Below are 57,671 nucleotides of genomic sequence, written 5' to 3' on the forward strand. Positions count from 1 at the left end.
GGGGTCTGGGTTTCGGGTTGTGGGGGGGGGGGGGGGGGGGGGGGGTGGCGCCCCAAACGCCTTTTTGGTCTTTTTTTTCTTAACCTCGGGGCCCCCCCCCGACACTGATGGGGGCGGTGTCGCGTCGGTCGGGGTGGGTTCTGTGCGGATACGTGTCGGCGTGTTGCGAAAGCCACTTTCGCAACGTTGAAGGTTGCGAAAGTGGCTTTCGCAACCCCTTCTCGGTACAGGTGACAAGGCAGGCTGCGTCCGGGGGTGCGTTTGCTCGTCCGGGCGGAAACGCTAGACCCGACAGCGCGTTTCGTTCACGGCTTCGCGATGGCGCAGAGGTGGTGCCGGTGGGCATATTCTGATGTTTGCGAATGGATTTTGACAATTCGCCGACTTCTTGAGGTGTGTCCCCAATGCCACATTGGGGGCTTTCCGGGGTCGGTGTGGGCTCGGTGACGTAGCGAGACCTGGGACACCGGAACCAGTGGGGTGACGTGAAGCCCGGCACATTTGCCATGCTCCTCAAATAGCCTGCCTTGCCACTCGCGACCCCTCCGTGAAGCTGAGCAAAGCACCTAAACCGGGCACTGCGGCCGGAAGTAGTGTCCTTTGTGGACATCAGGGATCGCGACCGGCTCAACGTTTTCGTCCGCGGATGCCTGCTGTCAGGGACCGTTGTGAATGAGCGAAGCCCACAGATCCGGGCGGTCCGGGTGTTCGGCACGCAGGTCGAGGGTGGCCTGCCGGACGGCGTGGGCGGCGGAGTCGGCGGACGGCGTTCCGTCCAGGTGCCGATAGATCTCGCGGGCGGTGGTGGCGGCGATGTCGTCGGCGATCGGCCACAGGGTGGCGATGACGTGGCGGAAGCCGGCCAGTTGGAACGCGGACGCCAGGTGCAGCGACTCGTCGGCCTGGGTGATGCCCGGGTTCGCGGTCGAGCAGGCGGACAGGTAGGCCAGTTCGGCGTCGGCCAGCCGCAGGCGGCTGATGTCGGACAGCGTCAGGATCTCGTCGTGGAGCCGGATTCCGCTGCGGGAAGGGACGAGCAGATCGGCGTCGGCGTGACAGGCGAAATGGGCCCACGTCGCTTCGCGCAGTGAGGTGAGTACGGCGTCGGCCGTGGCGTGTTCGTCGATCAGCAACGGCAGATCCGGGTGGGTGCCGTGGAGGTGTTCCGCCTCGCTGACGGTGGCGGGCAGGGGAGTCGCGCCGGGGGCGTCGCGGACGGCGACGGTCAGTTGCCGGCGTTCGGCTGATGGCGGGCGGGATCGGGCGTGGGCCAGCGTGCGCAGGGTCGCGGTGTAGGAGGAGACCACGGCGTCCAGCGCGCCCGGTTCGCCCGGATGCCCGGCGGCGTGCCACGGGAACAGGCCGAGCAGGTCGGTCGGCATCCACCACAACCGGTGCGTGCCGGGCAGCGCGGCCAGGATCGGGGCGACGGCGACGTCCCACAGCCAGCTCACGATGTCCGGGACGACCCGCCGCCGGCGCAGTACGGCGGCGAAACCGCTTTGCTGGTTGACGTCGATGAGTTGCTGGACCCGCTCGTGCAGTCCGTCGCCGCCGAGGCCGGGCAGGCGGACGAGGATCGGGTCGCCGGTGGCCGTGACGATGATCGCTTCGCCCTGGCGGAGATTCGTGTTGACCAGGACCACCGCGCCGTCGGCCGCCGCCGTCCGCAGTTCGGGGAAAGTCGGTGTGGCGAAGACGCCGACGTCGAGTTCGGCGGCCAGCAGGATGCCGCGGCCGCGCTCGGCCGCCTCGACGGCGCCCACCGGATCGTCGACGGCGCAGTGCGCGGCGATGCTTTCCCGCACCAGCCCGGTGTACTGGCCGATCCGGTATTCGCGGTCGCGCCAGTCCGCACCCGACTGCGGGAGCGACGCCAACAGTGCGGTGGCCGAGTCCAGCAGCGCCGTGGCGCGGAGGTGGTCACCGAGCACCGTCGCCACCCGGCCCGCCACGTGATATGACCGCACCTGCTGCGTCGTCGAAGCCGTGGCGGCCGATTCGACGATCACATCGATGAGGGGGTCGAGGCGATTTTCGTCCACGGGGCGGCCCGTGGTGTCGGCGAACTGGTGGTGCGCCTGGCCGAGGTTCGCGGAAACCAAGGCCAGTTCGGGATGGCCTGCCGGCAGGCACGCCAGCGCCTGCTCCTGGAACTCGATACCGCGCCGCATGTCCGCCACGTCGGCGGAATGCCGGTGCCGGAGCTGGTAGACGATGTTGAGCTCGGACAAGCAGCGGTGACGGGTGGGGTGATCGGCGGGCAGCGTGTCCAGCGCCAGATGGGCGAGTTCGATCGCCCGGTTCAGGGTCGCGATGTCGCCGTGGTGCTTGAACTGTTCCCGGTACGCCGCGGACACCATCCGGACGGTGACGATCCGGGTCGGATCGTCGGCGGGGATGGCGGCCAGCGCCCGCTCACCCAGCTCGATGGCGTGCGCCCGGTCGGCGGACGCTTCCGTGTGCTCCGCTCGGCTCCGATAGGCGACGCAGAGATTGGACAGCGACGTGATGCGGCTCGGATGACCGTCGGGCAGCAGCGCGAGTGCTTCCTCGTCCACGTCGATGGCTTGCTGGAGATCCGACAGCAGACCGGTGTCCCCGTAGAGCCGCTGCAGCGCCGGGCTGAGATTGCCCAGCGCGCTGGCCCGGTCCGGTGAACCGGCAGGGCTCGCCGCCACCGCCTGCCTGCCGTAGTCGATCGCGCGCCGCAGCTGGGCGGGCTCCCGCGTCGCCTCGTAGAGGTGGCGACAGGCCAGGTTGAGCATGGACGCCGGGGTGGCCCGGCGCGCGTCGTCGTCGGGCAGCGACGCCAAGGCCCGCTCGCCCGACTCGACGGCACGTCGTAGGTCGGCGACCTCTCCGAGCCGTTGGTACCGCTCGCGATACATCACACACAGGTCGGTCAACGGCTTGGGCAGATCCGGTGCCGCCGTGTGTGCCCTCTCCTCGAAGTCGATAGCGCGCCGCAGATCTTCGACGTCGCCCAGGCGCTCGTACCGGCGGAAGTGGATCGCGCCGACACTGGCCAGGCTGCTCGCGTGCTCCGGGTCTCCGGCGGGGATGCGGGCCAACGCCTGCTCGGCACAGTCGATCGCGGTGCTCAGGTCGCCGAGGTCACCGGTCCTGATCGATCGCTCGCAATAGGTGTCGGCGAGATTGGACAGGCTCGCCACGCGCCGCGGGTCGTCTTCGGCACACGAGTTCACCGCCGTCGTGGTCAGTTCTATCGAGCGCGTCAGATCCGGGATCGCGTCGGTTCGCCCGTACCTGGCGCGGAACACCACTCCGAGATTCGACAGGATTCCCGCGATTTCCGGATGATCCGGGGCGAGGATCCGGATCGCGCGTTCCCCGGTTTCGACGGCCCGTTCCAGATCGTCCATTCGGTGGGTACGCCGGTAGCGCCACTGGAGACCCACGATGAGCAGCGCCATCCGGCTGCCGGCGCGAGGATCGTCGGCCGCGGTCGCCGCCGACAGCAGCATGATCCCGGCGTCGAGCAACCGCGGATCGGGGGAGCGTGAGCCGGCGAGCAGCAGATCACGCCCGATCTCGGCCTGAGTGTCCGCGTCGGCCGCCGGGCCGATGAGCGCTCGCACCGGCTCGGGCAGCGCGGCCGGTTCGGCCGCGACCCGGGAGAGAAAGACCAGCGCCCTGGCCAACTCCGCGTACTTGGCGTCCGTGGTCAGAACGGAGCAACGAAAGAAATGCCACCAGCCGAGCACCTGGCACGCCCTGGCCCAGTGGTCGTCGGTGCCGGACAGCGCGAGCGGCGTCAAAGCATCCGCGTCGGCCGCGGCAGCCGTCGTGAACAACATTTCCGGCTCGCCCGATCTTTGGAAGTCGGTCAGCGACCCGGACAATCGGTTCAGCGTCTCGTAATGTGCCACCAGCCGATACCGTACCCCCGGACGCGCCGGAAAAGGGACGAAGAGGGGAAGAATCGGATGGATGACGCCGAACGGCGAGTGGTGGCCCGGTTCTGCCTCGATCTACCGGATCTGCGTGCCGAGGTCGCGCGGCTCGACGAGACGAAGCACGGGCAATTGACCCGGATAGAGCGGGCCGCGGCCGAAGGCAGGCCGATCTCCGGTCTGCTCACCCGGTATTTCGGCATCGACCCGGCCACCGGAAACCGTTCGCTGCACGGCGGATTGCCCGGCGCCGGCACCGGCCGGGCGCACGAGGAACTGTTCGGCTGCCCGCACGGCCATTGTTCGCGCGAGGAACGGCCCGTTCCCGCCGGGCCGGTGCCCCGTTGCCAGCTGACCGACTCGGCGATGAAACGTCTTCGATGAGCGACTTCTTCAAGGAACTGGCGAAGACCCTCGCACAGCGGTGGATCGGGCTGTTGTTCGTGCCCGGCGCGCTGTTCGTCGCCGTCGCGCTCGTCGGCGTCCGGCTGGGGCACGCGCACGCGCTGGACCTCTCGATGGCGTCGCAGGTGTTCACGACGGCGGCGACGTCCATCGCCGGCCGGGCGGGCACCGTGCAGGCGGTCGTGCTCGTCGCGGCCCTGCTCGCGGCGGCCGGTGTCGGTCTGCTGGTCCAGGCCATGGCGCCGGTCACCCGCACCCTGTGGCTGGGCCAGTGGCCGGGAGCGATCCTGACGGCCCGGCGGGTCCGAAGGTGGGAACGGCGCCTGCGGCAGCGGCAGGAACTGGAGGCCGCGCAGCCGTCGGAAGCCCGAAGCGCCTCGACGCAGGACAAGATCGACCGTGCCACCGCGCGGATGAACGCGGTCGCGATGGCGCGACCGGGCAGGCCGACCTGGATGGGGGACCGGATCCACGCCGTCGAGGCGATCGCGGCCGGGCGGTACGGCCTGGATCTTCCGTTCGCGTGGCCCCGGTTGTGGCTCACCATGCCGGAGACCGCGCGGGCCGAGATCTCCGCCGCCAACGGGGCGTTCGCGGCGGCGATCACGATCGCCGGCTGGGCCTGGCCGACGCTGCTGCTCGGCGCGCTGTGGTGGCCCGCCCTCGTGATGGCGGTGGTGATCGGCACGACGGGCTGGGTCCGCGGCCGGGCCGCGATCACCGATCTGACCTCGCTGGCCGAATCCGCGCTCGACCTGTACGGCTGCGCGCTGGCGACCGCCGTCGGCGTCGAGACCCGGCGCTCGACAGGGCCGATGGAGGTCGACGAGGGCGCTCAGGTGACCGCGATCTTCCGCAAGGGCCGCTGAAATGGCGGCGACAACGAGGTCCGGGCGGCTGCTCGGCGTGGGGCTCTTGGTCACTTTGACCGGCGCAGGAGGCGTGGGCAAGACACGCCTGGCCGCTCACCGAAAGCAACGCCGCGGATGTCGTCCGCCTCTGCCGACGGCTGGACGGGCTGTCGCCGGCGATCGAACTCGCGGCGGCCCGCGTCCTGTCGCCGTCGCAGATCGCGGACCGGGTCGAGTGGAATTCGGGTGTGCCGGCCACCGGTCTCCGGCTGCCTGTCGAGGGGCACCGGACGTCGCGCGCCACCATCGAATGGAGTCATTCCCTGTGTGACGAGGCCGAGTGGACCGTCTGGGCACGCTGCTCGGTGTTCGCCGGGCAGTTCGATCTGTCCGCCGCCGAGGACGTCTGCGTCCCGCTCGGAGCCGCCTCGGCCGTGCCGGACGCGGTGGACGGGCTGGTCGACAAATCGTCGTGGAAACCACCGATAACCGACCGGATCTTCTCGGCCTTCTCAAAACTATTATGCGAAGGCGAATGCGTCGGCTTGTTACTGTCATCCCGGTGACGGAATGCCACCTCGGCCGTGCGGGCTTCTCGCTTGGACGCGGCTTCGTCCGGGGGCATGCTCCGTGGGTGGGCCGCCGGGGTCCGGGGCGGCCCATGCACGGAGCATGCCCGCCGGCGCGATCGCGGCGCTAGCCACTACGCGCACTCGACTGGCCGAAAAACGAACGGTCGGCCGCCGGTGTGGCGCCTGGGGTGAGGGCCGCTGACCCGAATGCCTCGGCGATCGGGTAAAGAATGGGCGGGCGCGAATTTTCCCGCCGCCGGAAAATGCCGGGTATCGGCATCGAGATGAGCGCCTTGGTCGAAATGGAGCAATGCTCACGAGTTATAGGTCGGGGCACTGCGCAGCTGGTAATTACGGCGCACGCTGGTCCCCTTGCTGAGGTCGGCGCCGTACACGTGCAAGGTGATGGCGACGGTGTCGCCGGCGTTGCGCACCTGGTGGATGTCGTCGGGCGGCGCGACACCGCTGACCGAGCCCGCCGGGCGTTGCCGCTGGGCTGTCCGGACCAGTCTGTCGCCGTCGATGTCGAAGATGTTCTCTGTCTCGGTTCCTTGGAGGACAAGGAAAGTACACCACACCAGATGGTCGTGGATCTCGGTGAGCTGGCCGGGCCGCCAGACCAGCGCGGTGATCGAGAAGGCGGACTCGGCGTGCAGCGTGGTGCGGGTGTACCCGGCGGCGGACCCCTCTCGTTCCGCCTCGGTGAGGAGCAGCGGAGTGGGCCGGAGCTCGGTGAGAACCGACGCCACGGCCTGTGCGGTGGCGTGGGGTTCTGCGCTTCGCCCGGTGCACTGGCGAAGCCTTTTAATCAGCTCCGCGAGGCCGGGTCTGACTTCGGCGGGCGCGACGGTCATTTGTGTTCTCCTTCCGGTCGCTTCCCATCGTGGTCCGCTGTTCGCCGGGCGTCCAATGACGACGTTCTTTCGCTTTCATAGGTACTCTTTATGTATGCTGAATCTGGTCCAGCTCACGGTGTTGGCGGCTGTCGCCAGACACGGTTCGATGACCGCGGCGGCGAAGGAACTGCACTACACCCAACCGGCGGTGAGCCACCAGCTCGCGAGGTTGGAAGCCGCCACCGGCGCGAAGCTGATCCAGCGGATCGGCCGCGGTATCCGGCTCACCCCGGAAGGGAAGTTGCTCGCCGCCCGCGCGGCCGAAATCGTCGGCCGGGTCGAAGGCGCCGAGGTCGAGCTGGCCGCGCAGGTCGGGTTACGCGCCGGCCGGGTCCGGCTGGCCGGGTTCCAGTCGATCCTGAGCACCATCGTTCCCGGGGCGGCCGCCGCGCTGGCCCGCGCCCATCCCGGGATCGAATTGGGGCTGGTCGACGAACAGCCGGGCGAAGCGCTGCGCATGCTGCGGGAAGGGCAGATCGACGTCGCGTTGATCTTCCGGTACGCCGATACGCCGCGCGAGGAACAGGGGTTGCGGCTGGTCCATCTGCTCGAAGACCCGATCTATCTGATCTCCAGCGAACCGGGGCAGACCGTCGCCGATCACCGTGACTCCACCTGGATCGGCGGCTGCGGCCGATGTCAGGACGAGCTCGTCACGATCTGCGGACGAGCCGGGTTCGCCCCGCGTATTTCGCTGGTCAGCGACGACATCGTCGTCATGCAGGCGCTGGTCGCCGCCCGGATGGGCGTCACGACGCTGCCCCGGCTGGCGCTGCGCGCGCACCGGCTGCCGGGTATCCACGCCACCGAACTGGCCGAGGATCCTCGGCAGATCTACGCCGTCACGTACGGCGATCCACCGGACCCGCCCGCCGCCGCCGCGCTCATCCATGCGCTGCGGAGCAGCGTTCACGCCTGACGATTCGCCAAGACCCGCTCGACGGAAGCCCCGATCGCCAGCAGTTTCCGGTCTTCGCCGGGAGCGCCGTCGAGCGCAAACCCGGCGGGCAGGCCGTTCCGGTCGCGCCCCATCGGGACGGTCAAGCCGGGGAAGCCCGCGATGCTGCCGTGCTGGCAGTTGCGGATGAAGGTCGGGAACGTCGGGACCACGCGCCCGCGGTGGACGAAGTTCCCGACGGCAGAGAACTCCTTGGCCGTCGCCGGTGTCGTGGGGAATCCCAGGGCGTCGATGCCGTTCTCGCCGAAGATCCTCGTGTACGTGTGGCGCAGGGCCGAGCGGGTGGCGAGGGCCGCCTCGTAGACGGCCGGATCGACACCCGGCACGACCGACTCGGTGAAGATCGCGCGGACGTCGGGCGCGGCGACCTTGTGGACGAGTCGCTCGAACGACACGTCGGGCACGTACCGGTCGAGGTAGGACCGGAGCCCGGTTCCCGCCTCGTGGATCACCAGGGGCATTCCCTGATCCGCGCTGAGTTCGGCCAGCCGGGTGTCGTCGATCGGCACCAGGGTGACCCCGGCCGCGCGCAGACGGGCAAGGGCGGCCGCCCACAGTTCTTCGACTTCCTCGTCCAGATCGCCGGTCAAGAAGCCTTGCGGAACGCCCAGCCGGATCTCCGACGGCGAGATCTCGGCGAGGGCTTCCGGCTCCTCGGCCGCGAGCACCGAGTCGAGGAGCGCGAGATCGGCGACCCTGCGGGCGATCGGCCCGGCCGTGTCCCGGGTGTGGCTCAGCGGTGTCATGCCGTCGGCGGGGTAGCGGCCCGTGGTGGGCCGGAAACCGCAGACCCCGTTGAGCGCGGCGGGTACGCGCACCGACCCGCCGGTGTCGGTGCCCAGGCCCGCGGGGACGATGCCCGCCGCGACGGCGACCGCTGTCCCGCCACTGCTGCCCCCGGCGAAGCGGAACGGGTCGCAGGCGTTGCGGACCGGCCCCACCGGTGTCGTGTCGCAGGTGATGCCGAACGCGAGCTCGTGCATGGTCGCCTTGCCGAGGACGACGGCGCCCGCGTCGATCAGCCGCCGGACCACGCTCGCGTGCTCGCGGGGGACGTGGTTCGCCAGTGCCGGGGTGCCCGCTGTGTTCGGCATACCCGCGACGTGGATGTTGTCCTTGACGACCAGCGGAACGCCCGCCAGCGGTCCGGCCGGTCCCGGTGAGTGGTCCTCCGGTGCCAGGTAGGCGATGGCGTGGAGATCTTCGACTTCTTCCGCGCGTGAGCGGCTTTCCGCGGCTCTCCAAGACCCCATCACGGCCGTCAGCCTAGCGTGACAAGGACCACAGTTGTCGATAAGGACAATCATTTTCATTAAGCTCCGGCCGGACTTTCCCCGTCCACCAGAAAGGTCGACCGTTCATGAACCCCGGCCCCTCGCTGCACATCCTCACGCGTACGGACCTGCACAACCTCGAGCTCACCCCGCACGAGGCGATCACGATGGTCGAAGACGGCTATCTGGCCTACGCGTCCGGAGCGTCGCGCAACCCGGCGAAGCTGATGATGCCGATGCCGGATCCCGCGCGGGACGCCGTCGCGTACTCGATGCTCGGCTACGACGGCTCCCTCGAACAGGCCGCGTTCAAGACCAGCTACCGGCAGGGCGGCACGTCGGCCGAGAAGTACTACACGACGATCACCCTCTACGACGACACCACCGGCCTGCCGTTCGCGCTGATGGACTGCCACCGCGTCGGCGCCACCCGCACCCCCGCCAGCACCGCGCTGATCGCGCGTTCCTGCGCGCGGCCGGGCGCGCGGTCCGCGCTCATGGTCGGCACCGGCGCGCAGGGGATCCGGACGATGCCGTACCTGCTCACCGCGGTGCCGGAGCTGGACCGGCTGCGGCTGTTCGGCACGCATCCCGACGGTCTTCGCGACAGTGTCGCCGCGCTGAAGGACCGGTTCCCGGATCGGGAGGTCGAACTCGTCGACGACGTCGAGGCCGCCGCGCGCGAGTCCGACATCGTGGTCGCCGCCTCCGGCCGGGCCGCGCATCCGAAGATCCGGCTCGGTTGGCTGCCGCCGGGCGGGCTGCTGATCTCGGTCGCCAGCAAGGGAGTCCAGGAGGGCACGCTCGCCGAAGCCGACTACACCGTGGCCACCAGCGGCGCGCAGGTCGAAGTGACCGGACGGCGGATGGCGGGCCCGGACGGCGTCTTCCGTGTCGACGCCGAACTTCCCGAGATCCTCGCCGGCCGCGCGCCCGGCCGTCGCGGCGCCGAAGACCGGGTGTTCGCGTTCAGCAGCGGCATGATCATCACCGACATCCCGGTGGCGCACGCGCTGGCCGCCCGCGCCATCGCGGCGGGCCGCGGCCGCGAGGTGGCCCTGTGGACCTGATCGACACCCTGTCCCCGCCCCTGCCCGCGCTCGAACGTTCCTGGGCGCACCGGCTGCGTGGCTCGGAGACGCTGTGGGAGATCGCTCGCGGTCTCGGCGGCGGCCCGTTCCACGTGGTCCACCCGGCCTCCTTCGCCGAAAACCTCGGGGAACTGGTCGCGGCGCTCGCCGCCGAGCGCGTCGAGGGCACCGTCTACTACGGGAAGAAGGCGAACAAGGCGGCGGCGTGGCTGCGGGAATGCACCCGGCCCGGCACCGGGGTCGACGTCGCGAGCGTGCCCGAACTGGTGCACGCCCTCGGCAACGGGGTGCGCGGGGAGGCGATCGGCGTGACCGGCGCCGCCAAACCGGACGGCCTCCTCTGGCTCGCGTTGCGGCACCGGTGTCTCATCGCGGTGGACGCGGCCGACGAACTGGAACGCGTCACACGGCTGGCCGCGGAACTCGGCGAGACGGCCGAAGTGCTGCTGCGAGTGCGACCGCCGTCCGCGCCGGAGAGCAGGTTCGGCTTCGCCCGCGAAGCGCTGGCCACGGCTGTGCGGCACTGCGCGGGCCCCGTCGTCTTGCGGGGTTTCTCGTTCCACCTCGACGGCTACGACCCCGTGCCGCGGGCAGAACTCGCCGCGTCCCTGATCGAGCTGTGCCACGACGCCCGCGCGCTCGGGCATCCCGCGTCGAAGATCAGTATCGGCGGCGGGATCGCGGTGTCCTATGTGGACGCCGAGGACTGGGCGCGGTTCGAGTCCGGCAGGCACGACGGCTGGTTCCACGCCTCCCGCAACCCGGCGCGGACCTATCCGTACCACCAGACGCCGACGGGCGCGGCCATGGTCACCGCCGTCCTGCGGCACGAGATCGCCGGGAAACCGTTCGCGGAAAGCCTGCGCGAGTCCGGGATCGAGCTCCTGCTCGAACCCGGCCGCGCCCTTGTCGACGGCGCCGGGTTCTCGGTCTTCCCGGTGCTGGGCTGCAAACCCGCCGGAGACCACTTGATCACCACGGTCGCGGGCCTGTCCATGAGCCTGTCCGAACAGTGGAAGGGCAGCGAGTTCCTGCCCGATCCGGTCCTCGTGCGCCAGGACGGCCCCGGCGGGTCACCGGTGCGCACCGTCGTCGCGGGGTCCAGCTGCATGGAGTACGACGTGCTGACCTGGCGCGCGGTGGAGCTGCCCGCGCGGCCGAGGACCGGCGACCTGCTCGTGTACCCGAACACGGCCGGCTACCAGATGGACAAGAACGAGAGCGGTTTCCACCAGCTCCCGTTGCCGCCGAAGGTGGTTTTCGACGGCGACCGCTGGCACGTCGACACCGACCACCCGATCCAGGAGATCCGATGACGATCGTCCAGCGCGCGTCCGACCTGATCGGAGGCACGCCGCTGCTGGAGCTCGCGCGCACCGGGACCGGGACGCGGCTCCTGCTCAAACTCGATCACCTCAACCCGACCGGCTCGTGCAAGGTGCGCATGGCCAGGCAGATGATCGACGACGCGGAACTCGAAGGCAGGCTGCGGCCGGGCGGGCACATCGTCGAGCCGACCTCCGGCAACACAGGGAACGGGCTCGCGCTCCTCGCGCTGGAACGCGGCTACCGGTTCACCGCCGTCGTCGATCACCACGCCGCGCGCGACAAGCTCCGGATGCTGCGCGCGCTGGGCGCGGAACTGGTGTTCGTCGACTGCCCGCCGGGCGGCGGGGTCAGCTCGGTCCAGCGGCGGCGGGTCGCGGCCCGGATCGCCGCCGAAACCGGGGCCTACCATCCGGATCAGCACAACCATCCCGGCAACGGCAACGGATACGCCGGGCTGGCGCGGGAACTGGTGCGGCAGCTCGGCGCCGTCGACGTGCTCGTCGCGGCGATCGGCACCGGCGGCTCCCTGTGCGGGACGGCCCGCGCCCTGCGCGAGGCGGGAGCGGGCACCCACGCGGTGGCCGTCGAACCGGTCGGCTCGATCATTTTCGGTGGCGCGCCGGGGATCTACCACCAGACCGGGGCGGGCAGCCCCGCCGGATTCCCGGTCGGGGACAACGTGGACCGGTCGGTGATCGGCGAAGCCTGCCGCGTCTCCGACAGCGACGCCTTCGCCGGGGCCCGGGTCGTCGCCCGGCGCACCGGCGTGCTGGTCGGCGGGACCACCGGCGGCGCGATCCACGTCGCGCTGCGGCGGCTTTACGCGTATCCGGCCGGAAGCGTCGTCGTGGTGCTGTGCAACGACGCCGGGGAGAAGTACCTCGACTCGGTCTACGACGACGAGTGGCTGCGCGCCAGGGGAGTGCTCGACGAGCTCGCCCACCGCCGCATGGATCGCTGGTTCACCACCTACGCCGAGTCCGTGCGGGTGGCCACGCGTGACCGGGCGGCCCCGGTGGCGGTGGGCGCGTGAGCACGGCGGTGGCGACGCGCGGCTACCGGGCGCTCGTCGCGCTGGCCGCGCCGATCGCGGGGATCCAGCTGGCGCAGGTGGCGCTCACCAGCGTCGACTTGGCCATGCTCGGCCTGCTCGGGGTGACCGCGGTGGCGGCGGGCGGCCTGGCGATCCTGCTCTACAACCAGATCCGCACCATGTGCGTCGGCATGGTCACCGGCGTCGGGAACCTCGTGGCCACGGCGGCCGGGGCGGGGGAACTCCGCACCCGGACGGACGAACTCGACGAGCGCGCGCGGCACGAGATCCGGTCGCTCCTGCGGTCGGCACTGCTGGTCGCGACCCTGACAGCGGTGCTCGGCGCGGCTGTCCTTTGTGGACTCGCGGCCGCGTTGCCGTTGCTGGGCCAGAAGCCGGAGATCGTCTCGCTCGCCAGTGCGATGATGTTCGCGCTGGCGGGCGGGCTGCTCCCCATGGTGTGGCTGAACGTGCTGCGGCAGTTCGCCGTCGGGCTGCGGCGTCCGGGATCCCTCCTCGGCGTGACCTGTGTTTCGATCGCGGTCAACGCCGCCCTCAACGCGGCCTTCGTCTACGGCTGGGCGGGCCTGCCCGAACTCGGCGTCACCGGGATCGGCCTGGCGACGACGCTGGTCCAGTTCTTCACCCTCGCCGTGTTCGCCTCGGCCGTCCGCCGGGACCCGCGGCTGCGCCCGATGGTGTCGCTCGCGCTCTGGCGCGCGGATCCCGCGGTGGTCCGGCGGATCGTCCGGCACGGGACCCCGATCTGTTTCACCTACGGCTCGGAAGCCGCCATCACCTCGATCGCGACGATGCTGATGGGCGCCTTCGGCCCGGCTATGCTCGCCGCGTCGAACGTCGTGAACCAGCTCGCCTACATCGTCTACCAGGCCAATATCGGGCTGTCGCAGGGATCGTCCATTTTGGTCAGTCGCGCGGTCGCCCACGGCGAGCACCGGCGGGTTCCGGAGATTGCTCGTCAGGCGCTCACGCTCTCGTGGTCGTTCATGGCCGTGGTGAGCCTGGGATATCTCGTGGTGCCTCAGCTCCTGGTGTGGCCGTTCCTGCACGACGACGCCGACGCGGTGGTGCTGGGAACCGCGTCGACCCTGCTGGTGTTCGCCATCGCGCAGCAGTACGCCAAGGGGACGCAGAACATTCTCGTCGGACTGCTGCGCGGGCTCGGCGACACCGCTTCCGGGCTCCGGTGCACGCTCGTCGGGTACTGGGCTGTCGGCGTGCCTGCCATGCTCCTGTTCGCCTCCGTGTTCGCTTGGGGCGGCTGGGGAGTCTGGGCCGGTCTGTGTCTCGGTTTCGCGGCGACGGCGGCGCTGCTCGGACGGCGTTTCGCCGGCTACGGGACGGGTTCGGCGCGATAGCGGTCGATCCGGTCGAGCAGCTCGCGTGAGCCGGAATCGGTCGTGCGCGCACGCAGCAGCGCCGCCAGCGGGGCCAGCCGGTCCTTCGTCCGGGTGGAGCCGAGGCCTCGCGCCAGGTCCACGGCCTCGGTGCCGGTGCGGACGGCCTCGTCGAAATCGCCTTGAAGCGCGTGGTTCTGGGCGAGCATGCTCAAGGTGAGCGCCAGGCTGCGGGACATTTCCGCGCCGTAGCGGCCGGTGGCGTCGCGAAGCCGGGCGATCGCCTCGTCGCTGTGCCGGGGCGTGACCGTCTGGGCCAGTTCGGTCAGGACGGTACCGCGCATCGCGGCCATGTCCGTGGTGCCGAAGAAGGCTTCCCAGGGGCGGGCGGGCGCCCAGGTGTCCGCCCGCTCGAACTGGTTCTCCGCCCGCGCGAGGCTCACCAGGGCGGCACGCTCGTCACCGGCTTTGGCCAGTGCCCAGGCTTCGTTGACCGCCAGGATCGCCTGCGCCCGCCGCGAACCGGACCGGTGGGCGGCGGCCCACCCCCGGCGGAGGTGACTCAGCCCGCCCTCGACGTCGTGATGGTGCAGGGCCAGCCTGGCGAGGCGATAACAGATATTGGCGACGAGATTGTCGTTTCCGGCCTCGCCGGCGAGATCGAGCGCGCGGTCGAACCGGATCGCCGCCGGTATCCGGCGGCCGATGTCGAATTCGGTCCAACCGAGCAGATTGTGCAGATCGGCGAGAACGGTCAACAGGCGCGAACGGAGCGCGCCGGGGACCGCGCCCCAATGGAGCAGTCGGCTCACCGTTTTCACGACGTGCACCGCGTCCCGGCTGAAGGCACCGCCTTGCCGGTAGTCCAGCGCGCGTAGCACGTCGACCGCGCTTTCGAGGCACTCGACGTCGGTGGTCTCGATGCGGTCCGGCGGTTTGCCGTTGCCGTTCTTCGTCATGAATCCACCCCGTGAGTCATGCCCCGATGATTGTTTACCCGAAGGTGATTGTTTTCAAACAATCGCGGGGCGGGGCGGGGGCGACTGCGGGCTGTGATTTGACCGAGTCCAGACACGCTCCTATCGTTTTCGGTGATGTCCGACTTCGAGGCACAACTGCGTGCGGTCTCGTTGCGCGTGACCCGGCCTCGGCTGGCCGTGCTCGCGGCGCTGCGAGACCATCCGCACGTCGACACCGAAACGGTGATCGCGCTGGTGCGGGCCGACCTTCCCACGGTCTCCCACCAGGCGGTCTACGACGTGCTGCGGGCGCTCACCGAAACCGGTCTGATCCGGCGTATCCAGCCCGCCGGGGCGCTCGCCCGCTACGAGACCCGGGTGGGGGACAACCACCACCATGTCGTGTGCCGTTCCTGCGGCGCGATCGCGGACGTCGACTGCGCCGTCGGCCATGCCCCCTGTCTCACCGCCGCCGTCGACCACGGGTTCGTGATCGACGAGGCGGAGGTCGTCTACTGGGGCGTCTGCCCCGGCTGCGCGGCCGAACCCGTCCAGCGATGATTCGCCTGCTCGGAAGGAAGAAAATGAGTGACACCCCGGAGAAGGGCTGCCCGGTGGCCCAGGACTCCGTGACCGCGCACGGAAGCGAGAGCGAGAACCCGGCGATCGACGCGCCGAAGCCGAAGCCGGGCGCCCGCCCGCGTACCAACCAGGACTGGTGGCCCAACCGGCTCGACCTCTCGGTGCTGCACGTCCACTCGTCGAAGGCCAACCCGCTCGGCGAGGACTTCAGCTACGCCAAGGAGTTCGCCAAGCTCGACGTCGAGGCCCTCAAACGTGACATCACCGGGGTGCTCACCACCTCGCAGGACTGGTGGCCCGCGGACTTCGGCCACTACGGCGGCCTGATGATCCGGATGAGCTGGCACGCCGCGGGCACGTACCGCATCCACGACGGCCGCGGCGGCGCCGGTGACGGTGGGCAGCGGTTCGCCCCGCTCAACAGCTGGCCGGACAACGCCAACCTCGACAAGGCGCGGCGCCTGCTGTGGCCGGTCAAGGAGAAGTACGGCCAGCAGGTCTCGTGGGCCGACTTGATCGTGCTCGCGGGAAACGTCGCGCTGGAGTCGATGGGCTTCGAGACGTTCGGTTTCGGCTTCGGCCGCGTGGACACCTGGGAGCCCGAGGAGATCTCCTGGGGGCCGGAAGACACCTGGCTGGGTGAAGATCGCTACGCCACCGACACCGAGATGGTGCCCGAGGTCGGCGCGACCGAGATGGGGCTCATCTACGTCAATCCGGAGGGGCCTCGCGGTAACGCGGATCCGGCCGCGGCGGCACACTTCATCCGCGAGACCTTCGCCCGGATGGCGATGAACGACGAGGAGACCGTCGCGCTCATCGCGGGCGGCCACACCTTCGGCAAGACCCACGGCGCGGGCGACGCCGACGCGCACGTGGGCCCGGAGCCCGAAGGCGCCCCGATCGAGGCGCAGGGCCTCGGCTGGCTGAGCAGCCATGGCAGCGGCAAGGGCGCCGACACGATCACCAGCGGTCTCGAAGTGACCTGGACCGACGTGCCGACGCAGTGGAGCAACCGGTTCTTCGAGATCCTCTTCGGCTACGAGTGGGAACTCACCACGAGCCCCGGCGGTGCCAAGCAGTACGTCGCCAAGGACGCCGAGGCGATCATCCCGGACGCGCACGACCCGGCGAAGAAGCACAAGCCGACCATGCTCACGACGGATCTGGCGCTGCGCGTCGACCCGGCGTACGAGAGGATCTCGCGCCGCTTCCTGGAGCACCCGGACGAGTTCGCACTGGCGTTCGCCAAGGCCTGGTACAAGCTGCTGCACCGCGACATGGGCCCGGTCAGCCGCTTCCTGGGGCCGTGGGTGCCCGAACCGCAGCTGTGGCAGGACCCGGTACCGGACGTCGACCACGACCTGGTGGGCGACGCCGACATCGCCGCGCTCAAGGCGAAGGTGCTCGAATCGGGTCTCACGGTCGCCCAGCTGGTCGGCACCGCGTGGGCGGCCGCGGCGAGCTTCCGCTCCACCGACAAACGCGGTGGCGCCAACGGTGCCCGGATCCGCCTGGAACCCCAGCGTGGCTGGGAGGTCAACGAACCCGAGCGGCTCGCGACCGTCCTGGGGACCCTGGAAGGCATCCAGCGCGAGTTCAACGACGCCGGCGGCGCCAAGATCTCGCTGGCCGACCTGATCGTGCTGGCGGGCTCGGCCGCCGTCGAGAAGGCGGCGCGCGACGCGGGCACCGAGGTGACCGTGCCGTTCCACCCGGGTCGCACCGACGCCGCGCAGGAGGAGACCGACGTCGAATCGTTCGCACTGCTCGAACCGCGCGCCGACGGGTTCCGCAACTACCTGCGTGCCGGCGAGAAACTGCAGCCGGAGACCCTGCTCGTCGAGCGCGCCTACATGCTCGACCTGACCGCGCCGGAGATGACCGTCCTCGCCGGCGGTCTGCGCTCCCTCGGGATCAACCACGGCGACACGCGGCACGGCGTCCTTACCGACCGGCCCGGCGTGCTCACCAACGACTTCTTCACCAACCTGCTCTCACCGGGCACCCGGTGGAAGGCGTCGGAGACCGAGGAGAACGTGTACGAGATCCGGGACGTGGCCACGGACAAGGTGAAGTGGACCGCCACCGCGGTCGACCTCGTCTTCGGCTCCCACTCGCAGCTGCGGGCGCTGTCCGAGGTCTACGCGGGCCAGAGCGCGCGCGAACGGTTCGCCGCAGACTTCGCCGCGGCCTGGGCGAAGGTCATGGAACTGGACCGGTTCGACCTAGCCTGACCGCCGCTGATGCGCGTGAAGGGGGCCTTCACGCGCATCAGGGGATGTCGAGCTCGGTGTGCCGGGTGGCGAGGGTGCGAGCGAGCTCGGAAAGTTTGACGTTGAGGTCCTGGGACGTGCGGCGCAGCAGGTCGAAGGCCTCGTCGGCGCTCAGGCCGCGTCGCTGCATGAGGATCCCTTTCGCCTGCCCGATCACGTCGCGGGATTCGACGGCCCGCCGGAGGTGGCTCGACTCCAGTTCCGCCCGGCTCACGGCCTTGGTGCTCGCCAGGGCGAGCGAACCGTGGGTGGCCAGCAGCAGCGCGGTGTCCTGGGCCACGGAGTCGAGAGCGCCGGGGCGGTGGCTGTAGATGTTCAGCGCCCCGGGCAGCCGCGGTGGCGTCGCGTCGGGCACCAGCACGGTGGACAGGATCGCGGTGTAGCCGTGCCGCACGGCGGCCTCGGAGAAGTCCGGCCATCTCTTCTCCGCTTTCAAGTCCTCACTGCGGATGTAACCGGGGCTCCCGCTGTCGGCGGCATCGACGCAGGGGCCTGTCCCGGCGCGATACTGCACTTCGTCGAGCTGCAGGGCCACCTCGCCTGTCGACACGGGGGTGTGGAATGTCCCGTCCGGGGCCCGGAGGGTGATCGACACCAGATCCGCCCCCGGTACCACCCGGTACGCGGCGTCGATGATCTGTTCGAGGACCTGCGCCGGGGTCGAGGCGGCCAGCAACAGGTGGGTGAGCTCGACGAACTGGTCGGACAGCGGCCCCGCGGACGTGTCTCCGCCCGCACCGAATTCGGCCTTGTCGCGCCGCCAGAGTCCTTCGTCCACCATCAGTGACCAATCCCGTAGGTTTCCGTGTCCTTCACCGGATACCCAGTGTCGTACGCGGTCAACCGAGAGCCGGAGGAGTCCGATGTGGACGGTGCCGCTAGGGGGCGACCTGCCTGCGCAGCAGACAGAACACGTTCCCTTCGGGGTCGGCGAGGACGTGCCACGACTCTTCCCCGGTCTGGCCGACGTCGGCGGGCCGCGCTCCGGCGGCGAGCAGCCGCTCCAGCTCCGCGTCCTGATCGCGGTCGGTGGGGTTCACGTCGAGGTGCAGGGCGAGCTTGCCGGGCTTCGGATCGTCGCTGCGGCTCAGGATCAAGGTCGGTTGCGGGCCGCCGAACCCGGTGCCGGGCGGGCCGATCTCGATGTCTTCGCCGTCTTTGTCGATTTCGACATACCCGAGCACTTCGCACCAGAACGCCGCCATCCGGACCGGATCGGCGCAGTCGAGGATCAGTTCGGTGATTCGGCAGGCCATGGGCCGAGGGTAACGCTCACCCCGAGCGGACGACCGGCTTTCAGCCGACGACGCGGACCGTTTCCAGGCCGGGATCCGCGGCGTCGTAGATGAACATCCCCGTCCGGACGCCGGTACGGAGGTACTCGACGATCGCGTCGGTGAACACCTCACCGGGAGCGATCGCCGGTACGCCGGGCGGGTAAGGGCTGATCATCTCGGCACTGACGCGCCCTTCGGCCTTCTCCAGCGGTACGTGCTCGGCGTCGGCGAAGAACGCGTCGCGGGGCAGCATCCGCGTTTCCAGCGTGAGTTCGGCACCGGACGGCAGCTCGACCGGCGGCCGTCGGTCGAAGTCGTGGCCTGCCAGTCCGCGCAAGCCCTGTAGCAGGGCCGAAATCGTTTCTTCGTCGTCGGCATGGGTGATCTGCACCGCGATCCGCCGGTGGTCGGACAGGCCGGTGTGCAGATGACGTTCGGCGAGATGGTCGGCCGCCTGGTAGCCGGTGGTGCCGAGCCCTGCGACGTCGATCACGATCTTGAGCGGGTCGTGCTCGAAGGCCAAGGGGTGGAACTCGTCGGCCAGCGCGTGCAGACCGGAGATGTTGTCGACCTCCTCGCGTACTCGACCGGCCAGCGCCAGCGCCTTGCTCAGCAGCTCTTGGCCGTCTTCGACCATCTGCCGCCGCCAACCGTCGAGGGAGGCGAACAGCAGCGCGGAAGTGCTCGTGGTGCCGAGAAGGTCCTCCCTCGACTTCAGCACATCCGCCGAAACCCTGTCGCCTCTCAAGTGGAACACCGAGGCCTGTTCGAGTCCGCTGCCCATCTTGTGCGTGCTGGTGACGCACAGGTCGGCTTCGCCGTCCATCGCCCAGGTCGGCAGGTCGTCGTGGAACGGATAGTGGGCACCCCACGCCTCGTCGACGATCAACGGCTTGCCCGCGTCGTGACAGGCACGGGCGACGCCGCGGATGTCGGCACAGGTGCCGTAGTCGGTCGGGGTGATCAGCAGCATGCCTTTGACGTCGGGATTCTCCGCCAGCGCGGCCTTGGTCTCTTCCGGGCCGGGAGGATGCGCCAAGTGGTGTTCCTCGTCATACCTGGGCCGGACCCAAACCGGGCGTACGCCGCTGATCACCAGCCCCGCGACGACCGATTTGTGCGCGTTACGGGAGACCAGGAGCCGTTCACCCGGTCCGGCGACGGCGAGCATGGCGCTCTTGACCGACAGCGAGCTGCCGCAGGTGGAGAAGAACGTGTGTTCCGCGTCGACCGCGTCGGCCATGAGTTTCTGTGCCTGCGCGAGGATGCCGTGCGACATCCGCCGGTCGTCCAAGCCGTTGAGGGTGAGCAGATCCGACGCGAACGCGTCCCGGCCGAGCAGCGCCAGCACTCGCGGGTCCGTGCCGCGCCCCTGCTTGTGCCCCGGTGGGGTGAAAGCGAGCCCGCCTACGCGGCGGTAAGCCGCGATGGCTTCCAGCACCGGTGCGCGCGAGTGGTCCATCCTGCCTCCGATCGGCGGCCGAGGGCGGTTTCCTTCGTCGTGGCCCGCGGGTACCCCCTCGGTGCACCGGCGAACCATGGCGCGTTGCCGATGTTTGCCGCGCCCGCACGCCGGGTATCCACGGCTCGTCGACGGGAGGAGAACCATGACGGTCCAAAAGGGACAGGTGAGTCGTCGATGAACGCACCGTCCCTGCTGGAGAACCGCCCGAGTGCCGGGACGCGGCGGCGGAGTGACGACTACTCGCATTGCCGCCCCCTGTTCGAAGAGATGGCGGCCTTGCCCGGCGGCCATCCGGAGCACGAGCGGTTGCGCGAACGCCTGATCCTCGAGCTGCTGCCGATCGCGGAACACATCGCCGCGCGGTTCAGCGGCCGCGGCCAGCCGAAGGAAGACCTGGTCCAGGTCGCCCGGATCGGGCTGATGAAGGCCGTGGACCGGTTCGATCCCTGGCAGGGCGGCGATTTCCTGGCTTACGCGGTGCCGACGGTCATGGGCGAGGTACGGCGCTTCTTCCGCGACACCGGTTGGGCTGTGCACGTCCCGCGCGGGATGCAGGAGCTGCGCACCCGGCTCTCCCGGGGGACCACGGAACTGACCCAGATCCTCGGCCGCGCGCCGACCCCGTCCGAACTCGCCGGTCATCTTGATGTGGACGTCGACAAGGTTCGGGAAGGCCTGCTCGCCGCGAACAGCTACCAGACGTCGTCCCTGGACAAGCCTGTCAACGAGGGCGAAGGCACGCTTCCCCTGTCCGACGTGGTGGGGGAACTGGATTCCCGGTTCGAGCTCATCGAGGACCGCCACACCGTGGTCCCGCTGCTCGAAGGGCTGCCGGAACGGGATCGGGCGATCATCGTGATGCGGTTCTTCGACGGCCTGACCCAGTCGCAGATCGCCGCCCGCCTGGGGATTTCCCAGATGCACGTGTCCCGTCTGCTCGCGAAGATCCTTCAGGACCTGCGAGGCAAACTCAACGTGTAGCGAACAGCTCGCCCAGCGAACTCGTGAGTGGCAAGTGTCGTTCTAACCCCACTTGCCACTCACGACCACCTGGAGCCAGCCGTAGCCAGGACTCACGAGGCGCTTACTGGCAGGCTTCGCAGTCGGGGTCGTCGATGCGGCAAGCGGCACCGTCGGTGAGCGGGAAGTCGAAGTCGTCGAGCGCGGGGACGGCCAGAGCGGTCTCTCCCGGCGTGGCGGTGGCGGACATGTCACTCCCTAGGGATACGGAACGGGTCTTATCTCTCTGTAGCGCTCAAGATCGCCCGTCATTCCGTGACCCGCGCCACAACGACTCAGACGGCCGCCAGCTCCTTGCCGGGCAGCATTCCGTTGGGGATGTCGGTGACCCGCCAGGACTCCACGGCCAGCTGGACCGTCTCGATGGGCGTGTCCAGGAACGGCGCGACGTACGGCACCTTCGCCACGAGCAGCTCACGGGCGGTCTGGGCCCGCTCGCCGTCCAGGATCTCGGCGCGGACCATCGCCTGGAGGAACGGGTCGGCGGGCGAGCCGGTGGAGACGATGACCGAGGCCACCGGGTTACGCCGCAGCGCGGCGAGGGTGCGGCCTCGTTGTTCCAGCACGAGAACGAGGGTGAACAGGTCGGACTCGGCGAAGAAGACGCCGTTCACCCAGGGGCCGGATTCGCCGGCGGTGGCGAGGTACAGCGACTGGTGCGCCGCCAGTGTGGTCCGCGCGAGCGCGGAGACATCGGTCGTGGACATGGCGACAACTAGAACCCGGCGGCCCCGGTCGGCCAAATCGGACAATCCTATCGGGCGATTCCGGCTACTTACTGGCGAGATCCGCCGCCTGGAACAGCGCTTCCGCCTCGTCCACCGCCCCGGCCAGAACACCCGGATCCGCCCGCAGACCGGCGACGATCGCGTCGACCTCGCGCAGTCCCGCCCGCCGCAGCAGTTGCTTCTCGTTGGTGACCCATTCGCCGCGGGCGGCCAGTACCGCGTGCGCCGTCTCCATGGCGGCGGTGGCCAGCGCGCCCGCGACCTCCGTGGCCTGCCCGCGCGGGACGAAGGCGTCACGGGTGTAGCGCAGGGTCAGTTCCGCGCGGCCCCGCCACATCGGCGGAGCCGCTACACGCAACGCGTCCGGGTACTCCGGTCGCGGCAGGTCACCGCGCAGCACCCGGTTGACGGCGAGTTCGGCGAGAGGCAGGTAGCTCGGGACACCGGCGAGGTGGAACATCAGCGGCTCCCAGTGGAACCGGCCTTGCCGCGCTTCGGCGAGGTGGTGTTCGACGGCGTCGAGGTCGCGGTAGTGGACGTCGACCTGCCTGCCGTCGATCGTGAGCCAGGCGCCGCCGTTGAACACCCCGCCGCCCCAGGCGCCGATCTCGGAGACCTCGCCGTCCCAGCCGACGGCGCGCAGGTCTGCCGGTTCGAAGCCGCCGCGGTAGTAGACGGCGAAATCCCAGTCGCTGTCCGGGCCGTGGGTGTTCTGGGCGCGCGACCCGCCGAGGGTGACGGCTTGTGCGGCGGGCAGCGCGGCGAGGTTGTCGGCCACGTGGGCAAGGAAGTTTTCGTCGTTCATGGCGCGAATGATCTTAGTGACAGCCCGAAACCGGCGCGAAGCGATTTTCGTGCCGGTGAATCAGAACGAGATGTTCCCGTGGATGTCGCGGGCTTGGACGACCTTCCCCGACACCGTGCCCGAGATCGTGTTCACCACGCCACCGGTCTCCGCCCGGTTCCCGCCCGCCTCGTCCCATTCGCGGCGAAGCCGTTCGGCGAACTCGGGGTCTTCGGCTTCGGCCGTGGACAACCGTGTCGCGAGTGCGCGGACTTCGGCGGAATCCTCCGCGGCGCCTTCCGCGGCTTCGAGGACCGCCGTCGCCTCGGGGTCGTCGGAGAACTTGTTCTTCACCAGCTTGTACAAGCCGATCACGGAACGGGCCGCGAGTGCGGCGGCGAGAGAAATGAGAACCGGTTCTGGCATCGGATCGCTCCCCGTCGGTCGGGCACGGTCCTCGCTACCGTACCGCTGTCCGGCCGGTTGATGTCGCCCGGACCGAAGTCCGGGCGACCCTGTCATGCGTTAGCAGTTCCACCAGAGCGGGAGCAGCGCGACAACTGTATGAGCAGCATCGAGCGCGGCAAGAATCACAGGGGTGATCAACGTTCTCCTTGGGGCTGTGTAAATAGCGGGAAACCACCTGCCCCCCGACCGGTGGCGAGTCGTAGGGTAGAGATGATCTTGCTATCCCGCAATACCCGCGTTCCCCTGTTTCTACTCTGAGTGGTTCGACCATTCGGGTAACACGTCGTTCGACATGCACCTTTAGTGCAGAATCCGTAACCGTCGGCATGCTTCCGCGCAAACGATCACACTAACGTGGAGAGCGCCGCCCATTCGGTCGAGGGGGCGCGGGGAGAGCGACGGTGTCCTCGTCTCCCGACCTCGCGAGCGGGACGACCGGATCGGGACCGTCGATCTCGGCGACGAGGGTGTCGAGTTTCCCGGCTTTCCGTTCCCTGCCCGTGCCCCGGTAGAGACCGGCCGCCTGGCGCCACGCCCACCGGGCGTCTTCGCGGTTCCCGCTGTCGGCGAGAATCCGCCCCAGCGCCACGAAAGCCCGCGCCCGGCCGTTCACGTGGTTCGCGCGTTCGGCCAGCTCGATGGCGTGCTGGGTGTGCCGTAGCGCGTCGCGGTCCTGGCGCCGGGCGTGCGAGAGCTCCCCCATGACGGTGTACAGCCGCATCGCGGCGGTCAGCCCACGCACCTGGTCCAGGAGTTCGTACGCGGGGCGCTGATGGGATTCCGCGGCGTCCAGGTGCCCGACGGTGGTGAACAGATCGACCAGCGCGGTGTGGGTGGCCACCGTGCCCGCCACGTCGTTCGCCTTCTGTCGAAGTTCGAGGGCGAGCCGGTAATGGGGCAACGCCTCGTGGTGGAGGTCGAGATCGATGAGGGCGTCGCCGAGCCGGTGGGCGGCCACGGCGCGACGTTCCTGATCGCCGATGGACTCCGCGAGCCGCAGGCAGTCCCGGTAGCCGGCGACCGCTTCGGGGAGCCGTCCGGCGTACTGGTGGCGGCGGGCCATGTTCAGCATCACGGTCACCTCGCCCACCTTGATCCCCAGCCGCCTTGCCAGGCCGAGAGCCCGGCTCAGGTACTGGTCCGCGAGGTCGTCCGCTCCGGTGATCAAGTGGATCTCGCCGAGGTCGTTGAGGGACGACGCTTCCGCCTGGATGTTCCCGTCCGCGGCGGCGGACGAGATGGCGACGGTCATCATGCTGATGGCGTCTTCGTACAGTCCGTAGCGCTTGAGCACGTCGATCAGGCAGTGCGGCAGCCGCCAGGCGTAGCCGTGGAGGTTTTCCCGCGCGGCGTGGAAGACCGTGGACAGCAGGTTGGATCTTTCCAAGAGACTCCAGCGGAACGCTTCGGACACGTCGTCGAAGCGGTGTGCGACGCAGCCCGGCTCGATGGGGGGCATCGGCGGCGCCTGCCGATGCGGGAAGGCCGTCCGCTGCGCCGCGTCCGCGCTGTGGAGGTAGTAGGACAGCATGCGGCGCCGGGCCGCCCCGAATTCGTGGTCGTCCCGGATGAGGATGGCCGCGTACCGGTGCAGGAGATCGTGGACCCGGTAGCGGTCGATGTCGGCGGGCTGGAAGATGAGGTGGGCCGAAACGAGCGCGTCCAGTGCGCGCTGGGTTTCCCGGCGGGTGGTGGCGGCCATCGCGGTCAGCGCTTCGACGCTGATCTCCGCCTCGGGATGGACGCCCAGCAGCCGGAAGAGGCGGGCGCCCGAAGGCGGCAACGCCCGGTACGCCAAGGAGAAGGCCGAGTTGAGGCTCGCGTCCGTGCCGTCGCCGTCATCGCCGATGTGCAGCAGGATGTCGGGATCCCGCAACTGGCCGACGAGGGTCGTCAAGGTGGTCCCGGCCCGGTTGGCCGCCCGTTCGGCGATGAGGGTGAGCGCGAGCGGAAGGCCGTCCCCGAGGTGCGCGAGTTGCGCCACGGCTTCCGGTTCCCGCGCGGTGCGCGCGCCGATGCGCCGCACCAGGAACTCGGTCGAGTCGGACACCGGCAAGGTGGTCAGGGTGAGGTTCCGGACGTCGTGGCGGACCGAAAGCGCGGTGAGGCGGCGGCGCGAGGTGATGACCACGACGGATTCGGCCAGCACGGTGAGCAGGGGGCGGACGTGCTCGCTGTCGGCCGCGTTGTCCAGGACGATCACCATCGGGCGCTCGGCGAGAAGCGACCGCAGCTTGGCCTCCCGGCCCGCCGGGCCGGTGATGTAGTTGACCGGGTAGCCCAGGGCGTCGAGAAGGGTGTCGATCACCTCCGGCACTTCCATGCGCGGGCCGGTGCCGTCTCCGTGGAGGTCGATGAAGAAGGTGCCCAAGGCGTGCCGCGAGCTGGTGCGGTGGGTCCATTTCACCGCGGTGGCGGTCTTCCCGACCCCGGCCGCGCCCACGAGGGCGAGCACCGCGGGGCGGGGCTGTCCTTCGTTCGCGCCGGTGAGGAGGTCGAGTGACGCCAGGAGGCCTTCCCTGCCGGTGAAATCGGTGATGTCGCGGGGCAAACGGCGCAGCAGCAGCGGGACGTTCGGTTCGCGGCGTGGAGACAGCAGCGAGGTGCCCGGCGGCGGCGGATCGGTGTTCGTGAAGGAGTCCTGGAAATGGCGGAGTTCGTCGGCGCCCCGATGGTCGCCGTCTGACATCAGTTTCCGGTGAGCCGCGAGATAGTATTCGTCGGCGTCATTGTGCCGCCGCAGTTTGCGCAGCAGGGTCAGCCTGCGCCTTGCCAGCCCGAAGATCAGGCCGTGTTCGCGTTGGAGGTCATTGAGCCTGCGCAGCGCGGGATCGAACTTCTCCAGTCCGATGTAGGCGTCGATCAGCAGGCCATTGGCGGGTATCCATTCGTCGGCGACGACGGAATTCCGCCAGTTTTCCGCCCATTCCGTGTGCACTTCGGCGAGGGGAATGTCGCGCCAGAGCGGAAGGGCGACTTCCAGGAGCGAGCGTATTTTTTCGTGATCGTGTTCGCGGGCGGCCTGGTGCGCGGAAGTGATCAGTTCGCTGAGCCGGAAGTAGTCGATCGACTTACGGTCGACAGTGAGTTGGTAGCCGCCACCGGTATTGTCGAGTCTCGCGTTCGTGTCACTGTCCTGCAAGGTCATCCGCACCCGGTTGGCGTAAGTATGCAGTGTCGCACCGGGATTTCTCGGCCTTCGGTCCTCCGGCCACGCTTGCCTGACGAGCGTCTGGATGGGAATGTGCCGTCCTGCCTGCGCGAGCAGGACGGCGAGGACAGCGTGTTCTTGCGCCCTTCCCCATTGCACGGTCAAACGACCGTGCATCCGTACGATTGTCTGGCCGAGAAATCCGAGCGAAATGAGCTGCTCCACGGGGCCTCCCCTCCCAAGGTGTCACCGAAGTGACTGCGCTCCCGCGGTCGAGTTTCGCAGGTTGACCGGGATATGGCCAGGTCAGCCGGGGACTGGCAGGCATCTGTCAACTCTCTGGCATCTCGTGAAAGGAGCGTGTTATTCCAGGAACAGGAGGCTGACCGACCGGGCCTTCACTCTTTCCGTAGTGACCATGAATCGCTGAAACGAGTGGAGGCGGGAATGGCGGAGCGACTACGAATTTCGTCGGCTGCGGGACAGGGGCGGAGATGACCGGGATCTCCTGGGCGCGCGTGCCGGGAAGCAGGACCGCCGAGCGATGGCTGACCAGGACGGGCTGCCGCCGGGTGCTCGCGGTGGTGCCGCATCTGACCGCGGGCACCCGGTTGGCGGACGTCCTGCCCTTGCTCGAGGCCGATCACCGGGTGCAGGTCGCGTTCACCACACCCGACGGCCCCGACGCCTGGCCGGGTGTCGACGAGTACCTGCGTCGCTCGGGCGGGCTCGTCGTGCCTTGGCACCAGGCCCTGCGGATGCGGTTCGACCTCGCCCTCGCGTCCAGTCACGTGGACATCGACAAACTGGAGGCGCCGGTGATGGTGCTGCCCCACGGCACCGGGGGGATCCGGTCGCGGGTCAGCCCCCAGGGCGCGGGGATCGGTTCGCACCCCAGGGATCTGCTCGTCCGTGACGGCCGGGTGGTCCCGGAGGCGATGGTGTTCGCACACGAAGACGACGCCCGCCGGGTGTGCCGGGCCTTTCCTGAGGCGGCTTCGCGAATCGTCGTCGCCGGTGACGTGTGCTTCGACAGGATTCGGGCGAGTATGCCCTTGCGGCTTCGCTACCGGGACGCGGCCGGGATCGAAGCGCACCAGAAGCTGGTGATGGTCAGTTCGACCTGGTCACCGCATTCCCTGTTCGGCGGGAACCTGGACCTGATCACGCGGCTGGCCACGGCACTGCCCGGGCACGGGTACCGGATGATGGTCGCGTTGCACCCGCTGACGTGGTCGGCTCACGGAGTCCGGCAGATCCGCGCCTGGCTCGCCGAAGCGCTTGAAGCGGGAATCAGGCTCTTGCCACCCGAGGAAGGCTGGCGGGCGGCGCTGGTCGCGTCGGACTGTGTGATCGGGGACCACGGTTCGGTGACGCAGTACGCGGCCGGGCTGGGGAAACCGGTTCTGCTCGAGCCCGGCTCCGTGCTCGACGTCCGGAAGGGCAGTCTCGCCGACCGGCTCTGGAAGATCGCCCCGGTTCTCGACCCGGCGCGGTCCTTGCGGGACCAGGTCGACGAACTCCTCGCCGCCGGTCCCCGGCGTCGCTTTTCGGCCATCGGGAAACGGATCACCTCGATGCCGGGAGAGGCGGCGGCGCGGCTCCGCGAGGAGATCTACCGGATACTCGCCCTTCCCGAGCCGGACCGGCCGGTGCACGTCGCGCCGGTGCCGCTGCTCACCCGAGAAACGCCGGGGACATGAGGGCGCGGGCGTACGGTGCCGCCGTCGAGGTGCGGTGGACGGATGAGCGCGGGGTGCCGGACCACGTGCTGGTGGCCTGGGCGGGCAGGACCCCCGAGGCCTGGCTGCGCCGCGCGGATCTGGTCCTCTGTTCCGCGGCACCGGACGACGCCCGGCGGTGCGCGGATGACCTCCTGACCGCCTTGCCGGGGGCCTCGGTGATCATCGCCGGGGGCCTGATCCGGTTCCGGGATCACCGGCGGGTCGTCGTCCCCGAACAGCGGACCGGATCCGGCATCGACGGCTGGCCTCACTGCTCCGGGGGTGATCCGGAAGAGCTTTGGGTGTCGTCCGCGATCGCCGCGATCCGCGATTCCACCCGATGTGCCTTGAGGTCCCTCGATTTGAGGTAGATGTCCAGTGCCTGCCGGAGATGAGTGCGGGCTGCGTGAGTGTCGCCCTCGCGCAGCCTGCTTTCCGCGAGGCTTTCGAGCGCTTCGGCGTAGTACGGATCCGCGCCGGCCCGGTTCAACGTCGTCGCCGATTCTTCCAGCAGCCGGGAGGCATCGCCGACGCGCCCCAGGGTGAGATAGGCGTTGCCGATTCGCGTCCGGGCTCGTGCGTGCAGGACGACGTCGTCGATCGCCAGCGCTTCGGCGGCCGAGCGCTCCAGGTGACCGATCGCCTCCTGCGGACGGCCCAGGGCGATACTGGCCTCTCCGATCCGCCGCAGATGCAGTGCCACGCCGCGGCGCTGCCCTGATCGTTCCGCGAGGCGCAGGGCACGGGTGAAGTGTTCCAGCGCCTGCCGGTGCTCACCGGTGCTTTGCGCGACGACCCCGAGGTGTTCCCAAGCGGTCGCTTCGCCGCCGACGTCCTCTATGGTTTGCGCGGCCTTCAGAGAGGCCGTGAACTGTATCCGCGCGTCTTCGAATCTCTCGGTGTTGAGGTAGGCGTAGCCGAGCTGGATGTGCATCCGAGCCTCGGCGGCGGGATCCTCGCAGCGCCGCGCGGCGTCCACGGCCCATTTGTGCGTCTTTTCCCATTGGCGGTAATGCTTGCGATAAAGGAAGAAGCCCCACAAGCCTTCGCAGAACTGCCAGACCTCTTTCCACCAGCCCTCGTCGACGGCCGTGTGCATGGTCGCGACGACGTTCGCGAGTTCCTGTTCCACCCAGTCCAAGGCGTCTCGGGTACCGGAGAACTGCGTGGGCAGCTCGCGCGCGTTTTCGTAGCGCGGGCTGAGCCGATGACGGTGTGGGATTATGACGAGGTCCGCCTCGACAACGTTGTCGAGATACCAGTTCAGCATTCTCCGCCTGGCACTCGCCCGGGTCGTCCGGTCTTCCGACTTGGCCGCCTGCTGACGCGCGTGCACCCTGGTCAGATCGTGGAACTGGAATCGGTCGGGCCCGATGTCGGTCAGCAGACTCGAAACGACCAGTGAGTCCAAGGCGTCCTCGGTCTCGATCGCGGGACGGTCGATCGCGGCCGCGGCGAGGCCGATGCCGAAGTCACGGCCCGGGTGGAGGCCGACCAGCCGGTAGAGCCGAGCAGGCTCTGGATCCAGTTCGCCGAAGGAAAGGTCGAAACTCGCCTGTACGACCGGTTCGTCGGCGATGCTGAGGGCCGACAGACGGCGTTTTTCGTCGGAGAGCACGCCGACAAGCCGGGAAATCGGCCATTGGGGCCGGGTCGACAGCCGCGCGGCCGCCACGCACAGGGCGATCGGCATACCGCCGCAGAGCGCCACCAGTTCCCTGGCGCGTTCGGGCTCGGTCATGATGCGCTGTGTGCCGACGGTTCTTTCGAGAAGCGTCAATCCGGCGGCTTCGTCGAGCGGGGTGACGACGAGTACCCGCGCGCCGTCCATGGTCAGGGCGCCGAGCCGCCATCGGCTGGTCACGACGACGACGCTGTCCGGCGAGGCGGGCAGCAGCGGCCGTACCTGCGCGGCGGAATCCGCGTCGTCGGCGAGGACGGCGAACTTCTTTCCGGCGGTGACGGACCGGTACATGGCGGCCTGCTCGGCCATCTCGGTCGGCACCTGCTCGGCGGGGACGCCGAGTGCGCGGAGAAAGCCGCCGAGTACGTCGTCGGGAGTGGTCGGCCCATCGGCGCTGAAAGCACCCAGATTCACGTAAAGCTGGCCATCGGGAAAGCGGTCGACGTGGTCGGTGATCCAGCGTGAGGCGAGTGCCGTCTTCCCCATTCCGCCGGAGCCGGTGATCACCGCCAGCGCGGGCCCTTGCCGCCGGTCTTCTTCGAGCAACCGGTTCAGCGCGGCCAGTTCCCGTTCCCGGTCGGTGAACGACGAGGACACCGGAAGCAGCTGACGCGGGACGACGGGCTTCATCCCCGATTGGAGGAAGATGTCTCCGTGAACGGCGCCGACCTGTACCGAGGTTCCGGAGACGTCTCCGGTTATCCTGTTCTCGCGTCTGTCGCCTGGTTCCATTCCGATCCGCACCCCCTGTACCGAGTCTGGTCACAACGAGCGTCGCCGTGGTACCGCTATTCACGGGGAAGCTGCTGTGATGTCGACTACTGATCGGCGCGGATCCGGCCGATGCGGAGCTATCGACCGGGTAGAAAACGCATCGGACATTGCACTTCCGGGTGCCGCCACTCGAACGGTGTACGTATTTCGTCCCACGCGCCGCGACTCAGCACTGCGAGACCCAGTCCACGGCCTTACGCTCGGAAGATGACCACGATCCCAGGACGACTCCGCGCGCCACTCGCGTTCCTCCCGTTCCTGGCCGCGGTCGCGGTGGCGGCGCTCGTGGGCGGACTGGCCGCCGCCAATGCCCGATCCGTCTACAGTGGACTCGATCTGCCGCCGTTCGCGCCGCCCGCCTGGCTGTTCGGTCCGGTGTGGACGGTCCTGTACATCGGGATCGCCGTCTCCGGCTGGCTGTACTGGAAATCCGGCGGCGAACGCCGGGCACTGGCCTGGTACGCGGCGCAGCTGGTCCTGAACGCCGCTTGGACGCCGCTGTTCTTCGCGGCAGGCGCGTACGGTCTCGCCCTGGTCGACATCATCTTGCTCGACATCGCCATCGTCGTCACCGCGCTGTACTTCCGCCGGTCTTCCCGGGTCGCGGCCGCATTGCTGCTGCCGTACCTCGCCTGGACGCTGTACGCGACGGCGCTCAACATCGCGATCGTCGTGCTCAACTGACCCCGAGCGGCAGGGTGGCGGCGACTCCCTTGGCGTGCCTGCCGTCGAGCCGTTCCAGGGTGAGCCCGCCGCGGCGGGCGGCGAGTTCCAGATCCCGCACCGCGTGCTCGACAGCCTGAGCCCCCGCGGCGGCGACCCGGATCGCCGCGGTGACCTGGGGTTCGGTCTCGGCGGCGTTCCGGCGCGCGGTCACCGCCAGTGTCACCGCGGCCCGGGGAGCGGCGGCGAGCAGACGGCGCGGCAGATCCGCCGCGAGCGCCGGTGACAGCGCGCCCCAGCCGTCGATCCGGAAGGTCGCCTGGCCGATCTGGCCGCTGTGCCAGAGCCGCCACTCCTCCCGGATGCGCGCCCGGCCCGCCGTGACGTGCGCCAGCGACGCGAGCGTGCCGAGGACCTCGTTTTCGGCGAGCGCCCGCACCGGAAGTCCGTCGCGCCGGAGCTGCCGCCGCACGCGCCGGACCGTGTTCCCGAGCGCCTGCCGCACGTCGGCGTCGCGGTGGAGCTCGACCGTGCGCAGCGCCTGCAGCGCGACCCAGCCCCGCGGCGGCCGTGAGCGGTCCGCGCCGATGTGGTGGATGACCTGGGCGGCGACGTCCAGATCCTGTTCCCGCGAGGGCGGCAGCAACGTCAGCGGCGACGGCATCGGCCGCTCACGCGCGGCCGATTTCGGTTGCAGCACAGCGGTGATCCCGTCGGCGCGGCTGACCATGAACACCGTCTCGTCGCCGATCTCGCCGGTGCTCCCCTCCGCTTCCGGCGACAGCAGTCGCAGTAGCGCCCGGCCCGCTTCGCCCGCGGTCCGGAGATCGCGGTCGCGATCGCGCAGCAGGTAACCCGCCGCCGAACCGAGCCAGGCGTAGAGCCAGCGCCCGCGAACCCGCACGGCGGTCAGCGCGAGGACCACCACGGCGGCGGTGATCACCGCCGCCACCAGCGGCCAGCGCCGTCCCGCCACCAGGACGAGCGCGACGAGGACGAGTTGCCAGCAGATGATCTGCGGTACACCGATCCCGCCGAGCCGTCCGGGCCGCCGTCCCGAAGCGGGAGTCGGCGGATCCGGCGGCGAACCGTATGCGGGAGCGGGAACGGGAGCGGGCACCGCCGCGGACCATCGCGGCCGTTGCTCCGCCTGGCGAGCGGAGTTCAGCGTGGCGAGCGCGGCCTCACGCGCGGCGGCCCGAGCGGCCGGCGCGGCGTAGGCGAGCGGGTCGGGCATGGCTTCGGGCCGCGCCACGGCCGGCGCCGCCCGGGGAAGCGGCGGAGGCGGCGCGGGGTACCGCCCGTCCGTCCTGGCCGCGCCGAATTCGGTCATCGTCCTGCCTCCTCGATGTCCGCCTCAGCGTGTCCGGGGAACATGAGGTTTCGATGACACAGGCCCGAGACAGGCGGTTTCATCGAAATTTCATGGTGGCTCTCTAGCTTGATCGCGTGAACACCGATGAGCGGGACACGAAGCGCTTCAGCGTCGTGGCCAGGACGCGGATGGCCGTCGCGCTGGTGGCCGCCGGCTGCCTGGCGCTGGTCGGACTGGCGGTGACCGGGCAGGCCGCGACCCCGGAACGGCTGGAGTTCGTCCAGATCGGCCACTGGGTCTACAACGACGCCGCCCAGTCCGCGTTCCACGTCGACGGCTCGACGAGCCGCGTCGACGCGCGCGCGGACGTGCCCGGCGCCGCGAGCGGCAGCCAGGTCGTGCAAGGGGACGATTCGGGCTACGTGGTCGAGCGGAACCGCATCACGGAGTTCGACAAGGCGACCTTGAGCGTGGAGGAGTCCACCCCGCCGCCCGCGCCGGAAACGCCGTTCGTGATGGAGATCGCGGGCGGCCCGTACCTGGTCTACCGCAACGCCGGTCAGATCGTGCGGCTCGGCGACCCGTCCGCGACGGTGCCCGCAGGGGGGCCGCTGTCCCGGCCGGTCGCGACCGCCGACGGCACGGTGTGGGTGCACCGCGTCGACAACGGCTCGATCTGCGAGCTGCCCAAGGGCGCCGCCGTCCTGACCTGCACCGCGCAGCTGCCGCCCGGGCACGGTGGCGGGCTGACGCTGGTCGGTGACCGGCCGGTCGTGCTAGACACGACCGGCGACAGCCTCCACCGGGTCGGCCCGGACGGGCTCGGCGAGGCACTTCCGCTCGGCATCAAGCTTTCGCCGTCGGCGCAGGTGGCCAACAGCGCCGTCGGTGACCGGCTGGCCATCGCCGACCCGGAGCGCAACCAGCTCCACCTCATCGACGTCAGCGGACTCGACCAGGACCGCCCGTCCGCGAAGCCGATCTCGGTCGAGCTGACCAAGGGCAGCCGGTTCAACGGCCCGCTCTCCTCGTCGAACGTCGTCGCCATGGTCGACGAAACCCGCGGCGAGGTCCTGACCTACGACGCCGCGGGCACGCTCAAGTCCACCGCCAAGGTGCCGAGCCAGGGGGCGGCACCGAGGCTGGCCAAGGGCGAGGACGACCGCATCTACGTCGACAGCTCCGACGGCTCGCACGTGCTGGTCGTCAACGGCGAGGACGGCTCTGTGGTCGACGTCGACGTCGACAAGGCGGCCAACAGCCAGACCGCGGGCGCGCCGTCCGCCGAGCCGGACCCGTCCGGCGAACAGCCCCCGCCACAGCGTGAACAGCGGCAGCAGGCGCCTCCGAACACCCAGAAGGCGCCCCCGCCGGTGGCGAAGGCGACTCCGCCCGGCGCGCCGAGGAAGGTGAGCGCGAGTTCGGGGGACGGCTCTATCAAGGTCTCGTGGAACCCGGCGGCGGACAACGGCGCGCGGATCACCGGCTACCGGGTCACCTGGACCGGCGGTTCCACCCGGCTCGGCGGATCGTCACGGGGGACCACGATTTCCGGGCTGACCAACGGGACCCCGTACGTGGTCACCGTTGTCGCGGAGAACTCGGCCGGCATCGGGGCCGGCGCCAGCGCCAAGGCGGTCATCCCGGGACCCGCGAACCGGCCCGCCACGGCACCGGTCGTCACCGCGAACGCCACCTCCGCCGGGAAGGTGACGGTGAGCTGGACCCAGCCCGACCTCCGCGGCGGCACGCTCGTGCACTACCTGGTGAGTGCGACGGGGCAGGGGCAGCGCACGCTTTCGGCCACGTCCACGGAATTCACCGGGGTCACCGGCACCGCGACCGTTACGGTCCGCGCGGTCACGAAGTTCGGCTCGGGCTCCACGCTCACCGGGGCCACCGGCAGCAGGAAGGTCACCGTGCCGGTGCCGTCGGATCCGCCGACCATCACCATCTCCGGGGTCCGGGTGGGGACGACGGGCCTGATCGTTTCCGTCAACGCCAACGGAAAGGGCGCGTCCGCGACCTGCCAGGCGGAGTTCAACGGCGCCCGCTCCGCCTCGAAGACCTGCTCCGGAGCCACCAGTCTGAACATCAACAACGTGGGCTACATCGGTGCCATCACGGTGACCGCGACCATCAAGACGACCGGCGGCACCGGCTCGGACAGCTGGACCGGTGTGCCCAGCGCGGGTGGAGGTGCCCCTGGTGGCGTCGCGCCGGACGGCGGCGCGCTCGGCGGCGGCACCCCCGGTGGCTCGGTGCTCTGGCTCGGCCCGATGGCGTTGGTGGGCTTGCGCCGACGAAAGGAAAAGGAACTTCTGTGACGCTCACACCCAGGGTCGCCTACGAGCAGATCGCCGAGAACGTGCAATCGGTGGTGCGCGGCAAACCGGAGGTCGTCCGGCTCACCGTCGCGGCGCTGTTCGCCGAGGGGCACCTGCTGATGGAGGACGTGCCCGGCGTCGGGAAGACAACGATCGCGCGCTGCCTGGCCGCCAGCATCGGCGGCCGGTGGAGCCGGATCCAGTTCACGCCCGACCTGCTGCCCGGCGACATCACCGGCGTGATGGTCTACCACCAGAACGCCGAACGCTTCCAGTTCCACCCCGGCGGGATCTTCGCCAACGTGGTGCTGGCGGACGAGATCAACCGGGGGACGCCGAAGACACAGGCGGCGCTGCTGGAGGTGATGGCCGAACGCCGGGTCACCGTCGATTCGGTCGGCCAGGCGGTGCCGCGGCCGTTCCTCGTGGTGGCCACGCAGAACCCGATCGAACTGGAGGGCACCTACCGGCTGCCCGAAGCGCAGCTGGACAGGTTCCTCATGCGCATTTCGGTCGGCTACCCGGATCTGGAATCCGAGATGCGGGTGGTCATGGGGGACTGCGCCGGGGTGACGCCGGACGAGCTGAAGCCGGTGCTGAGCATCGCCGACGTCCAGTCGGTCATCGACGAGGTCCGGAAGTCCAACCTGGCGCCCGAGATCGTCAACTACGCTGTCCGGCTTGCCGCGGCGAGCCGGTCGCATCCGGACGTCCGCTACGGCGCGAGCCCGCGCGGCAGTATCTCCCTGATCCGGGCGGCGCAGGGGCTCGCCGCCACCTTCGGCCGCGACTTCGTCACCCCGGACGACGTCAAGGACGTCGCGCATCCGGTGCTCGACCACCGGCTCGTGCTGACGCCCGACGCGGAACTCAACCAGCGGCGGACCGCCGACATCGTCGACGAACTCCTGGGCGCGACGGCCGCTCCCATGGCCGCGATGGGGAGGTAGGCCGTGCGGCTCACCCGCCGCGGTGTCATCGTGCTCGCCTTCGCCGCCGGGTTCTACGCCCTCGGCGAGCTGGCCGGGTTCACGTTCTTCCGTGCCTTCGCCGGGATCGCGGCGGGAGCTGTGCTGATCGCCTTGGCCACCACCAGGTTCCGGCCGCAGGTGGAGATCGGCCGGACCGTCCAGCCGGACCGGGTCGAACGCGGGAAGCCCGCGCTGGCCTCGCTCGTCGTCCGCAACGTCGGTTCACGCAGGCACGGCGGTTTCACCGCGGGGGACGGGATCGGGACCGAAACGCACAGCCTGCGCGTCCGCCCGCTCGCACCCGGCGCGGAAGCGACCTACCACTACGAACTGCCGACGACGGTCCGCGGGAAGCTGCGGGTCGGCCCGCTCGTCGTGCACCGGCCCGACCTGTTCGACCTCGCCCGCGGTGACCAGACCGTCGGGAGCACCGCGTGGTTGTGGGTGCATCCGCGACGGCACTCGGTGCGCGCGGCGCAGGCCGGTCATCCGCGCCACCACCACGAAGGTCCCATCACCGACCCGCCGTTGCGCGGTTCGGCGGATCTGCGCGCGGTGCGGGAGTACGTGATCGGCGACGAGGTCCGGCATCTGCACTGGAAGGCGACCGCCCGGACCGGGCGGCTCATGGTGCGCGAGTACGCCGATCCGGCCCAGCCGCGGTTCACCGCCGTACTCGACACGCGGCCCGGAGCGATGAGCCCGGCCGTTTTCGAAGAGGCCGTCGAGGTGGCGGCCTCGCTGTTCTACGCGTCGGCGTCGGCGGGGCAGCACTGCCGCCTGATCACGTCCGCGGGCGCGGACACCCTGACCGACAGCGGGGTGCGCGCGGCGAGGACGTTGCTGGACGCGCTCGCTCTCGTCACCCAGGACGCGGCGGACGACGCGCCGCTGCTGCCCTCGGCCCTGGCCGCGGCCCACCGCCCCGGCGGGGTGCTGGTGGTGATCACCGGCCCGGACGCCGACCTCGGCCACGCCGCCCGCTGGCGGCCCGACACGGTGGTCCGGCTCGGTGACCTCAGGCCGTCGGCGGGTTCCCGCGGCCTGATCATCGCTGTCGACGCGGCAGGCGCGGCGGCCCAATGGAACACCTTGGCGGGGAAGGCATGAGCGCCGGATTCGATCGGCTCGCGCTCACCGGGCTGCTGGGCGCGACGGCGGCCGGTGGCCTGCTGTTCGCGCCGGTGTTCGGCTGGGAGCCGCTGCTCGTCCCGGTGCTCGTGGTCGTCTTCCTCGGCTACGGCTGTGCCGAGCTGACCGCGAGGTTCCCGAAGCTGGTCCCCTACCGTCCTTTGCTCGTCGCGCTGCTCGGTCTGCTCGGCCTGATCGAGACGGTGCTGACCTCGACCACGCTCGCCTTCCTGCCCACTCTCACCTCCCTGCAAGAGGTGTCGCGCGGCCTGACCGAAGGCTGGCGGCTCACTCTGCAGTCCACGTGGCCCGCGCGCCCGGTTCCCGAACAGCTCCTGTTCGTCCCGCTTTCGGTGTTGCTCGCCGTCGTGCTCGGACTGGAACTGTTGCTGCGCTTGAAGAAGCCGCTTGTCGCGCTCGTGCCCAGCCTGGCCGTCGCCGGGCTCGCACAGGCGTATCAGGCGTTGACGGGAATCGGTGCGATGGCGGCGGCGCTGGGGTACGCGCTGCCCGCCGGGCTCCTGCTGTGGTCCGGCGGCCGCACCCGGCCGGTCCGCCGGGCGCCCGGCGGACCGCGGTTCTCCTGGCGAGTGACGGGATCGGCGGTCTGGCCCGCGCTGACCACCGTGGTCGCGCTCGTCGCCGGGGCGGTCGCGCTCGCCGTGCTCGATCCGGTCGGCCGCGATCCGCTGACGCTCAAGGACACCCAGTCCGCGTCACCGCCGCGAAGCAGGCTCGGCAACCCGCTGGACGAGATCGCCCATCGACTGATCCGGCCGGGCGAAGAGGTGTTCCGTTACCGTAGTGACACCCCCGTCGATCAGTGGCGCCTGATCGTGCTGAACGGGTTCGACGGTGCGAACTGGCTGTCCGATTCCCGGCTCCAGCGGCTCGGGGCGGGTCTCGACGGCGCTCCCGGCGGCGCGGGCGCCGCCGCCGAACTGAAGGTGCGCGGGCTCGCGGGACCCTGGCTGCCGAGTCATCAGGATCTCACCGGCGTGGACGGTGTGACGCCGCTGGTGGACCAGTCCGCGGGGACTCTGCTGATGGAGTCGCCGTCGCCGGGCCTTGAGCGGAATTACCGGCTCAGCTGGTCCTCACCCGACGTCGAGCTGGGTTCGGGGGAGGTCGACGGGCGGGCACCGGGCGGGCTCGGTGGGCTCGGCGCGGTGCCCCCCGACGTCGAGCAGCTGGCCAAGGAAGCCGTGCGCGGTCTGCGTCCGACGTTCCAGACCGCGCTGCAGCTGGAACGCTTCCTCGCCAAGAACTACCTGCTCGCGGCGGGCTCGGACGAGCTGCCGACCGGGCACGGCTGGCCGCAGCTGCGGCATTTCCTGCTGGAGAGCAAACGGGGGACGAGCGAGCAGTTCGCCGCCGCGTACGTCGTCCTGGCGCGGATGAGCGGTATCCCGGCGCGGCTGGTCGTCGGATTCCGCGGTTCGGCGGAGACCGACGGCGGGATGCACGTCGTCCGCAACCGCGATGTCCTGGCGTGGCCCGAAGTCGCCGTCGCCGGCGCGGGCTGGGTGCCGCTCGACCCGACCGCCTCGGCGGGGAAGTCGGGGCGGGAACAGGCCGCTTCCGGCAAGGCCGTCGCCAGGGCGAGGGCGCAACTGCCCTCCGAACAGGACCTGCGGCCGCCCCAGCTTCCGGCGGGTACGCCGTCGGACACCGCCGAGGACCGGAACGCCGAGGCGGGCGTGGGCTGGTGGTGGGTCTCGCTCGCCGCCGCGATCGTCCTTTTCGGACTCTTGTGGCTTCTCGGGGTTCCGGTGGCGAAGGTCGTCCGCGCCCGGCGGCGGCGTCGCCGATCCGGTGCCGAAGGGGTGCTCGGCGCCTGGGACGAGATCCGCGACCGGCTGCGCGCGCACGGCGTGCCGTTCCGGATCGGGATGACCCCGCGCGACCTCGCCGAATCGGCGGGATCGCTTGCGGGAGAGGGGATCCGTGAGCCTGTCGCCAGGCTGGCCAAGGTGCTGGACGTGACGCTGTGGTCCGGTGTCCCGGTGGGCGACGGCGCCGTCCGGCGGGCCTGGCAGGAGGTCGGCGAGGTGCGCCGGGGGCTGGCCACCAGACCGTTCGTGGCTCGGGTGCTGGCGGCACTCGAGCCACGGACCCTGATACCGATCAAGGGGAGGGTCGGGAAGGCGCCCTTCACCGAGTTACGCTCCTGATCACGCGAGATCCGTCTCTGATCACGCGAGTTACGTTCCTGATCACGCGAGTTACGCCTTCGCTCACCTTGGGTCAGGCGGGACGACCCCTCAAGGGTTGCAGCGGGCGCCGCGGATCGCGATCGGCTCGGTGGTGTAGATGTGGCGGCCGTCGGTCGCCCTGAGCTGGAAGCAGTACCGGCGCGCCGGGTCGACCGGGACGTCCAGGCTGCGCTGACGGTGGGCGACGAGCTGTTTCGTCTCGAGCCGCTCGCCCGCCATGATCACGACGAAGTCCAGTTCGCCTTCCGCGGTCCAGGTCAGCTGCACGTGATCGCTCTGATCCTGCGGCGGGGCGAGCGCCAGCTTGACGTCCGGGGCCGGCGCGGAAGCCGGAGACGGCGGCGGGATCGCGGCCGCCACCGGGACGGCCTGCCCGCCGATCTCCGCCGGGCCGAGGAACAGCGGCACCACGGCCAGCCCGGCGACGAGCACTCCGGCGCTCGCCAAGGCGATGGGCCGCCAGGGAATCCCGCGTTCGGTCTTGAGCGGGCCGCTGAACTCGCGGACCAGGGTGCGGCCGCCCGACGGCGGCGCCTGCACCACCTGGACCGGCTGGACAGACGGGGCGGGCCGGGCGGGATGTGCAGACGGGATCGGCGCGGAGGGCCGGTGGACCTCGGCGAAGTCGTCGAACTCGACCTCGGGTTCTTCTTCGCTCGGGGCGTCGGCGGAGTCCGCGCTGACGACCTCGCCGCCGGGCATCCGCAGCTTCGTGAACAGCCGGGCCAGTGACGCGACGTCCTGGGGGCGGTCGGCCGGTTCCTTGGCCAGCAGTCGAAGGATCGTGCCGGAGAGTTCCCGCGGGACACTCGCGTCCTGGATCGGCGCCACCGGTTCCCGCAGCACCTGGAGGATCCGCTCGCCGGGCTGCTGCCCGGTGTGCCGGGGAAAGGGCGGTTTGCCGGTCAACGCGGCGTAGAGCACCGCGCCGAGTCCATAAAGGTCGGACGCGGGGGAAAGCGTGTCGTCGCGCAGGGTTTCCGGCGCGGTGTACTCGACCGCGTACATCGGATCGCGCGGGAACCGCCGCCGCAGAGCCACCCCGAAGTCGGCGAGCACGAACTCGCCGGAAGCGCGGTACAACACGTTGTGCGGGCTCACCCCGCCGTGCAGGACGTCGGCTCCGTGCGCCGCCGCGAGCGCCGACGCGATCGCGGCGCCGAGGGCGAGCACGTCGGAAACACCCAGCCGGGCACTGGAATCCAGCAGGTTCGCGAGCGAACCCGGGCACAGTTCGCGACGGACACCGGAACGGCCGTCGGGGTGGGACAGGACTTCGTCGATCTGCAGGACCGACCTCGTCGCCCGCACCGCGGCCAGCGCCTTCCGCTCGCGCTCGAGCCACGCCGAGGTCTCGCGGTCGAAGGAACCGGGGAACATCTTGACCGCGAAGTCGTTGCCCGTCACGGGATCCCGGCCCGCGTAGACGGTGGCGATGGGGCCCTGGGCGAGCAGCCTCGGTCCGCCGGTGGTCTCGATGCTCATGACCCCATTGTCGCCCAAGAAGGCCGGATCCGTCGTGCTTTCCCGGCGGCAGGTTCCTGCCGTGACGGCCCGGCGGACTCCTCGTCGGCGGACTCTTTTCCCATGCAGACTGCCGGCCTGGTCAGGGTCACCATCACCACTCCGCACCGGCGCATCGACATGGCGCTGCCGGAACACGCGTCCGTCGCCGAGATCCTTCCCGGCCTGCTCGCGCGAGCAGGCGAGGGAATGGCAGACGACGGGGTCGCCGGTGGCGGCTGGCAGTTGCGCCGCGCCGACGGCACGGCCTTCGACCTGGACCGGACGCTGGGCGCGCACCGGGTCCGGGACGGGGAGATCCTTCATCTGACGCCGCGCCGCGCCGAATGGCCGGAGCCCGAATACGACGACCTCGTGGACGCGATCGCCACCGGCTCCGGCCGCACCGGGAAGGCCTGGGGGCCGCGGCACACGCGGTGGACCGGACTGGCCGTCGGCGCGGTGGCGATGTCCTTCGGCCTGCTCGCGGTGCTGCGCGCCGGCCCGCCCTGGACGTCACCGGCGTCCTGGGCGCTGGCCGTTTCCGCGCTGCTGCTGGCCGCGGGCGTCCTGCTCGCGCGGGCCCTGCGCGACGCCGGGGCAGGGGCGGTGATCGCCGCTGTCGCGCTTCCGTTCGCCTTCACCGGCGGCGGGCTGCTGCTGGCGGGCGACGACCCGATCGGTGAACTGTCCGCCGGTCACCTGCTGCTGGGGAGCGCGGCGCTGCTGCTCGCGGCCGTCGTCGGCCATCTCGGGGTGACCGCCGCGCCGGAACTGTTCGCCGGGGCGGCCACCATCGGCCTGCTCGGGGTGCTCGGCGGCTGGCTGGCCACCTTCGACGACCTGGCGGGCTACCGCTCGGCGGCCGTGATCGGCGGTGGCGTGCTCGCGCTCTCGACCACGTTCGCGCCGCTGGCGCTGCGGCTCGGCCGGGTGCCGATGCCGGTGCTGCCGCGGTCGACCGCGGACCTCGTCCGCGACGATCCCCAGCCACCGCTCGCCCTCGTGCACGCCGCCGTGGCCAGAGCGGACGCGCTGCTCACCGGCATGCTCGGCGGCGCGGCGATCGTGGTCATGTACTGCCAGTGGCAGCTGATCCGCAGCGACAGCGAAGCCGCTGTCGTCCTCGTCGCCCTGCTCGCGGCCGGTTTCCTGGTGCGGGCGCGGTTGTATCCGATCCTGCGGCAGCGGTCGCTGCTCTTGGTGACCGGGATCTTCGGCGCCGGATGCCTGCTGGCGGGTCCGCTCATGACGGACCGCTCGCTGCTGCTCGTCCTGGCCGGACCGCTGTCCTTGGCGGTGGCCGCGGGCGTGATCGCCTCCGGTGTCGTGCTGAGCACCCGCGCCGCGAACCCGTATCTCGGCCGGATCGCCGAGTACTTCGAGATCCTGGTGATGATCGCCGTCGTGCCGGTGGCGTGTTCGGTGCTCGGCCTGTACGGCTACGTGCGCGGACTGGGGGGCTGAAACCATGGCGTCCAAACGGGATCAGCTGCAGGCGTACCAATTCCTGGTGCAGCGCGCGATTTCCGCGCTCGTGACCAGGGAGACCGATCCGGAGCAGCCGCCCTTCCGCCGTCCGTCCGGCGCCACGTTCGCCGGGATCGCGCTGGCGATCGTGGCGCTGGCGTGCGTCGGGGTCTACGGGATGATCGTGCCCGGCGGGAACAACGCCTGGCGCAAGAACGCCGCCGTCATCGTGGAGAAGGAGAGCGGCACCCGGTACGTCTATCTGGACGACAGGCTGCACCCCGTCGCGAACTACGCGTCCGCGCTACTGCTGCTCGGCGAACACGGCACCACGGAACGGGTTTCGCGCGATTCGCTCGCCGGAGTCCCCCGCGGGCCCCGGATCGGCATCGCCGACGCGCCGGACGGCCTGCCCGGCCCCGAAAAACTGCTCACCGGAGCGTGGTCGCTGTGCTCCGCGCCCGCGAGCGACCTCGCGGGCAGCCGGATCGAGGAATCGGTGCTGCTGGCCGGCGTCTCGCCGTCCGGCGGCGCGGAACTGGGAGACCAGGCGCTGCTGGTGGAATCGACGTCGACCGGCGACAGGTTCGTCGTCTGGCGCGGGCACCGGCACCGGATCAACGACTACGGCGCCGTCGGCACCGGCCTGGCGCTCACCGCCGAGCCGTGGGCGCGGGTCGGCCGGGCGTGGCTCGACGTGCTCCCGGAAGGCGCGCCGATCGGCCCGTTCCCGGTGGCGGCGGCGGGCGAGGTGTCCACCGCCGTGCCGGGCCGGACCGACATCCGGAACGGGATGCTGCTGCTGGTGCAGACCTCCGGCGGCGGGCAGCAGCACTACCTCGCCGAACGGGACGCCCTGCGGCCGATCTCCGAACTGCAGTACGACGTCCAGCGCGCGAGCGCCCAGATGATGGCCGCCTACCCCGGTACCGAACCCAAGACCGTGCCGCTGCCGCCTTCGCTGGCGACCATGTCTCGACAGCTGGACCCGATCCAGCCCGAAGCGGGCGCCGCGCCCGTCACGCGTCCGGCCATCGCGCGCCTGCGCGACCAGGACGCCACCGTGTGCGCGACCTTCGCCGGCGGCGCTCCCGCCCCCGCGCTGACCGTCGATCCCTCGATGCCACCCGCGGATCCGATGTCGACCACCGCCCGCCGGACCGCCGGTGGGACCCCGCTCGCGGACCGCGTCCACGTGCCGCCGGGCAGCGCGATCCTCGTCGAGGCGATGCCTTCGGCACAGGCGCCCGTCGGGACGCTCACCGTGGTGACCGATATGGGGCGCCGCTATCCGCTGGCTTCGCCGGACGTCCTGAAGATGCTCGGGTACCCGTCGGCCACCCCGGTGCGCCTTCCGGCCGGCTTGATCGCGCGCCTGCCCGAAGGCCCGAGCCTCGACCCGGCCGCCGCGCGGCGCCAGACCCTGGGAGGCTGAAGAGACCGGGGAACATGACCACGCCGAAGCGCCAGGTGTCGACGACACCTGGCGCTTTCGACGATCCGGTCACTCCCCGGAGAGCAGGAAGATCTGTTCGGGAGGCTCGACGACGGCCGGTTCGGCGGCCACCGCCGCCGCGCGTCCCGGGCGCCAGCCGCGCCTGCGTCCCCGCGGCAGGAGCACCGCCACCAGCAGCGCGAGCACGATCGCGCCGGTCACGACGACGGTGAGCCATTTCGCCGCCGCCGCGTCGTTCTCACGGGCCGCGGCCCGGTCGAGCTGTTCCTGGTCCGGTGGTGTGGGAACGAAGGCGGGCAAGGCCCCAGGGGTCTCGGTGTCCATGCTGTCGGTCACCGCTCGGTAGGGGTCGACCACGCCGGCCCCGAACGCCTGGCTGTTCAGGCCGCCGCGTGCCGGGTTCGCGGTCGCCATCAGACGGCGTGCCACTTCCGGAGCGGTCAGCCGCGGCCAGGCGGACCGGACCAGCGCCGCGGTGCCGGAAACGAAGGGCGCGGCGTAGCTGGTGCCGTCGGTGTACACGTGCCCGCCCACCCTCGTCGGAGCCAGGACCTTGGCGCCGGGAGCGACGATGTCCACGTAGCGGCCGATCTGGGAGCCGGACATCCGTGCCCCGTCGATGTCGATGGCGCCGACCCCGAGTACCCCGTCATACGCGGCCGGGTAGGACGGAAGTTCGGCGGCCGATTCGCGCTGTGTGTTGCCTGCCGCGGCGATCACGAGCGCGTCCCTGGACACCGCGTACGCGACCGCGTCCCGGATGACGGCGAAGTCGTCCTGACCGGCCAGGGAAAGATTGATCACCTTCGCCCCCTGATCCGTCGCGTAGCGGATGCCGTTGGCCACCACCTGCGGATCGATCCGGAGGGATCCGCCCTGGCTGTCGAAGTCGCGGTCACTGATCCGCACAGGCAGGATCTGCGCGTCCGGGGCCACCCCGTGGAAACCGATACCGGGCGCCGGATCGGCGGCGATGATGCCGGCGACGCCGGTGCCGTGTGACACGCAATCGAACGCGCCGGGAAGCGAACTCGCCTGATGGAAGTCGCGGCCGGCGCGGACCTTGCCCGGTCTGGCGAGTTGCGGGTGATCGGCGTCGACGCCGGAGTCGACCACCGCGACCAGGACCCCGGAACCCTTGCTGTACGGCCACGCCCGTTGTGGAGCCAGCGATTGCTGGGCCCACGGCTGTGCCCGTACCGGCGGCCGTGCCGGTTCCGGATCGTGGCAGGTGCCGGGCGGCGGCGCCGCGTGCGCCGTCCCCCCGCCGCCGAGGGCCTGAACGGCCGCCGCTGCCAGTACGGCGGCGACGGCGGGCATCCGGTGTCGTCTCATTGTGCAATCGTCCGGGGGAAAAGCCGCCGGAGACAGGTTCATGGCCGCAAGCGGCCACTCGAACGGCGCCGCGTGCCCCGGGACAGACGACGGCCGAGGGACGGCGGGCGATTTCCGGTGCCCGCCGTCCCTCGGCCGTCCTTTCAGCTCATCACGTGGTGTGCCACAACTCCTTGTCGAGGAGCTGCACCGAGGTGGACTCCGATTCGCCGGTACGCGGGCGTTTCGGTTGCCGGAGGGCGAATGCCGGATCTCCGCTGCCGGAGCGTCCGCGGAGTTCGGACGGCACGCCCTCGTTTCCCACGGCCGCCTTCCTCGACGAGCCGGCGCGGCCGGTCGGCTGGTTCGCGGATCCGGGCTGGAGGGTTCCGGGCGGGGCGGCGTGCCCGCTACCAGGCGGCATCATCGGTGGCGGGCTGCCACCGGTGGCCGATTTCCCCGCCGCGCCGGTGTTCGTTCCGGCCGCGGTGGGGGCACCTTCGGCGATGTTCTGCGCGGCGGCGCGTTTCGCCACGGCCGCCTTCGACATCGGCAGGCCGCCGGCGCTCGCCCCGGCGGCGCCGAGCAGCCCGAGACCCGAGGCGACCGGCGCCCCGGACACCGGGGGCAGGCCCGCGCCGGGAATACCCGTGGGCAGGCCAGGTGTCACCGGTGGCAGGGTGGACGTGAGGCCTGCCAGGGACGGTCCACCGCCGTCGGACCAATCGGGCGAGTTCTGGCCCAGCGCCGACGAATCGAGCCCCGTCGTGCCGGGGGAACCGCCGGAGGTCAGCGACGAGCTGAGCTCCTGCAACCCCTGCAGCGTCGTCATACCCGCGGTGGCCGCCTTGAGCACGTCGGTCGGGGAATTGCCCTCCGTGGAGACCTGCTGCGCGGGCAGCACTTCGGCCGGGTTCCGCACGCCGGACGCGGCGACCACCTGGCCGATCGACAGATCGAAGTCGGCGGCGAGCGTGTTCATCGCGGTGGCCGACATCTGCTGGAAGGGGACGGCGAGCGCGTCGCCGAACGGGAGTCCTTTCACCGCGAGGTAGCTGCCGTAGAAGCCGGCGACGGCCGCGGCGGTCGCCGGGATCGCCGCGGCGAGTGTGGTCAGTGCCGCGGCGGGCTGCGCCGCGTCGATCCGCTCGCCCCACATCTTCAGCTCGGCAAGGGTCCGCTGCGTCTGCTCCTCCATCGCCCGGCCGTTCTCGTCCGTCCACTGTGGAGACAGTTCGGCCACCCTGGTGTGCAACTCCACCTGGGCCGTGCCGATCCACTCGCGCACCTGGGTCCACATCCGGGCCGCGTCGTTGAGCACCGAGACGTTGCCGTTTTCGGCTTTGATCATCTCCACGTGCATCTCGATGGGCAGCATGTTGTAGGGGATCACGGTGCGCTCCTCAGACCGAGTCAGGCTGGACGGTGGACGACTGCGCGGCTCCACCGGTGTCACTGGTGGCGGAAGCCGCCTGGTTGAGCGAGCCCGCCGTCTGCTTGAGGATCGACAACCCCTGGTTCGCGACCTTGACCGTCGCGCTCGCCAGTTCCAGCGCGCTGGCCACGTCGGCGGCGGAGTAGGCGCCCGCGGCCGCGCCGACCTTTCCGGAGTAGGTGACCATTTCCTCGGTCATCTTGGTCAGCAGCGCGAGCATGCTCGCGGTCGCCGCCTTGTCCAGCAAGGACATCGCGACGCCCTCGAACAAACCGGCCAGACTGGGCATGCCGCCCAGTCGTTGCATCAGTGACGGCGGCATCGTGGGCGCGGTGAGATGCCGGGAGAACGCACTCATCGCGGCCGGATCGCCGTTGATCTCTGTTCCGGGCATGTGCCCCTCCTCAGTGTCCGGAGCGGAATTTCGCCGCGTTGTCCTGTTGGTTCACTTGCCACAGCTCCTCGTCGAGCAGCTGCACGGTGTTGTTCTCCGGGTCCCACCGGCGTTGCGGTGCGGCGGGCCGCGGCTTCCGCTTTCCGTTGACCGCCCGTCCGAGCAGCGGGACCCCCGGTGTTCCGGCGGGTTTGCCACGCTGCCGTCCGGCGGGGCGTTCCGCGTCACCGGGTTTGATGCCGCCGTTCTCACCCTTTCCGGCCCCGTTGTGCGGCATCATCGGCGGTGGCATCCCGCCCGCCCCCGCGCCCGCGGCACTCCCGGTCGAACCGCGGACCGGTCCGGACGCCATCGGCGCGGCACTCGCGTTCAGCCCGTCTCCCGGCAGCGAACTCCCGGTACCGGCGCCCGCGCCGGGGATCGCTCCGGCACCGCCGCCCGTACCGGCGCCGCCCGCACCGGAAAGTCCCCCCGTGTCCGGCATCCCGGCCAGCGAGGGAAGGCCGGACATGCCGGCCGGGGCGGCGTAATCGGCGTAGTCCGCGTAGTCGGCATAGTCGCCCAGTTTCGACGGGTCGATACCGGAAAGATCGGGGAGATCGGGGAGATCGGGGGTTTCGCCGCCCGATCCGCCGAGAAGTTGCTCAGCGGCCGACAACGCGTCGCTCAGCGCGCTGAGGGTTTCCGTCGCCTCCTTCACCGGGTCTGTGGTGGTGGTGGGGTTCTGCTCCTTCGGCTGTTCGGGCGTTCCGGGATCCTCCCCGGGCGGATCTCCGGCGTTCGGCACACCGGCGCCGTCGTCGCCGAGCCCGGAATTCTGGTTGTAGCCCGGTCCCGTGCCGAGCTGGGTCGGCCCGTTCCAGGCCCGGCCCCGGGCGGCGAGCATGGCATGTCCGGTGCGCACGTACTGCTGCGCGACCAGGTCCAGCAGCCCGCCCACCTTCTCCTGGGCTCGTTTGGCTTCCTGTGTTTGCTCGTCCGGGTCGGTCTTGGCGTTGACCATCCCGACCCACACGTTCATGATCGACCGGGTCGCCTCCATCTCGGCCAGTAGTACGCCTATCTGCTGGGGGAGATGGGCTTCGTCGATGCTGCCGATGGACCTCTGCGGCGCGCCCTCCGGTGCCTTTTCCTCCCCTCCCCAGGAGCCGAGCCCCGACTCGCACGCCTCGTCCACCCAGTTGACGAAAGCCCGGCCCACCTCGTCATCCCAGTTGGGCCCACGGAGATTGTTGGTGGCCGATCGGAGGGTTCCGTGCGTGTCGTCGATCCACGTCTCCGCCTGGGACCACATGTCCCGGGCCGCGGTCAGCGCGGGGTAGGTGTTCCGCAGCTCCGCCTGGAACATTTTCACTTGGCTGTCGAAATTGACGTCTTTGTAGGTCATCGTTCAAGTCCTGTCGAGGCGTCTTGTGCGGCATGTCCGGTCACACGAGTGGTCCTGACGGGTTCCCCAGGTACGGGATGTCCGGCGGTACGGTCGCAGGGCCCGTTTCCTCCTTCGGCGGGCGGCTGGTGGTCGCCAGCACCGCCGACTGCGCCGCCTCACCCGCCTGCCGGTAGGCGGTCGCGCTCTTCCTCGCCATGGCGCCGAAGATCTGCGCACCAGGACCGGCCTTCTCCAGAAAGGACTTCAGCGCGTCGGTGATGTACTGATCGGCACCGGCCAGTGCCGCGCATTCCGCCAGCCCGCCGCATTCCCTGATCGGCTCCCGCTCGATTTTCGGCGCGGACCTGACCTCGTTGTGCACCATGTCCGCGAACGATTCCAGCGCCGGAATCCACACGTCGACCTTGCCGCTCACGTACTCCTCCAGTGTCGTTCCTCGGATATTCGTGTCTTTCCAAGCCAAACATCGACGGCGACCGCGACGGCGGCTCCGGCAGGTTCCGGCCATGGCCGGTCACTCCCGTGGCGGGAGCCAGGCGAGCTGGACCAAACCCTTGTGGCCACGGCGATCCACCAGCCAGCCGCGACCGGGTGGGAGCACTTGGGCGCGCATGCCACCGAGCAGCGGGCCTTCGTCCCGGTCGCCGGACATCATCAGACCGGGCGTGCCGACCTCCCGCAGCCGGGAAAGGAACGGTTCGAACAGCCCCCGTCCCGCGCCGCCGGAGCGGCGGGCGAGCACCACGTGCAGACCGATGTCCGACCCCTGTGCCACCAGCGACAGCAACGGCATCAGCGGGTGCTTGTCGTGCGTGGCCACCATGTCGTAGTCGTCGACGAGCACGAAGATCTCCGGTCCGTGCCACCAGTTCCGCGCCCGGAGCTGTTCCGGCGTGACGTCCGCGCCGGGCAGCCGCTTCGCCATCGACGAGGCCACCTCGGCCAGCAGTTCACCGCTGTGCGCGTCGTTGGTGCCGTAGCCGAGCAGGTAGTCCTCGCCGACCTCGCCGAGCAGCCCTCGACGATGATCGACCAGGATGATCCGAGCCTCGCTCGGCGTGTAGGCGTTCTCGATCCGGCGAGCCAGCGTGCGCAGGAGTGTCGTCTTGCCGGACTGGGTGTCGGCCAGCACGAAGAAGTGCGGATCGGCGTTGAAGTCCAGCCGCATCGGGGAAAGGTCCTTCTCGTGGATGCCGACCGCGAGTCCGGCCTCGGCGCCGGTCCGTCCGTCGGTCGCGGGCAGTTCCTCGAAGGGGAACGTGCCCGGCAGCAGCCGGACCGGTGGCGCGGATTCGCCGGGCCAGGCGGACCGGACCGCGTCGACCAGGGCACCGATCCCGCCGATCAGGTCCTCGGTGCGTGAGGACCCGTCGATCCGGGGGAGCGCCACCAGCAACTGGTGCTTGCTCATCGAAATGCCCCGGCCGGGGGCACCCGAGGGCACCCCCATGGCGGCGCGCCGGTCGATCAGCGAGTCGATCGGGTCGCCGATCTTCAGTTCCAGCCTGCTGGCGAACAGGTCCCGCACGTTCATGCGCAGGTCGAAGGAGCGGGAACAGCTCACCACCAGGTGCACGCCGTAGGACAGGCCACGGGCGGCGATGTCCCCGACCATCTCCTCCAACTGGTCGAACTCGGTGCGCAGGGTCTGCCAGCCGTCGACGACCAGGAACACGTCGCCGTGGGGCTGGTCGGCGAACCGGCCCTCGGCGCGCAGCTTGCGATAGGTGACGATGCTGTCGATCCCGTGCTCGGCGAACAGCCGTTCCCGCTGTGCCAGGACGGAGGCCACCTCGGCGACGGTGCGGCGCACCGCGCCGGTGTCCAGCCGCCCGGACACCCCGGAGACATGCGGAAGGCCGGCGATCGAGGCGAGCGTGCCGCCGCCGAAGTCGAGGCAGTAGAACTGCACCTCGCGCGGGGTGTGAGTGAGCGCGAGGCTGCCGATCAGCGTGCGCAGTGTGGTGCTCTTACCGGTCTGCGGCGCGCCGATCACCAGCACGTGCCCGGCCGCGCCGGACAGGTCGAGCCGCAGTGGATCACGGCGCTGCTCGTAGGGCCGGTCCACGATCCCGAGCACCGGCCGCAGTCCGTCCGGCCGCTCGGTGGTCAGACCGCGCGCGGGGTCGGTGACGAGTGCGGGCAGCAGCGCGTCCAACGTCGGCGACTCGTCCAGCGGCGGCAGCCACACCTGATGCGCCGGTGTGCCCTGGCCCTGCAACCGGTCCACCAGGATGTCCAGCAACGTTTCGCCGACCGCGGTGTCCTGGTCCGGTTCGGGGGTCTCGGGTTCGTCGCCGGTGTCCAGTTCGGCGGCCAGATAGTGCGTGGTGTATTCGCGCAACACCAGTTGTTCTTGCGGGGTGAGGGACGCCGCGCGCCCGGTCTGGCGCTGGTACACGCCGGAGACGTAGGCCGAGCGGAACCGGTCGAGCTGTTCGGTTCCCACCTTGAGGAAACCGTGGCCGGGCGCCCTCGGAAGCCGGAACGCGTCCGGCATTCCGAGCACCGTCCGGCTCTCCATCTCGGAGAACGTGCGCAGCCCGATCCGGTAGGAGAGATGTCCTTCGAGGCCGCGAAGCCTGCCCTCGTCCAGTCGCTGCGAGGCGAGCAGCAGATGCACTCCGAGCGACCGGCCCAACCGGCCTATCTGGACGAACATGTCGATGAAATCCGGCTTGGCGGACAGCAGCTCCGAGAACTCGTCGCAGATCACCAGCAGGGTCGGCACCTCGGGCAGCGGGGCACCCGCCGCACGGGCCTTCTCGTAGTCGCGCAGCGAGTCGAAGTTCCCGGCCGCGCGCAGCAGTTCCTGCCGTCGGATCAGTTCGCCGTTGATGGCGTCGGTCATCCGGTCGACGAGATGCAGTTCCTCGGCGAGGTTGGTGATCACCGCGCTGGTGTGCGGCAGCGAGTCCAGCCTGGTGAAGGTGGCGCCGCCCTTGAAGTCGACCAGCGCGAAGTTCAGCGAGCTCGGTGGATGGGTCGCGGCCAGCGCCAGCACCAGCGTCCGCAGCAGCTCGGACTTGCCCGCACCGGTCGCGCCGATCAGCAGGCCGTGCGGGCCCATGCCGTCCTGCGCGGACTCCTTGAGGTCGAGCTCGATCGGCGCACCGTCCGGGTGGATCCCGATCTTGACCCGCAGCCGGTCCCGGTTCGGCCGGGGCGTCCAGGTGTCGGCCGGGTCGAACTCGTACGGGTCGCCGAGTTCGAGAAGTTCGGCGAGGCCGAGTTCGCTGGTCATCGGCGCGTCGCCGCGCACGCCCGCGGTGAGCCGCAGCGGAGCGAGCTGCCGGGCGAGCCCTTCGGCGGCCACCGCGCCGAGCGTGTCCGCCTCGCCGAGCGGGACTTCGCCGTCGATCGTCTCGCTGACCAGATCGCCGTCCTCGGCCACGTCCAGCACCACGGTGGTGCGGTCCAACGCCCTCGGCGGCATCGTGGTCAGGTCGACCACCGTCACGCCCTCGACGCCGCCGCCGGTCATCAGATGGTCCGATCCGGCCATCGAACCGCCGTCCAGCACGACCACGAGCTGCGGACCGGAGACCCGGGTGTCCACCTCGGGATCGAACCTCGGCCGCCTGGCCAGCTCCTCTTCCAGCATCGCTTCCAGTGCTGGAATCGTCGGGGCTACAAGGCGAAGCGGGCCGAGCGCGTCGCTGCGTTCCGGGTGCAGCGCGTGCGGCAGCCACTTGATCCACTCCCAGTCGGCGCGCTCCCGCTCGCCGACGCACACCGCGATCCGCAGGTCGTCGGGCGAGTGGAAAGTGGACAGCTGGGCCAGCATCGCGCGCAGCAGGCCGAGAAGCCGCGCCCGGTCGCCGCGCAGGTAGATCCGGCTGAAGCCGTTGATCGCGATCCCCAGCGGCAGCCCGTCGATCGTCGTGTACGTGGTGATGAACCGACGCAAGGCCAAGGCGGACAACGGTTCCAGCTCTTCGAGCGGTTTGGTGTCCGGCGAGACCAGGGTGGTCGCCGGGGCCTGCGCGCCGGTGCCGATCCGGGCGATGCCGAAGTCCGGGTCGTCCTTGCGCCGCTCCCACAGCCGGTAGCTGGCGGCCAGCGACCACAGCGACACCGGATCCGGGTGCAGGTACTCCATCGCGTCCCGCTGCCCGCCCACCGAGCGTCGCAGCCGTAGCCGGTGCTGGGCCAGCTGGCGAAGGTACTTGCGCCGGGCATGCCCCATTTCCCGTTTGCTCGGGCCGCCGCTCTGCAGGAAGCCCGTCACCACCATGCCGAGCATGCCGACGCCCATCAGGCCGTACACGACGAACCGGATCGATCCGTTCATGCTGCCGGAGAGCATCAGCATCATCCCGCCCATCATGGCCACCATCGGCACCACGGTGAGCACCTGCAGCCATTGCCGGCCGGGCGGCGGCGGGATCTCCGGCGGTGCTTGCAGGATCAGTTCGCCGGCGGGCAACTCCGGCGCGGGCCTCCTGGCCGGTCTCTTCACCACGATGGTCGTCACACCGCAATCGTCAGCCGATCACGGCGCGGGCAGGGCGTGATGGCAGGAACGTGCCGAACCCGCTGATCGCGCCGGTTCCCTGGCTAGCTTGAGGCGTAAGGATCCATTTCGGCGGAGAAGAGAGGGAAGTATGAGCGACGGTCTCGTCGATATCCAATTACCGGTCGTGCAGAACCTGATCAACAAGACCGATGACAGCCTGCAGCAACAGTTCGCCGCGCATCGCGCGCACGCCGCACGCGATCTCGACGCCCTCAACAGCGGGCTGGGCGGAGGGGTGAAGCAGGCCGGTGTCACCGGGAACCAGAACCGCGTCGACCTCTTCGGCAACCAGGTTCATCCGTTCGCCCAGCAACTCGTCGACTCGGGGAACTCGGTCGTCAAGGTTTCGGCCGGATCCGCGGCCGACGCCGTGCAGGCGATCATCTCCAAGGCCATCAACCCGTCCGCCTAGCAAGGAGGTTTCCCTATGTCGATGGATGACCACTACAAGACCGTGTACAGCGTCATTGACACAGCCAGGAACGACATGGACAGGATGGCCACCGACCTCCGCCAGGCGACCGAGGACGACCTGAGCAACATGCGCAACGTCATGGGTTCCTCGTGGGGCGGGCGCAACAGCGAGGAAATGGGCCTCAAGTACGCGGAAGTCTGCAAGAACACCGGTTCCTACGCGGACGACGCGCACGCCACCGCTGGATCGTACGGAAATGTCCTGAACATCGCGCAGACGTGCGAGACCCAGGTCAGCAACATCATCGGCATCTGACGGTCCCGGAAAGGAAACCCCGGCAGGCCAAGGCCCGCCGGGGTTTCCTTTTGGCCGGAACAGGCCAGTCGTGTCCCGCGCCCCCACGCCTGCGTGAGACTCGCCTTACGTGCCAAGGGAGGAACCGTGGAGCCATCACTGAAACCGGACATGTACAAGGACTACGAGCAACTGGCCGGAGACGTGCGGATCATGCAGCGGCGAATGGCCGAGATCCGGGCCACCGCCGAATCCGACGACGGGTTGATCAGCGCGACCGTCGGTGGCGCCGGTGAACTTCTCGAACTGTCGCTCGATCCGCGCATCTACCGCACGGCCGACTCGGCCGCACTGGCCAAGGACATCACCGACACCATCCACGAGGCGGCCGGGTTGTCGACCGAACAGGGACTGGCCATCGCGGCGGGCTTCCTGCCGCCCGGTATGGACGCCGACACCGCGGATCTCCGGTTCGATCCGGTGCTGCGCCGGTTGGACCGGCCGGAGAGGGGCGACGGCCGATGAGCGGAGTGGACAGGGACAAGGACGGCAAGGTCGACATCTTCTTCGAGCCGACCCGGCAGGAACTGACGAACCTGACGGCCGCGGGCAACGACTTCGAGACCGAGTGGGCGAAGTGCCGTAAGGCCATCGAGGACATCACCCCGCTGCTGGGTTTCGGAAAGCTGGGGGAGGCGTTCCAGGACTGCGCGGACAACACCCCCGACCTCGTCAAGAGCGCGAACGGGGTCAAGGACAACTTCGTCAACTTGGCAGGAAACGCGGAGAAGGGCGTCAAGATCTACGAAAGCGCGCAGACCGAGGCGACCGACCAGCTCGGTTCCTGAGCGGGTTCACAGACGATGGCCGACTTGTGGAGCATGACGGTCGCCGCGTGGGAGTGGATGGGCGGTGTCGTCGACGACATCTGGCCGCCGGACAATCCGCACGCGGCCGACGACCTGGGTGACGCGTGGGACAAGGCCGCGACGTTGCTGGAGGGCACGATCACCAGGTCGTCGACGGTCCACGATCGGATTCGCGAAACCTGGCCGGATCCGAACGGCGCTTTCGTCCGGGCGCGCATCAGGGAGGCCAACGACGGCGAGTACGGCGGTGGCGGATCCGGTCACCGGGAACTCGTCAAGAGCATGCGGAAGATGGCGACGTTCTGCCACAACTACGCGGATCAGATCGAGCGTGTGCGCAACCAGATCTGGTCGGAGATCATTCACGCCGGCGTGGAATTCGCACTCATGGCCGCGATCCCCGGTGGGCAATGGCTGTTCGCCGGGCGAATGGCGATGCGTATCGCCAGGATAGTGGAGGTCGCCAAGGCGATCGCCCAAGCGGGGAACAAGTTCGGCAAGATCGGCAAGCTGATCACGATCGTCGCACGCGAGGCGGCCGACGAGGTCATCACCAACAGCTTCGAGCAGGGCCTGAACATCTGGCAAGGCAACCAGGACGGGTTCAGCTGGAAGGAAAGCGCCACCAACGCGCTCGGTGGCGCCATCGGCGCGCCGGTCAGCGGGATCGTCGGCGCGCCGTTCAAGGGCGCGGGCGCCCTCGCCAGGAAGGTTCCGGGTGCCAAGGACGTGCTGGACAGCGGCCTCGGCAAACACGTGACCACGGCGGTCACTTCGGCGAGCACGAACGCGGTGTCGTCACCGATCTCCAGCTATGCCGCGCAAAGCATCATGGACGGGAACGGGGTCCCCACCGACCTCGCCGGCTACGGGCGGTCCATCAAGGACAACTGGCTCACCTCGGCCGCGATCGGTCCGATCCGGGGGAACACGCACCTCGCCGGCGAGCAGGTGATGGAACGTGGCATGGAGAGGTTCACGCCTCAGAAGCCGAACCCGGTGACGGACATGGGAACGTCGTCCGAGGGCCCGCCACCGACCGACCCGCCGGGTGAGGTGAAAGCGCCGGAGTCGGCCGACGTCGGCGCGGGGCAGGGCGGCAACTCCGCCGCGGTCGGCCAGGGTGACACCGGCGCCGCGGTGGGGCAGGGCGAGTCCGGGACCGGTCGGCTCGGTGACTCCACCGCGGAACTGGGCGGTACGCCGGGCACCGACGGCGGTGGTCACGGCGGTTCCACCACTACGTCCACTGTGGACAATACGGCCGCCGGAGTGCGACAGCACGCCGCGGTGGGTTCGTCGCCAGGCCACGCCACGATCGGTTCCGGGACGCCGCAGGCGGGGGCGAGCTCGGTGCCGCAGGCCACCGCCGTCGGGACGACGGCCGCGACCGCGGTCGCCGCCCCCGGTGCCACGCCGTCGGCGACCGTCACCTCGGCCACACCGGCTTCGGCCGCGGCCCCTTCACCGGGCCAGACCACTTCGGTGCCGGCGGCGGGCACCACATCGACAAGCTCGGTGCAGGCGGGCGCTTCGACCGCGACCACTTCGACCCCGACCAGTTCACAACCCGGCGCGCCGCAACCGGCTTCGCCCCAGTCCACGTCATCTCAGTCCGCTTCGGCGCAGCAGCAGGGCGCGACGCCTGTGAGCCCGAACCAGGGCACCACCGCGAAGCCCGCCAAGGGCGAACCGGAAGCCGATCAGGCCGAAACCACACCGGAACCCGACGACGACGGCCCGACGCCGCCCGAATCCGAAACTCAGGAACAAGAGGAACAGCAGGAGGAAGCGCCCGAGTCCACCGTGGACGATTCAACCGGGGAAGCCGGTGGGCGTCCCGGGACCGAGGACGGACAGGTGCTGGCCGCCGCCGCGCCCGCCACCGCGGCGGTCCAGCAGGGTCAGCAGCCCCGGCGACCGAATCCGGTCCAGCCCACCAAGCAGGGCCCGGCGCCCGCCCACACGACGATGCGCCGGTCCGCCGAACCGCGGCGTACGCAAGGCGAACCGCCCGCCGACCCGCCCCGTCGGCCACCCGGCCCGCCGCCCGGCACCGGCGAATCGCCGGATGTCCCGGACGGCGTGCCGTCGCGGCTCGCCGCCGTGTGGGAGCTGCTGCCGCCGACCGCGCGGCAGGCGATCACCGAGCTGCTGGGCTCGGTCGCCCCGGATGCGCTGGCCGATCAGGTGCATGAGTTCGCGGCGCGCCTTTCGCCGGGCCGGATGGACCGTTCGCTCGGCGAGATCCTCGGCGAGATGTCGGATTCCGCGGGACAGGAGCTGGGTGGGCGGCTGGCCGCCGAGGCCGCGGTGCACCGGTTGTGGGGCGCGTTTCCGGCCGCACGGGAAGCGATGTCCGAACTGCTCGGCCGCTTGCACCCGGCGGAAGTCGCGGCCACCCTGGCCCGCCTCGCGCCACTGCTGGCCAGACCGCCCGAACTGGCCGAGGCATGGGACGCGTTGTCGCCCTCGGCGCGGGAAGCGGTCGTGGGGCTCGCGGCCAAGATGAGTCCGGACAAGCTGGTGAAGCGGCTGACCGATCTCGCCGCGCGGGTGTCCGGCGGGCCGAAGGGGCGTTCGCTCGGCGAGCGCGCCTCCGCGATGAGTGCCGACCAGCTCGCCGCGTTCGCCGAACAGGTGACGGCCGTGGCCGACCGGATCCCTGCCAGGGCCCCGGTCGCGGGCGCGGCGACTCCGGCAGACCTGGCCGGGGTGGGCCGGGGCAAGGGCCTCCTGCTCGAGGCCGCGGACGTCCAGGCCAAGCTGGACGAGCTGGCCGCGCTCGGTGTGGACGTCCGCGCCGCGCAGGAGGGCCTGCGGGAAGAGCTGGGCAAGGCGCGACGGGTGCTGGACGGCAACACCCAGGTCCCGAAGAGCGCGCTCGATTCCAACTACGAGAACGTCCGCGCGAAGTACGCCGCGGCCGACGTCGCGCTCGCTCTGGCCAAGCTGGACGAGCACCTGCTGGCCCGGATCGGGTTGCCCGGACTGCGGATCACCGGTCTCGAGGTGCCGGTGGACGAAGGCGGACGGGCCGGCACGGAGGCCAGGAACAACGACGGAACCGACATCGACATTCGCGGTGAGCTCGGGGACGGCACCGAGGTCCGCTTCGAGGTCAAGGACCGGACCGCGCTGGTCGAGTCCGACCTCGAACAGACCGCGAGACAGCGGGAACTGGCGGGGCCCGGCCCGAAGGTCGTCCTGCTCGCCACCAACCGGGTCGATCCCGGGTTCGCGGCGAAAGCCGTGGCGAACGGCGCCGACAAGGTCATCCAGTACGACGGTTTCCAGGTGTTCATCGAGGTCGCGGCCGCGGGAACGGAGGGCACGCGGCCGCCGTCGACGCCGCCCGCGCCGCCGCCGGATCAGACGCCCCCGGGACCCCGGCAGGGACCGCCCTCGCCGGA

The 57,671-nt window shown here is 70.2% G+C and carries 45 protein-coding genes (1 of these 45 only partly in view); 24 read left to right on the plus strand and 21 right to left on the minus strand.

What is annotated here, in order from left to right; all coding sequences use genetic code 11:
• Nucleotides 1–656: 656 nt before the first annotated feature.
• The gene (locus tag ACZ6YV_RS29540; protein ID WP_465512708.1) at nt 657–3,893 is read right to left on the minus strand and encodes a CHAT domain-containing protein; all 3,237 of its coding nucleotides are present in this window, start codon (nt 3,891–3,893) and stop codon (nt 657–659) included.
• A 57-nt stretch (nt 3,894–3,950) separates the two neighbouring features.
• Between ACZ6YV_RS29540 and ACZ6YV_RS29545 the strand changes: the two genes are divergently transcribed.
• The 3 genes from ACZ6YV_RS29545 to ACZ6YV_RS29555 all read left to right on the plus strand — a co-directional run bounded on the left by ACZ6YV_RS29545 (nt 3,951) and on the right by ACZ6YV_RS29555 (nt 5,739).
• The gene (locus ACZ6YV_RS29545; RefSeq protein WP_465512709.1) at nt 3,951–4,301 is read left to right on the plus strand and encodes a hypothetical protein; all 351 of its coding nucleotides are present in this window, start codon (nt 3,951–3,953) and stop codon (nt 4,299–4,301) included.
• Nucleotides 4,298–5,191 (plus strand): hypothetical protein, encoded by an 894-nt coding sequence (locus ACZ6YV_RS29550; protein ID WP_465512710.1) that lies wholly within the window; start codon nt 4,298–4,300, stop codon nt 5,189–5,191. Before ACZ6YV_RS29545 ends, ACZ6YV_RS29550 begins: the two co-directional genes overlap by 4 nt.
• A gap of 230 nt (nt 5,192–5,421) precedes the next feature.
• The gene (locus ACZ6YV_RS29555; RefSeq protein WP_465512711.1) at nt 5,422–5,739 is read left to right on the plus strand and encodes a hypothetical protein; all 318 of its coding nucleotides are present in this window, start codon (nt 5,422–5,424) and stop codon (nt 5,737–5,739) included.
• A gap of 320 nt (nt 5,740–6,059) precedes the next feature.
• Here the strand turns inward: ACZ6YV_RS29555 and ACZ6YV_RS29560 are convergent, their stop codons facing one another.
• Nucleotides 6,060–6,599, minus strand: a complete 540-nt coding sequence (locus ACZ6YV_RS29560; protein WP_465512712.1) for a cysteine dioxygenase family protein — start codon at nt 6,597–6,599, stop codon at nt 6,060–6,062.
• Between the two features lie 94 nt (nt 6,600–6,693).
• Between ACZ6YV_RS29560 and ACZ6YV_RS29565 the strand changes: the two genes are divergently transcribed.
• Nucleotides 6,694–7,560, plus strand: coding sequence for a LysR family transcriptional regulator (locus ACZ6YV_RS29565; protein WP_465512713.1), 867 nt, complete (start codon nt 6,694–6,696; stop codon nt 7,558–7,560).
• Here the strand turns inward: ACZ6YV_RS29565 and ACZ6YV_RS29570 are convergent.
• Nucleotides 7,551–8,852 carry an amidase family protein gene (locus tag ACZ6YV_RS29570; RefSeq protein ID WP_465512714.1) on the minus strand — a complete coding sequence of 434 codons (1,302 nt, stop codon included), beginning with the start codon at nt 8,850–8,852 and terminating at the stop codon, nt 7,551–7,553. The genes ACZ6YV_RS29565 and ACZ6YV_RS29570 overlap by 10 nt on opposite strands.
• Before the next feature lie 107 nt (nt 8,853–8,959).
• Here ACZ6YV_RS29570 and ACZ6YV_RS29575 point away from each other — a divergent pair, with 107 nt between their 5' ends.
• The 4 genes from ACZ6YV_RS29575 to ACZ6YV_RS29590 are packed head-to-tail and all read left to right on the plus strand — an operon-like array spanning nt 8,960 to nt 13,705.
• The gene (locus ACZ6YV_RS29575; protein ID WP_465512715.1) at nt 8,960–9,943 is read left to right on the plus strand and encodes an ornithine cyclodeaminase; all 984 of its coding nucleotides are present in this window, start codon (nt 8,960–8,962) and stop codon (nt 9,941–9,943) included.
• Complete coding sequence (locus ACZ6YV_RS29580) at nt 9,934–11,280, plus strand: type III PLP-dependent enzyme domain-containing protein (RefSeq protein WP_465512716.1); 1,347 nt, start codon at nt 9,934–9,936, stop codon at nt 11,278–11,280. The genes ACZ6YV_RS29575 and ACZ6YV_RS29580 overlap by 10 nt, the downstream gene beginning before the upstream one ends.
• A complete protein-coding gene (locus ACZ6YV_RS29585) occupies nt 11,277–12,326 on the plus strand; it encodes a PLP-dependent cysteine synthase family protein (protein ID WP_465512717.1) in 1,050 nt (349 codons plus the stop codon). Before ACZ6YV_RS29580 ends, ACZ6YV_RS29585 begins: the two co-directional genes overlap by 4 nt.
• The gene (locus ACZ6YV_RS29590) at nt 12,323–13,705 is read left to right on the plus strand and encodes an MATE family efflux transporter (protein WP_465512718.1); all 1,383 of its coding nucleotides are present in this window, start codon (nt 12,323–12,325) and stop codon (nt 13,703–13,705) included. Before ACZ6YV_RS29585 ends, ACZ6YV_RS29590 begins: the two co-directional genes overlap by 4 nt.
• On the opposite strand, the gene ACZ6YV_RS29595 is transcribed toward ACZ6YV_RS29590, so the two are convergent.
• Nucleotides 13,681–14,643, minus strand: coding sequence for a hypothetical protein (locus tag ACZ6YV_RS29595; protein WP_465512719.1), 963 nt, complete (start codon nt 14,641–14,643; stop codon nt 13,681–13,683). The two genes, ACZ6YV_RS29590 and ACZ6YV_RS29595, sit on opposite strands and share 25 nt — an antisense overlap.
• A 135-nt stretch (nt 14,644–14,778) precedes the next feature.
• Between ACZ6YV_RS29595 and ACZ6YV_RS29600 the strand changes: the two genes are divergently transcribed.
• Together ACZ6YV_RS29600 and katG are read left to right on the plus strand one after the other, a co-directional pair.
• Nucleotides 14,779–15,204, plus strand: coding sequence for a Fur family transcriptional regulator (locus ACZ6YV_RS29600; RefSeq protein ID WP_465512720.1), 426 nt, complete (start codon nt 14,779–14,781; stop codon nt 15,202–15,204).
• Between the two features lie 23 nt (nt 15,205–15,227).
• Nucleotides 15,228–17,462: a catalase/peroxidase HPI gene (gene katG / locus ACZ6YV_RS29605; RefSeq protein ID WP_465512721.1), complete on the plus strand. Its 2,235-nt coding sequence runs from the start codon at nt 15,228–15,230 to the stop codon at nt 17,460–17,462.
• A gap of 37 nt (nt 17,463–17,499) precedes the next feature.
• Here katG and ACZ6YV_RS29610 read toward each other — a convergent pair whose 3' ends face one another.
• The 3 genes from ACZ6YV_RS29610 to ACZ6YV_RS29620 all read right to left on the minus strand — a co-directional run bounded on the left by ACZ6YV_RS29610 (nt 17,500) and on the right by ACZ6YV_RS29620 (nt 20,240).
• On the minus strand, nt 17,500–18,282 hold the full coding sequence (locus ACZ6YV_RS29610; RefSeq protein WP_465512722.1) for a GAF and ANTAR domain-containing protein: 783 nt from the start codon (nt 18,280–18,282) through the stop codon (nt 17,500–17,502).
• Between the two features lie 97 nt (nt 18,283–18,379).
• Entirely contained in the window at nt 18,380–18,757 is a 378-nt protein-coding gene (locus ACZ6YV_RS29615) for a VOC family protein (RefSeq protein ID WP_465512723.1), read from the minus strand.
• A gap of 40 nt (nt 18,758–18,797) precedes the next feature.
• Nucleotides 18,798–20,240: an aminotransferase class I/II-fold pyridoxal phosphate-dependent enzyme gene (locus ACZ6YV_RS29620; RefSeq protein ID WP_465512724.1), complete on the minus strand. Its 1,443-nt coding sequence runs from the start codon at nt 20,238–20,240 to the stop codon at nt 18,798–18,800.
• 177 nt (nt 20,241–20,417) lie between these two features.
• Here ACZ6YV_RS29620 and ACZ6YV_RS29625 point away from each other — a divergent pair, with 177 nt between their 5' ends.
• Nucleotides 20,418–21,224 (plus strand): SigB/SigF/SigG family RNA polymerase sigma factor, encoded by an 807-nt coding sequence (locus ACZ6YV_RS29625; RefSeq protein WP_465512725.1) that lies wholly within the window; start codon nt 20,418–20,420, stop codon nt 21,222–21,224.
• A gap of 103 nt (nt 21,225–21,327) precedes the next feature.
• Here ACZ6YV_RS29625 and ACZ6YV_RS29630 read toward each other — a convergent pair whose 3' ends face one another.
• From ACZ6YV_RS29630 to ACZ6YV_RS29650, 5 genes are all read right to left on the minus strand, one after another.
• On the minus strand, nt 21,328–21,453 hold the full coding sequence (locus ACZ6YV_RS29630) for a hypothetical protein (protein WP_465512726.1): 126 nt from the start codon (nt 21,451–21,453) through the stop codon (nt 21,328–21,330).
• Nucleotides 21,454–21,538: 85 nt separating this feature from the next.
• The gene (locus ACZ6YV_RS29635; RefSeq protein ID WP_465512727.1) at nt 21,539–21,970 is read right to left on the minus strand and encodes a pyridoxamine 5'-phosphate oxidase family protein; all 432 of its coding nucleotides are present in this window, start codon (nt 21,968–21,970) and stop codon (nt 21,539–21,541) included.
• Between the two features lie 64 nt (nt 21,971–22,034).
• A complete protein-coding gene (locus ACZ6YV_RS29640) occupies nt 22,035–22,796 on the minus strand; it encodes a nucleotidyltransferase domain-containing protein (protein WP_465512728.1) in 762 nt (253 codons plus the stop codon).
• Between the two features lie 60 nt (nt 22,797–22,856).
• Complete coding sequence (locus ACZ6YV_RS29645) at nt 22,857–23,201, minus strand: hypothetical protein (protein WP_465512729.1); 345 nt, start codon at nt 23,199–23,201, stop codon at nt 22,857–22,859.
• Between the two features lie 391 nt (nt 23,202–23,592).
• Nucleotides 23,593–26,571, minus strand: coding sequence for an AfsR/SARP family transcriptional regulator (locus tag ACZ6YV_RS29650; RefSeq protein WP_465512730.1), 2,979 nt, complete (start codon nt 26,569–26,571; stop codon nt 23,593–23,595).
• Nucleotides 26,572–26,888: 317 nt separating this feature from the next.
• Between ACZ6YV_RS29650 and ACZ6YV_RS29655 the strand changes: the two genes are divergently transcribed.
• A complete protein-coding gene (locus tag ACZ6YV_RS29655; protein ID WP_465512731.1) occupies nt 26,889–28,097 on the plus strand; it encodes a hypothetical protein in 1,209 nt (402 codons plus the stop codon).
• Between the two features lie 289 nt (nt 28,098–28,386).
• Here ACZ6YV_RS29655 and ACZ6YV_RS29660 read toward each other — a convergent pair whose 3' ends face one another.
• Entirely contained in the window at nt 28,387–30,432 is a 2,046-nt protein-coding gene (locus ACZ6YV_RS29660; RefSeq protein WP_465512732.1) for an ATP-binding protein, read from the minus strand.
• A gap of 351 nt (nt 30,433–30,783) precedes the next feature.
• Between ACZ6YV_RS29660 and ACZ6YV_RS29665 the strand changes: the two genes are divergently transcribed.
• Nucleotides 30,784–31,260 (plus strand): TspO/MBR family protein, encoded by a 477-nt coding sequence (locus ACZ6YV_RS29665; RefSeq protein ID WP_465512733.1) that lies wholly within the window; start codon nt 30,784–30,786, stop codon nt 31,258–31,260.
• Here ACZ6YV_RS29665 and ACZ6YV_RS29670 read toward each other — a convergent pair.
• Nucleotides 31,253–32,572 (minus strand): type VII secretion protein EccE, encoded by a 1,320-nt coding sequence (locus tag ACZ6YV_RS29670; RefSeq protein ID WP_465512734.1) that lies wholly within the window; start codon nt 32,570–32,572, stop codon nt 31,253–31,255. The genes ACZ6YV_RS29665 and ACZ6YV_RS29670 overlap by 8 nt on opposite strands.
• Nucleotides 32,573–32,688: 116 nt before the next feature.
• Here ACZ6YV_RS29670 and ACZ6YV_RS29675 point away from each other — a divergent pair, with 116 nt between their 5' ends.
• The 4 genes from ACZ6YV_RS29675 to ACZ6YV_RS29690 are packed head-to-tail and all read left to right on the plus strand — an operon-like array spanning nt 32,689 to nt 39,157.
• A complete protein-coding gene (locus ACZ6YV_RS29675) occupies nt 32,689–34,881 on the plus strand; it encodes a fibronectin type III domain-containing protein (protein ID WP_465512735.1) in 2,193 nt (730 codons plus the stop codon).
• A complete protein-coding gene (locus ACZ6YV_RS29680) occupies nt 34,878–35,831 on the plus strand; it encodes an AAA family ATPase (RefSeq protein WP_465512736.1) in 954 nt (317 codons plus the stop codon). The genes ACZ6YV_RS29675 and ACZ6YV_RS29680 overlap by 4 nt, the downstream gene beginning before the upstream one ends.
• Nucleotides 35,832–35,834: 3 nt before the next feature.
• Nucleotides 35,835–36,962 carry a DUF58 domain-containing protein gene (locus tag ACZ6YV_RS29685; protein ID WP_465512737.1) on the plus strand — a complete coding sequence of 376 codons (1,128 nt, stop codon included), beginning with the start codon at nt 35,835–35,837 and terminating at the stop codon, nt 36,960–36,962.
• Complete coding sequence (locus ACZ6YV_RS29690) at nt 36,959–39,157, plus strand: DUF4129 domain-containing transglutaminase family protein (RefSeq protein WP_465512738.1); 2,199 nt, start codon at nt 36,959–36,961, stop codon at nt 39,155–39,157. Before ACZ6YV_RS29685 ends, ACZ6YV_RS29690 begins: the two co-directional genes overlap by 4 nt.
• A gap of 90 nt (nt 39,158–39,247) precedes the next feature.
• On the opposite strand, the gene ACZ6YV_RS29695 is transcribed toward ACZ6YV_RS29690, so the two are convergent.
• A complete protein-coding gene (locus ACZ6YV_RS29695; RefSeq protein WP_465512739.1) occupies nt 39,248–40,684 on the minus strand; it encodes a serine/threonine protein kinase in 1,437 nt (478 codons plus the stop codon).
• A gap of 102 nt (nt 40,685–40,786) precedes the next feature.
• On the opposite strand from ACZ6YV_RS29695, the gene eccD reads away from it, so the two are divergent.
• Together eccD and eccB are read left to right on the plus strand one after the other, a co-directional pair.
• A complete protein-coding gene (gene eccD / locus ACZ6YV_RS29700; RefSeq protein ID WP_465512740.1) occupies nt 40,787–42,169 on the plus strand; it encodes a type VII secretion integral membrane protein EccD in 1,383 nt (460 codons plus the stop codon).
• Nucleotides 42,170–42,173: 4 nt separating this feature from the next.
• Complete coding sequence (gene eccB, locus ACZ6YV_RS29705) at nt 42,174–43,607, plus strand: type VII secretion protein EccB (RefSeq protein ID WP_465512741.1); 1,434 nt, start codon at nt 42,174–42,176, stop codon at nt 43,605–43,607.
• A 69-nt stretch (nt 43,608–43,676) separates the two neighbouring features.
• On the opposite strand, the gene mycP is transcribed toward eccB, so the two are convergent.
• The 6 genes from mycP to eccCa form a co-directional block, all read right to left on the minus strand.
• Nucleotides 43,677–44,963, minus strand: a complete 1,287-nt coding sequence (gene mycP / locus ACZ6YV_RS29710; RefSeq protein ID WP_465512742.1) for a type VII secretion-associated serine protease mycosin — start codon at nt 44,961–44,963, stop codon at nt 43,677–43,679.
• Nucleotides 44,964–45,114: 151 nt separating this feature from the next.
• Entirely contained in the window at nt 45,115–46,335 is a 1,221-nt protein-coding gene (locus ACZ6YV_RS29715) for a hypothetical protein (RefSeq protein WP_465512743.1), read from the minus strand.
• Nucleotides 46,336–46,345: 10 nt separating this feature from the next.
• Nucleotides 46,346–46,771, minus strand: coding sequence for a hypothetical protein (locus tag ACZ6YV_RS29720; protein ID WP_465512744.1), 426 nt, complete (start codon nt 46,769–46,771; stop codon nt 46,346–46,348).
• 10 nt (nt 46,772–46,781) lie between these two features.
• Nucleotides 46,782–48,158, minus strand: coding sequence for a hypothetical protein (locus ACZ6YV_RS29725; protein WP_465512745.1), 1,377 nt, complete (start codon nt 48,156–48,158; stop codon nt 46,782–46,784).
• A gap of 40 nt (nt 48,159–48,198) precedes the next feature.
• Nucleotides 48,199–48,576 (minus strand): hypothetical protein, encoded by a 378-nt coding sequence (locus tag ACZ6YV_RS29730; RefSeq protein ID WP_465512746.1) that lies wholly within the window; start codon nt 48,574–48,576, stop codon nt 48,199–48,201.
• Between the two features lie 99 nt (nt 48,577–48,675).
• Nucleotides 48,676–52,638, minus strand: a complete 3,963-nt coding sequence (eccCa, locus tag ACZ6YV_RS29735) for a type VII secretion protein EccCa (RefSeq protein WP_465512747.1) — start codon at nt 52,636–52,638, stop codon at nt 48,676–48,678.
• 130 nt (nt 52,639–52,768) lie between these two features.
• On the opposite strand from eccCa, the gene ACZ6YV_RS29740 reads away from it, so the two are divergent.
• The 5 genes from ACZ6YV_RS29740 to ACZ6YV_RS29760 all read left to right on the plus strand — a co-directional run.
• Nucleotides 52,769–53,092, plus strand: coding sequence for a hypothetical protein (locus tag ACZ6YV_RS29740; protein WP_465512748.1), 324 nt, complete (start codon nt 52,769–52,771; stop codon nt 53,090–53,092).
• Nucleotides 53,093–53,107: 15 nt separating this feature from the next.
• A complete protein-coding gene (locus ACZ6YV_RS29745) occupies nt 53,108–53,410 on the plus strand; it encodes a hypothetical protein (RefSeq protein ID WP_465512749.1) in 303 nt (100 codons plus the stop codon).
• 126 nt (nt 53,411–53,536) lie between these two features.
• Complete coding sequence (locus tag ACZ6YV_RS29750) at nt 53,537–53,914, plus strand: YbaB/EbfC family nucleoid-associated protein (RefSeq protein ID WP_465512750.1); 378 nt, start codon at nt 53,537–53,539, stop codon at nt 53,912–53,914.
• Complete coding sequence (locus ACZ6YV_RS29755) at nt 53,911–54,237, plus strand: hypothetical protein (protein ID WP_465512751.1); 327 nt, start codon at nt 53,911–53,913, stop codon at nt 54,235–54,237. The genes ACZ6YV_RS29750 and ACZ6YV_RS29755 overlap by 4 nt, the downstream gene beginning before the upstream one ends.
• Before the next feature lie 15 nt (nt 54,238–54,252).
• Nucleotides 54,253–57,671 carry the 5' end (the start) of a WXG100-like domain-containing protein gene (locus ACZ6YV_RS29760; RefSeq protein WP_465512752.1) on the plus strand. Its footprint extends 10,936 nt past the window's final position, so only the first 3,419 of its 14,355 coding nucleotides appear in the window; the start codon lies at nt 54,253–54,255; the stop codon falls past the right edge of the window.

It is taken from the genome of Amycolatopsis sp. NPDC102522, assembly GCF_055584485.1.

What these genes read in the sequence shown, in the direction of transcription:
- ACZ6YV_RS29545 (WP_465512709.1), top strand. Translation starts at nt 3,951, where the DNA reads ATGGATGACGCCGAACGGCGAGTGGTGGCCCGGTTCTGCCTCGATCTA.
- ACZ6YV_RS29550 (WP_465512710.1), top strand. Translation starts at nt 4,298, where the DNA reads ATGAGCGACTTCTTCAAGGAACTGGCGAAGACCCTCGCACAGCGGTGG.
- ACZ6YV_RS29560 (WP_465512712.1), bottom strand. Translation starts at nt 6,599, where the DNA reads ATGACCGTCGCGCCCGCCGAAGTCAGACCCGGCCTCGCGGAGCTGATT.
- ACZ6YV_RS29565 (WP_465512713.1), top strand. Translation starts at nt 6,694, where the DNA reads ATGCTGAATCTGGTCCAGCTCACGGTGTTGGCGGCTGTCGCCAGACAC.
- ACZ6YV_RS29570 (WP_465512714.1), bottom strand. Translation starts at nt 8,852, where the DNA reads ATGGGGTCTTGGAGAGCCGCGGAAAGCCGCTCACGCGCGGAAGAAGTC.
- ACZ6YV_RS29575 (WP_465512715.1), top strand. Translation starts at nt 8,960, where the DNA reads ATGAACCCCGGCCCCTCGCTGCACATCCTCACGCGTACGGACCTGCAC.
- ACZ6YV_RS29585 (WP_465512717.1), top strand. Translation starts at nt 11,277, where the DNA reads ATGACGATCGTCCAGCGCGCGTCCGACCTGATCGGAGGCACGCCGCTG.
- ACZ6YV_RS29595 (WP_465512719.1), bottom strand. Translation starts at nt 14,643, where the DNA reads ATGACGAAGAACGGCAACGGCAAACCGCCGGACCGCATCGAGACCACC.
- ACZ6YV_RS29600 (WP_465512720.1), top strand. Translation starts at nt 14,779, where the DNA reads ATGTCCGACTTCGAGGCACAACTGCGTGCGGTCTCGTTGCGCGTGACC.
- katG (WP_465512721.1), top strand. Translation starts at nt 15,228, where the DNA reads ATGAGTGACACCCCGGAGAAGGGCTGCCCGGTGGCCCAGGACTCCGTG.
- ACZ6YV_RS29610 (WP_465512722.1), bottom strand. Translation starts at nt 18,282, where the DNA reads ATGGTGGACGAAGGACTCTGGCGGCGCGACAAGGCCGAATTCGGTGCG.
- ACZ6YV_RS29615 (WP_465512723.1), bottom strand. Translation starts at nt 18,757, where the DNA reads ATGGCCTGCCGAATCACCGAACTGATCCTCGACTGCGCCGATCCGGTC.
- ACZ6YV_RS29620 (WP_465512724.1), bottom strand. Translation starts at nt 20,240, where the DNA reads ATGGACCACTCGCGCGCACCGGTGCTGGAAGCCATCGCGGCTTACCGC.
- ACZ6YV_RS29625 (WP_465512725.1), top strand. Translation starts at nt 20,418, where the DNA reads ATGAACGCACCGTCCCTGCTGGAGAACCGCCCGAGTGCCGGGACGCGG.
- ACZ6YV_RS29630 (WP_465512726.1), bottom strand. Translation starts at nt 21,453, where the DNA reads ATGTCCGCCACCGCCACGCCGGGAGAGACCGCTCTGGCCGTCCCCGCG.
- ACZ6YV_RS29635 (WP_465512727.1), bottom strand. Translation starts at nt 21,970, where the DNA reads ATGTCCACGACCGATGTCTCCGCGCTCGCGCGGACCACACTGGCGGCG.
- ACZ6YV_RS29640 (WP_465512728.1), bottom strand. Translation starts at nt 22,796, where the DNA reads ATGAACGACGAAAACTTCCTTGCCCACGTGGCCGACAACCTCGCCGCG.
- ACZ6YV_RS29645 (WP_465512729.1), bottom strand. Translation starts at nt 23,201, where the DNA reads ATGCCAGAACCGGTTCTCATTTCTCTCGCCGCCGCACTCGCGGCCCGT.
- ACZ6YV_RS29650 (WP_465512730.1), bottom strand. Translation starts at nt 26,571, where the DNA reads ATGCACGGTCGTTTGACCGTGCAATGGGGAAGGGCGCAAGAACACGCT.
- ACZ6YV_RS29655 (WP_465512731.1), top strand. Translation starts at nt 26,889, where the DNA reads ATGACCGGGATCTCCTGGGCGCGCGTGCCGGGAAGCAGGACCGCCGAG.
- ACZ6YV_RS29660 (WP_465512732.1), bottom strand. Translation starts at nt 30,432, where the DNA reads ATGAAGCCCGTCGTCCCGCGTCAGCTGCTTCCGGTGTCCTCGTCGTTC.
- ACZ6YV_RS29665 (WP_465512733.1), top strand. Translation starts at nt 30,784, where the DNA reads ATGACCACGATCCCAGGACGACTCCGCGCGCCACTCGCGTTCCTCCCG.
- ACZ6YV_RS29670 (WP_465512734.1), bottom strand. Translation starts at nt 32,572, where the DNA reads ATGACCGAATTCGGCGCGGCCAGGACGGACGGGCGGTACCCCGCGCCG.
- ACZ6YV_RS29690 (WP_465512738.1), top strand. Translation starts at nt 36,959, where the DNA reads ATGAGCGCCGGATTCGATCGGCTCGCGCTCACCGGGCTGCTGGGCGCG.
- ACZ6YV_RS29695 (WP_465512739.1), bottom strand. Translation starts at nt 40,684, where the DNA reads ATGAGCATCGAGACCACCGGCGGACCGAGGCTGCTCGCCCAGGGCCCC.
- eccD (WP_465512740.1), top strand. Translation starts at nt 40,787, where the DNA reads ATGCAGACTGCCGGCCTGGTCAGGGTCACCATCACCACTCCGCACCGG.
- eccB (WP_465512741.1), top strand. Translation starts at nt 42,174, where the DNA reads ATGGCGTCCAAACGGGATCAGCTGCAGGCGTACCAATTCCTGGTGCAG.
- mycP (WP_465512742.1), bottom strand. Translation starts at nt 44,963, where the DNA reads ATGAGACGACACCGGATGCCCGCCGTCGCCGCCGTACTGGCAGCGGCG.
- ACZ6YV_RS29720 (WP_465512744.1), bottom strand. Translation starts at nt 46,771, where the DNA reads ATGCCCGGAACAGAGATCAACGGCGATCCGGCCGCGATGAGTGCGTTC.
- ACZ6YV_RS29725 (WP_465512745.1), bottom strand. Translation starts at nt 48,158, where the DNA reads ATGACCTACAAAGACGTCAATTTCGACAGCCAAGTGAAAATGTTCCAG.
- ACZ6YV_RS29740 (WP_465512748.1), top strand. Translation starts at nt 52,769, where the DNA reads ATGAGCGACGGTCTCGTCGATATCCAATTACCGGTCGTGCAGAACCTG.
- ACZ6YV_RS29745 (WP_465512749.1), top strand. Translation starts at nt 53,108, where the DNA reads ATGTCGATGGATGACCACTACAAGACCGTGTACAGCGTCATTGACACA.
- ACZ6YV_RS29755 (WP_465512751.1), top strand. Translation starts at nt 53,911, where the DNA reads ATGAGCGGAGTGGACAGGGACAAGGACGGCAAGGTCGACATCTTCTTC.